We start from the raw sequence: 57,230 nt of genomic DNA, 5'->3' as shown, positions 1-57,230 counted from the left end.
GCGTCCACCCCGTACCCGACGAAGTCGAACCAGCGGCCGGAGAAGTTCGCCGGGGAGCCGTGGGTGAGGTGCCCGCCCGCGGTCAGCCCCATCGCGAGGACGGTGTCCCCCGGCCGCAGCAGCGCCGCGTAGGCGGCGAGCACCGCCGCCGACCCGGAGTGCGGCTGGACGTTGGCGTGTTCGGCGCCGAACAGCGCCCGGGCCCGCTCCGCGGCGGTCCGCTCGGCGAGGTCGGCGTACTCGCACCCGCCGTGGTGCCGGGCTCCCGGGTACCCCTCGGCGTACTTGTTGGCGAGGGCGGACCCGAGCGCGGTGAGCACGGCCCGCGAGGTGAAGTTCTCCGCGGCGATCAGCTGCAGGGTGGTGTTCTGGCGGTGGGCCTCCCCCGAGAGGATGTCGGCCATCTGGGGGTCCTGCCGGCGCAGCACGTCCGCCGTGGGCTGACTGATGACGCTCATGGCGCGCTCCCGAGCAGTGGGGGTACCGGGTACGCCCACTGTAGTTCCGCACCCCCGCTCCCGCCGCCGGGAAGCCGTGCGCCGTCGGCGCCATGTGCGCCGCGGCGGTCAGCGGTTGGCGGTGACGCCCGTCAGGGCCGTGACGACCGGGTCCAGGGCCTGGTGGATCTCGTCGCCGATCGAACGGAAGAAGGTGATCGGCGCACCGTACGGGTCGTAGACCTCGTCGGCGTCCGGGGACGGTGCCAGCAGCCAGCCGCGGAGGGCGGCAGCCGCCCGTACGAGCGCGCGGGCGCGCGCGGCCATGCCGTCGTCCAGTGGCGGGAGCGTCGCCGGGTCTATCGCCCGGACGAGCCGGGTGAACTCCTTCAGGGTGAAGGTGCGCAGGCCCGCCGAGTGACCCATCGAGATCACCTGCGCCCGGTGGTCGCGGGTCGCCGTCAGGACCAGGTCGGCGCGGATGACGTGCTCGTCGAGGAGCTCGCGCCCGGTGAATCCGGTCGTGTCCGCCCCGAAGTCGGCCAGTACGGCCGCGGCGTTCGCCTCCATCGGCGCACCCTCGTGGCCCCAGGTACCGGCGCTCTCCACGATCAGGCCGCCGGTGGAGGCCCCGCCCAGGCGGTGGGTCAGGGCATGCCGGGTGAGCCGCTCGGTGATCGGCGAGCGGCAGACGTTGCCGGTGCTGACGTGGAGTATGCGGAAGGTGTCGCCCGATTCACTCGCTATGCCACGCCCCTCAGGGCTCACGGGGCCACCTCGAGGTCGGGTACGACCTCCCGCAGCTGGTCGGCGGTCAGTGCCCCTGCGCGCAGCAGGACGGGAACCTTCCCGGTGACGTCGACGATCGAGGAGGGCTGGATGCCCGGGGTCGGGCCGCCGTCCAGGTAGACCGAGACGGAGTCGCCGAGCATCTCGCGGGCGGCGTCGCAGTCCTCCGGCGCCGGGTGCCCGGTCAGGTTCGCCGAGGACACGGCCATCGGGCCGACCTCGGTCAGCAGCTCGATCGCCACCGGGTGCAGCGGCATGCGGACGGCGACCGTGCCGCCGGTCTCGCCCAGGTCCCAGGCGAGCGAGGGCTGGTGCCTGGCGACCAGGGTCAGCGCACCCGGCCAGAACGCGTCGACGAGCTCCCAGGCCTGCTCGGAGAAGTCGGTGACCAGCCCGTGCAGGGTGTTCGGCGAGCCGATCAGGACGGGGGTGGGCATGTTCCGGCCGCGGCCCTTGGCCGCGAGCAGGTCGCCGACCGCCTCCGCGTTGAAGGCGTCCGCGCCGATGCCGTACAGGGTGTCCGTCGGCAGGACCACGAGCTCACCGCGCCGCACGGCGGATGCCGCTTCACGCAGACCGGTCTTGCGGTCCGTCGCGTCGTTGCAGTCGTATCGCCGGGCCATCAGCGGGACTCCTCGTGCGTGGGGGAAAGATCTGGCAGGGGGTGGCCGGCGCGGGTCACGGCAGCGCCTTGCGGGCCGTGGCGAAGCGCGGGCGGTTGTTGAGGTCAGGGTGGTCGGCCGCGTCGGCCCAGCCCCGTTCCTCGGCGAAGATCCACGGCACCTGGCCGCCCTGGGTGTCCGCGTGCTCGACGACGACGAGTCCGCCGGGCCGCAGCAGCCGGTGCGCGGTGCGTTCGATGCCGCGGATGGTGTCCAGACCGTCCTCGCCGGAGAACAGCGCCATCTGCGGGTCGTGGTCCCGGGCTTCCGGGGCGACGTACTCCCACTCGGTCAGCGGGATGTACGGCGGGTTGGAGATGACCAGGTCCACCTGGCCGTCCAGCTCGGGCAGCGCGCTCAGCGCGTCCCCCTGGTGGACGGTGACCCGGGACCCCTCGGCGTTCTTCCGGGTGTAGACGAGCGCGTCCTCGGACAGCTCGACGGCGTGCACCCGGGAGCGCGGCACCTCCTGGGCCATGGCCAGGGCGATCGCACCGGACCCGGTGCACAGGTCCACGATCAGCGGCTCGACCACGTCCATGGCCCGGACGGCCTGTATGGCCCAGTCGACGACGGACTCGGTCTCCGGGCGCGGTACGAACACGCCCGGTCCGACCTGGAGCTCCAGGTAGCGGAAGAAGGCCCGCCCGGTGATGTGCTGGAGCGGCTCGCGCGCCTCGCGGCGGGCGACCGCCTCCCAGTAGCGGGCGTCGAAGTCGCTGTCCTTGACGTGGTGCAGTTCCCCCCGCTTGACGCCGTGCACCCACGCGGCGAGCTCCTCCGCGTCGAAACGCGGAGAGGGCACACCGGCGGCGGCCAGCCGCTGGGTGGCCTGGGCCACCTCGGCAAGCAGCAAGTTCATCTGCGCTGGTCCTCCGGCTGCTGTCATGGGGGTCCCCCCTGCTCGAGCGAAGCCGGGAGCTTGGGGGAAGGGGCGGTACGCGGGACCCTACGCGGTCCGCGGGGGCTGGAGCGGTTACTGCGCGGCCGCGAGCTTGGCGGCGGAGTCCGCGTCGACGCAGGCCTGGATGACCGAGTCGAGGTCGCCGTCGAGCACCTGGTCGAGGTTGTACGCCTTGAAGCCGACCCGGTGGTCCGAGATCCGGTTCTCCGGGAAGTTGTACGTGCGGATCTTCTCGGAGCGGTCCACGGTGCGCACCTGGCTGCGGCGGGCGTCCGCGGCCTCCTGCTCGGCGGCCTCCTGGGCGGCTGCCAGCAGGCGGGAGCGCAGGATGCGCATGGCCTGCTCCTTGTTCTGGAGCTGGCTCTTCTCGTTCTGGCAGGAGGCGACCACACCGGTGGGGAGGTGCGTGATGCGCACGGCCGAGTCGGTGGTGTTGACGGACTGGCCGCCGGGGCCGGACGAACGGTAGACGTCGATCCGCAGGTCGTTCGGGTTGATCTCGACCTCGACCTCCTCGGCCTCCGGGGTGACGAGCACGCCGGCGGCGGAGGTGTGGATGCGGCCCTGGGACTCGGTGGCCGGCACGCGCTGCACGCGGTGCACGCCGCCCTCGTACTTCAGGCGGGCCCAGACGCCCTGGCCGGGCTCGGTCGCGCCGTTGCCGCCCTTGGTCTTCACGGCGACCTGGACGTCCTTGTAGCCGCCGAGCTCGGACTCGGTGGAGTCGATGATCTCGGTCTTCCAGCCCACCCGCTCGGCGTAGCGCAGGTACATGCGCAGCAGGTCGCCGGCGAACAGGGCGGACTCGTCGCCGCCCGCGCCCGCCTTGATCTCCAGCAGCACGTCCTTGTCGTCGCTGGGGTCGCGCGGCACCAGGAGCAGCCGGAGCTTCTCGGTGAGCTCCTCGCGGTGCGCGCTCAGCTCCTTCACCTCGGCGGCGAAGTCGGGGTCGTCGGCGGCCAGCTCCTTGGCCGTCTCGATGTCCTCGGCCGACTGCTTCCAGGCCCGGAAGGTGGCGATGATCGGGGTCAGCTCCGCGTAGCGCTTGTTGAGCTTGCGCGCGTTGGCCTGATCGGAGTGGACCGACGGGTCGGCGAGCTTCTTCTCGAGGTCGGCGTGCTCGCCGACCAGGTCCTCGACGGCCTCGAACATCTTCGGGCTCCTGGTGAAAGATTGCGAAAGGGCTGGGCAGCCGGATGGGCCGCCGGCTGCGACGGGACGACAAAGGCGCCGGTCCGACCACCCCCGCGTGGACAGGGAGCGGCCGGAGACCGGCGCCGGCGTCTCGCTACTTCTTGGCGGCCGCAGCCTTGCCGAAGCGGGCCTCGAAGCGGGCCACACGGCCACCGGTGTCGAGGATCTTCTGCTTGCCCGTGTAGAACGGGTGGCACTCGGAGCAGACCTCGGCACGGATGGTGCCCTCGGTCAGGGTGCTACGGGTGGTGAACGACGCACCGCAGGTGCAGCTGACCTGGGTCTCGACGTACTCGGGGTGGATCTCGCGCTTCAAGGTGTCTCCTAGTTTCGGGAGGGCTCCGGGTCGCACGTCGCGGAATTGCTCCATGCGTGAACCGGGGCCGACGTACCAGTCTGCCAGGACCGGCCCGCCTGTCAAAATTCCGGGACGCACCCCTCAACGGGTACCCGCGCGCCGTTATTCCGGCCCCTTCCCACGGGCCCCGCCCCGTCGCTCCCCGGCCGGTCCTACCGGATCACGGATCCGGCGGTGCCCTTGTCCCCTGCGGACTTCTCGGTGGCCTCGGCCGGGATCGGCCGGTCGGCCCGCAGGGCCTCCCAGACCAGCGCGGACTCCTTCTGCAGCGGGACCACACGGTTGGGGTCGCGGGTGTCCCCGGCGACCGGCAGGGTGATCATCTGCATGTCCTGGGAGTCGATGCCGCTCAGCCCGGACGCGAAGCCCATCAGCGACTTCACGTCGCCCAGCTTCGAGTCGGTGGTGACCGCCTTGGTGGCGGTGTCGGCCAGGTCCAGCAGCCGCTTGGGGTTGTCGAACAGCCCGATGCCCTTGACCTGCTTGAGCAGCGCCTTGATGAAGGCCTGCTGGAGCTGTATGCGCCCCAGGTCGCTGCCGTCGCCGACGCTCTTGCGGGTGCGGACCAGTCCGAGGGCCTGCTCGCCGTTCAGCCGGTGCGTCCCGGCCGGCAGGTCGAGGTGGCTGGCGCCGTCCTTGATGGGCTTGACGGTGGTGACCTCCACCCCGCCGAGCTTGTCGATGATCTCCTTGAAGCCGGTGAAGTCCACCTCGATGTAGTGGTCCATCCGGATCCCTGACATCTGCTCGACCGTCTTGACCGCGCAGGGCGCCCCGCCGACGGTGAACGACTCGTTGAACATCCGCCGCGGGCCGCCGGCGTCGGTCTTCCCCGACGGGGTCTTGCAGGAGGGCCGGGTCACCAGGGTGTCCCGCGGTATCGATACGACGCTCGCCTTCTCGTGGCCCTCGTACACGTGGACGATCATGGCGGTGTCGGAGCGGGCGGAGCTGGGGGCACCTCCCGGGCCGCCAGGCCCAGGGGGACCGTCGTCTCCGCCGTACTCGGCGTTCGCGCCGCCGCGCGAGTCGGAACCGAGGACCAGGATGTCCAGGGAGCCGTTGTCCACGTCGGCCGGGCGGTCCTTGCCCAGGGCCGCGTCGAGGTCCACGCTCTTCAGGTTGCCGTTGAACTTCACGTAGAAGTAGCCGAGGCCGGCGCCGCCGAGGACCACGACGCCCGCCGCGGTCCACGCGGCGACGGCGACCGCCCTGCGTCGTTTCTGCGGCTTCCGGCGCCGCCCCCCGGCCCGGTGGTCCGGGCCCGTCCTGTCCTCGCTCATGCGCTCCCTCAGCCCCTGCCCGGCCCTTACCGGCCCCGTCCGTCGTCCCACCCTTGTCCCGTATGTCCGCTGACACAGACGGGTGAATCGGGGCGGGGGTTCCAAGGGGCTCCGGAGTGACCCGCGGAAACGCACCGCGCCCACCGTGCGGGGCACGGTGGGCGCGGTGGGCTCGGCGCCGGGGCGGACGCCCCGTTACCGCGGTCCTGCCGGGGGCTGATCAGCCGAAGAGGTTGAACTGCGCCCAGGCGGTACCGAAGGCCTTGCGTGTGGCGAAGGTCGCACCGGTGCTGCTGCCGGTTCCCGGGAACAGCCACAGGGCGTCGCCCTCACGGGCCAGCAGGTCGGCCTTGCCGTCGTTGTTCACGTCGCCGACGGTGGCGAACGCGGTGTACGAGCTGCCGAGGGTGGCCACCTTCACGCGCGGCGCGAAGGTGTTCAGGCCGAGGGTGCCGGTGCCCTTGTACAGGTAGACCTCACCGGCGGGGGTACGGGCCAGCAGGTCCGTCTTGCCGTCGCCGGTCAGGTCGCCGTGGCCGAGGACCTGGCTGTAGATCTGCCAGCCCGGTCCGCCGTCGACCTCGGCGTAGAAGCCGCCCTTGCCGTTGCCCGGGTGGATCCGCAGCCGGCCGGCCGAGTCCACCGAGATCAGGTCCTGCACGTCGTTGCCGTTGACGTCGCCGGGCGCCAGGAAGGTGCGCCGGGTCTGCCAGCCGGCGGCCAGCTTGGTGTTCTGCCAGGTGCCGTTCGACTGGAACGTCCGGTACAGGTCGCCGGCGGCGGTGCGCCGGATGATGTCCTGCGAGCCGTCCAGGTCGAGGTCGGCCTGCACGAGCAGGTTGTCGGACTTGTAGTCACCCGGGACCGAGGCCTGCCAGGACAGGCTGGTGCCCTTGGAGTGGAACGGGAACAGCTTGCCGTCGGAGGCCCGGCGGGCCAGCATGTCGGCCTGGCCGTCCTTGTTCCAGTCGGTGTCGTAGGCGCGGGCCCGGATCGGCCCGGCGTACGAGGTGACCTTCGCGTAGACCCCGTAGGCGCCCTTGTAGACGCAGTCCTCGACGCCCCAGGAGACCACGCCGATCAGCCGGCCGTTGCGGACCAGCGGACCGCCGGAGTCTCCGTTGCAGGCGGTGGTGGTGCCGGCGTCCGACCCGGAGGCCGGGGTGCCCGCGCACACCATGTGGCCGCGGATCAGGTAGTCGCCCCAGAAGCCCGCGCAGGTGTCGTCGGAGACGAGCGGCAGGGATGCCTTCTTGAGGGTCGGCGACACGGCCTGGCTGCCGGAGGTGTAGCGGCCCCAGCCGTAGACCTCGGCGGTGTTCCCCACCGCGTAGTTGCCGGTGTCGGTGCTGCGCGCGACCGGCAGCGCCGGAACGTTGACGGGCTTGGCGAGGGTCAGAACCGCCACGTCGTTGTCCGTCGTGCCGGCGTTGTACGAGGGGTGCTTCCACTGGCGGCGGACGGTCACCGGGGTGCCGCCCTGCCAGTTGGTCACGCCGCCCGAGTCGACCGTGGGCAGCTTGGTGGCGCCCACGACCACCACGCTGTCGAGCGTCCAGTTGAGACCGTCGACGCAGTGCGAGGCGGTGAGGATCTTCGTGGGGGCGACGACCGTGCCCCCGCAGAAGAACGCCTCGTCGTCGGCCTTGTCAGGGGTGTTGCGGTCGTCGTAGTAGTGCAGCTGCGCCATCCAGGGCGCGTTGGAGATGGTCTCCGTGTTGCCGCCGATGATGTACGGGGACGACTTCGGGGGCTCCGGCGCGGACTTCTGCGGCGGAACCGGCTTGCTGACGTCCCTCGACTGCTGATCGGTCGTCATCGACCGGGCGACGCGCTTTCCGAGCTCCTTGGTGGTGGGCTCGGGCGTCGTGGAGGCGGCCTGCGCTCCGGTGGCCGTCAGCCCTGTACCGAACAGGGCGAGCACGGACACGGCAACAGGGACCGCCAGGCGCGAAGTGCGTATGTGCACGCGCGACATCCTTCTTCCGTTGGCGGAGCAGTTGATGGGTCCGGTGATCCTATGGCAACGCCGCCCCCACCCTGACGGGTGGGGGCGGCGTCGGTGCTCTGCCGGTCCGGCCTGTCCGGCCGGTCCTCGATCAGTCGTTGTTGACGGCCGAAGGGGTCGTCTTGGCGATCTGCATCAGGAACTCGGCGTTCGACTTCGTCTGCTTCATCTTGTCGAGCAGCAGCTCGATCGCCTGCTGCGAGTCGAGCGCGTGCAGCACCCGGCGCAGCTTCCAGACGATGGCGAGCTCCTCGCTGTTGAGGAGGATCTCCTCCTTGCGGGTGCCCGACGGGTCGACGTCGACGGCCGGGAAGATGCGCTTGTCGGCGAGCTTCCGGTCGAGCTTGAGCTCCATGTTGCCGGTGCCCTTGAACTCCTCGAAGATCACCTCGTCCATGCGCGAGCCGGTCTCGACCAGCGCGGTGGCCAGGATGGTCAGCGAGCCGCCGTCCTCGATGTTCCGCGCGGCACCGAAGAAGCGCTTCGGCGGGTACAGCGCGGTCGAGTCGACACCACCGGACAGGATGCGGCCGGAGGCGGGGGCCGCGAGGTTGTACGCGCGGCCCAGACGGGTGATGGAGTCCAGCAGGACGACCACGTCGTGACCCAGCTCGACGAGGCGCTTGGCACGCTCGATGGCCAGCTCGGCGACGGTGGTGTGGTCCTCGGCCGGGCGGTCGAAGGTCGAGGAGATGACCTCGCCCTTGACCGACCGCTGCATGTCGGTGACCTCCTCCGGACGCTCGTCGACCAGGACGACCATCAGGTGGCACTCGGGGTTGTTGGTGGTGATCGCGTTGGCGATCGCCTGCATGATCATGGTCTTGCCGGTCTTCGGCGGGGCCACGATCAGGCCTCGCTGGCCCTTTCCGATCGGCGACACGAGGTCGATGATGCGGGTGGTCAGCACGCCCGGGTCGGTCTCCAGGCGGAGCCGGTCCTGCGGGTACAGCGGGGTGAGCTTGTTGAACTCGGGGCGGCCGCGGCCGGACTCCGGCGCCATGCCGTTGACCGAGTCGAGGCGCACCAGCGCGTTGAACTTCTCGCGGCGCTCGCCTTCCTTCGGCTGGCGCACGGCACCGGTGACGTGGTCACCCTTGCGCAGGCCGCTCTTGCGGACCTGGGCGAGGGAGACGTAGACGTCGTTCGGGCCGGGCAGGTAGCCGGAGGTCCGGATGAACGCGTAGTTGTCGAGGATGTCGAGGATGCCCGCGACGGGGATCAGCACGTCGTCGTCGGCGACGGTGGGCTCGCCGGCACCGAACTCGTCGCGGCCACGGCGGCCACGGCGGTCGCGGTAGCGGCCGCGACGGCCACGGCGGCCGCCGTCCTCGTCGAAGTCGTCCTGCGGACCGTTGTCCCGCGGCGGCTGGGCCTGACCCTGGCCGCGGCCGCCCTGCTGCTGCCGGTCCTGACGGTCCTGGCGCTCCTGGCGGTCCTGGCGCTCCTGACGGCCCTGGCGGTCGCCGCCCTGGGCCTGGCCGGCCTGGGGCTGCTCCTCGCCCTTCGCGCCGCGGTCACGGCGGTCGCGCTGGCGGTCGCGGCGGTCACGGCGGCCGCGGCCCTCGCCCTCGGCGGAGACGGCGGTGGCGGCCTCGGCCTTGGCGTCCGCCTTGGCCTCGGGCTGCGCGGCGGCGGGCGCCTCGGTCTTGGGCTCGGCGGCCGGGGCCACCACGGTGGCAGCGGCCGGGGCGGCGGTCTCGGGGGCACCGGCGGGCGCGGTGGCCCGGCGGCGGCGGCGCTCGCCGGCCGGCTGGTCGGCGGTGGCAGCGGCCGGCTGGCCCGGGATGTCGATCTGCTGCTGGGCGGCGGGCGCCTCGGCGGCGGCCTCGCCCGTGCGGGCCTTGCTGGTGGCACGGCGCTTCGGCTTGGCCTCGGCGGTACCGGCGGAGTCCGCGGCCTTGGCGGGGGTACCGCCGCCGGCCTGCGCCTCCTTGATGACCTCGATCAGCTGGCTCTTGCGCATCCGCGCGGTGCCCCTGATCCCGAGGCCGGAAGCGACCTGCTGCAGCTCGGCCAGGACCATGCCCTCGAGGCCGGTGCCGGAGCGGCGCCGCCGCGAGGCAGGGGCAGTGGCGGCGGCGGTGCCCGCAGCGGGAGCACTGGTGTCGACAGTGGTGTCGGCAGCGCCCATCAGATCGGTGGTGTCGCTCACGAAGGGTCCTTCCCTGGAGCGGACGTCGGCCTGTCTGGCTCGGCGACCGGTTGTGCTGTCCGACCACGGGTCGTGATCTTGCTGATCGTGGCCCGAAGTCGAGGCGGTGGTCCGCCGGACATCGATACGGCGGAGAGATACGTGCATGGGTTCCGGCGAGAAGCCCCCCAGCTGGAAGCGTGGGAATGTGTCACGCCGATTCCGGAGCGTGCTCGAAACTGCCTGGCAGGAATCAAAGCAGTTGGGGAGGCTCCCGGAAGAAGGGTGGTCCCTGATGGGGACACTGAGCACCGAGCCCTGGCGGCTTCGGATGCGCACTTGAGAGTAACACTACCGGATCCAACAGACATTCCCCCTCTCGCTCACCGGCAATCGCGCCTCATCGCCCGGGTGTGCGGGCGGCCTGCCCGGCCGCCCGCCCCGGCGGGCTGTTACTGCCCGCCCTGGGTACCCAGGGGAAGGACGCTCGCGCCCGCGGCGTCGAGGGCGAGCCGGTTGGCCGCCCATCCCTCGCCCGCGAGCTGCGCGACCTTGTCGGCCGCGCCGTTGTCGACCAGCGCGAGGACCGTGGGGCCCGCGCCGGAGATGACCGCGGGCACACCGTCCGCCCGCAGCCGGTTCACCAGTGCGACGCTCTCGGGCATCGCAGGAGACCGGTAGTCCTGGTGCAGCCGGTCCTCGGTCGCGGGCAGCAGCAGCTCGGGACGCCTGGTCAGGGCTTCGACGAGCAGGGCTGCACGGCCCGCGTTGACGGCCGCGTCCACGTGCGGCACGGTGCGCGGCAGCAGGCCGCGCGCGGTCTCCGTCAGGACCGGCTTCGACGGCACGAAGACCACCGGAACGATGGAATCGGCGGGGTCCATCCTGATGGCCTTGGCGCTGCCGCCGTCCATCCAGGCCAGGGTGAAGCCGCCGAGCAGACAGGCGGCGACGTTGTCGGGGTGACCCTCGATCTCGGTGGCGAGCTCCAGCAGGGCCGCGTCGTCGAGCCGGGCCTCGCCGCCTATGGTCACCGCGCGGGCGGCGACGATGCCGGCGCAGATGGCCGCGGAGGAGGACCCCAGGCCGCGGCCGTGCGGGATGCGGTTGGCGCAGCGCACCTCCAGGCCGCGCGGCTGCCCGCCGAGCAGGTCGAAGGCGGTGCGCATGGAACGCACGAGGAGGTGGCTCTCGTCGCGGGGCAGCGTCTCGGCGCCCTCGCCCGCGATGTCGATGTCGAGGCCGGAGTCGGCCACCCGCACGACCACGTCGTCGTAGAGCCCCAGGGCCAGGCCGAGGGCGTCGAACCCGGGGCCGAGGTTGGCACTGCTGGCGGGGACGCGCACCCGTACGGCGGCGGCGCGGAACGCTGGACCGGCCATCGCTCGATGAACTCCTTGTGACTGTGGTGACTGCGCGAGACCCGAGCACGGGATCTGCCCGGGATCCGCTGGGGATCTTCCGCTGTGAATGTACTGGAGAACGTACGACACCCGGAGGCCCCTGAAACTCCCGAGGGGCAACGCCTTGTCACGTGACGGGGCACGTGCACGGTGGCGGATGTAAGTACAGCGTATCGAAGGAAGGTTCTGTCGCGACATAGGGCGCACAGGAGGCGCACGATGCGTGTCGCGCACACAGGCCCGGATTCTGCGGCTTTCACCCCGCATTGCCGGGTTTTCTTGCCTCGTTCCGCCGGGCTCCGGAGTGCTCCGGAACCCGGCGTACGGCGGCGGGCGCGATCAGGTCGGACCGGTTCTGCCCGCCTCGGCCCGCCTCAGGCCGCTTCGGGCCGTTCCGAGGCGGATCCGAGGCGGATCCAAAGGGGATCCGATGCGGTCAGACCAGGCCGAGGCGTACGGCGGCGGCCTCGGCGTCCACCGGAACGGTGACCGGCTGCGGAGCGCCGGCGATCGCCCAGTCGGGGTCCTTCAGGCCGTTGCCGGTGACGGTGCACACGATCGTCTGCCCCGGGTCGACCAGACCCTGCTCGGCGGCCTTGAGCAGACCGGCGACCGAAGCAGCCGAGGCGGGCTCCACGAAGACGCCCTCCTGGGAGGCCAACAGCCGGTAGGCGGCCAGGATCTGGCGGTCCGTCACCTCGTCGATGAAGCCGCCCGACTCGTCCCGGGCCTGGAGCGCGTAGTCCCAGGAGGCCGGGTTGCCGATCCGGATCGCGGTGGCGATGGTGTGCGGCTCCTTGACCGGCTCGCCGCGCACGATCGGCGCGGAACCCGAGGCCTGGAAACCCCACACGCGGGGGGTACGGGAGGCCAGGCCGTCGGCCTTGTACTCCTTGAACCCCTTCCAGTACGCGGTGATGTTGCCCGCGTTGCCCACCGGCAGCACGTGGACGTCGGGGGCGTCGCCGAGCGCGTCCACGATCTCGAACGCGGCCGTCTTCTGGCCCTCGATGCGCACCGGGTTGACCGAATTGACCAGCGCCACCGGGTAGTTGTCGGACAGCTGGCGGGCGAGCGTGAGGCAGTCGTCGAAATTGCCGTCCACCTGCAGGATCTTGGCGCCGTGGACCAGGGCCTGGCCCATCTTGCCGAGCGCGATCTTGCCCTGCGGAACCAGCACCGCGGAGACCATCCCGGCGCGCACCGCGTACGCGGCCGCGGAGGCGGAGGTGTTGCCGGTGGAGGCGCAGATGACGGCCTTGGCGCCGTCCTCCTTGGCCTTGGTGATGGCCATGGTCATGCCGCGGTCCTTGAAGGAGCCGGTCGGGTTGGCACCCTCGACCTTCAGGTGGACCTGGCAGCCCGTGCGCTCCGACAGCACCTGCGCGGGAACGAGCGGAGTACCACCCTCGCGGAGCGTCACCACCGGGGTCGTGTCCGTGACCGGCAGACGGTCCCGGTACTCCTCGATGATGCCCCGCCACTGGTGGGTGTGCTTGGTGCTCATGGGTCCTTTACTCCCCTTCAACGCGCATGATGCTGGCGACACCGCGGACGGTGTCGAGCTTCCGCAGCGCCTCGACGGTCCCGGAAAGGGCGGCGTCGGGCGCCCGGTGGGTGACGACGACGAGGGAGGCCTCACCGTCCTTGCCCTGCTGCCGGACGGTGTCGATGGACACGCCGTGCTCGGCGAAGACCGTCGCGACCTGGGCGAGCACGCCCGGCTTGTCGGCCACATCGAGGCTGATGTGGTACCGCGTCACGACCTCTCCCATCGGGCTGACCGGCAGCTGGGTGTACGCCGACTCGCCCGGCCCCGTTGCCTCGGCGAGCTTGTTCCGGCAGACGGCGACCAGGTCGCCGAGGACCGCGGAGGCGGTCGGCGAGCCGCCCGCGCCCGGGCCGTAGAACATGAGCCGCCCGGCGGCCTCCGCCTCGACGAAGACGGCGTTGTACGCCTCGCGCACGGACGCCAGCGGGTGGCTGAGCGGGATCATCGCGGGGTGGACTCGAGCCGTGACGGATTCGCCGTCGGCGGCCCGCTCGCAGATCGCCAGCAGCTTGATGGTGCAGCCCATCCGCTTGGCGGAGGCGAAGTCGGCGGCACTGACCTCGGTCATGCCCTCGCGGTGGACGTCGTCGAGCCGGACCCGGGTGTGGAAGGCGATGCCGGCCAGGATCGCGGCCTTCGCGGCGGCGTCGTAGCCCTCGACGTCGGCGGTCGGGTCGGCCTCCGCGTAACCGAGGGCGGTGGCCTCGTCCAGCGCCTCCTGGTAGCCGGCGCCGGTGGAGTCCATCTTGTCGAGGATGAAGTTGGTCGTGCCGTTGACGATGCCCATCACCCGGTTGATCTTGTCGCCGGCCAGCGACTCGCGCAGAGGGCGGATCAGCGGGATGGCGCCGGCCACGGCGGCCTCGTAGTAGAGGTCCAGCCCGGCCTGCTCGGCGGCGGCGTGCAGCGCGGCCCCGTCCTGGGCGAGCAGCGCCTTGTTGGCCGAGACCACGGCGATGCCGTGCTCGAAGGCGGTGGTGATCAGGCCGCGGGCCGGCTCGATGCCGCCGATGACCTCGATGGCGACGTCGATGTCGCCCCGTTTGAGCAGGGCGGTGGCATCGGTGGTGACCAGGGCCGGGTCGATGCCCTCGCGCACCCTGGAGGGACGGCGCACGGCCACGCCGGCGAGTTCGACGGGCGCGCCGATCCGGGCCGCCAGATCGTCGGCGTGCGTCGTCATGATGCGCGCCACCTCTGAGCCGACCACTCCACAGCCCAGCAGCGCCACCTTCAGCGGACGCGTACGCATCATTTGACCTACGCCTTTCGATCTTTGATCACTTCGATCGGCCCCGGTCCGCGGAATTGCGTACCGAGGTGGAACCAGTCTCACTCAATGGACAGCGGAATCCATCCTCGGTCCATTGAGTGAGACGTTATGAGACGTCCATTTTGGGGGGTCGGGGCGTCTCCCGGGAAAAACGCGTGTCATCCGAGGTCGAGACGCAGGAGATCTTCCTCCGTCTCGCGCCTGACGATCACCCGCGCCTCGCCGTTCCGGACGGCGACGACGGGCGGGCGGAGCGCGTGGTTGTAGTTGCTCGCCATCGACCGGCAGTACGCCCCGGTGGCCGGCACGGCGATCAGGTCGCCGGGCGCGATGTCGGAGGGCAGGAAGGCGTCCTTGACCACGATGTCACCGCTCTCGCAGTGCTTGCCGACGACCCGGGAGAGCATCGGCTCGCCCCCGGAGCGGCGGGAGACCAGCGCCACGCTGTACTCGGCGTCGTAGAGCGCGGTGCGGATGTTGTCCGACATGCCGCCGTCGACGCTGACGTACGTACGGAGCCCTTCGAGCGGCTTGATCGTCCCCACCTCGTACAGGGTGAACGCGGTCGGACCGACGATGGCCCGGCCCGGCTCGACGGAGATGCGGGGCACGCTCAGCCCGGCGCTCTCGCACTCGCGGGCGACGATCTCCTTGAGCGCCTTGGCGATCTCGTGGGGCTCGCGCGGGTCGTCCTCGGAGGTGTACGCGATGCCCAGGCCGCCGCCGAGGTCGATCTCGGGCAGCTCGATGCCGTGCTCGTCGCGTACGGCGGCCAGCAGGCGCACGACGCGCTTGGCGGACACCTCGAAGCCCGCCATGTCGAAGATCTGCGAGCCGATGTGCGAGTGGACGCCGATCAGCTCCAGGCTGTCGTGTCCCAGCGCCCGGCGCACGGCCTCGGCGGCCGACCCGTCGGCGACGGCGATGCCGAACTTCTGGTCCTCGTGCGCGGTGGCGATGAACTCGTGCGTGTGCGCCTCGACGCCGACGGTGACCCGGATCTGCACGCGCTGGCGGACCCCGAGGTCGGCGGCGACGTGCGCGACCCGGACGATCTCCTGGTAGCTGTCGAGGACGATCCGGCCGACGCCGGCCTCGACGGCCCGGCGGATCTCGCGGACGGACTTGTTGTTCCCGTGGAAGGCGATGCGCTCGGCGGGCATCCCGGCGGCGAGGGCGGTCGCGAGCTCCCCTTCGCTGCACACGTCGAGGTTCAGCCCCTCCTCCTTGAGCCACCGCACGATGGCCTTGGAGAGGAATGCCTTTCCGGCGTAGAACACGTCCGCGTCCTTCCCGAACGCGTGCGCCCACGCCCGGCACCGCTGCCGGAAGTCCTCCTCGTCGAGGAAATAGGCGGGCGTGCCGAATTCCTCGGCCAGCCGGGTGACTTCGATGCCGCCGACGCTGACGACGCCGTCGTCGGCGCGGGTGACGGTACGGGACCAGACCTTCTCGTCCAGCACGTTGAGATCGGCCGGCGGCGGGGAGTAGTGCCCCTCGGGCAGGTCTGCGGCGTGGCGGGGCCCGGCGGGGTGCGCTGAACGGCTCATCTCTGGTTCTCCAACAACTCTCTGGTCTCTAGATCAGCTCGGGGGCGTCGATGCCGAGCAGGGCCAGGCCGCCGGCCAGCACCGTCCCGGCGGCTTCGGCAAGGGCCAGCCGGGCGCGGTGGGCGGCCCCGGGTTTCTCGTCCCCGACGGGCAGCACCGTGTAGTGGAAGTCGAGCAGGGCGTCGGCGACCACGACGAGCTGCCGGAGGAGCCGGTCCGGCTCCCGGTGGTGGGCGGCGGCCTCGAGGGCGATGGGGTAGTCGGCGAGGGCTGCGAGGAGGGCGGGGGCGTCGACGGGGCCGACGTCGGCGGCGTACCCCAGCCGGGCGGCGTTGCGGGTCAGGGCCAGGGCGCGCGAGTGCGCGTACCGCACCCGGAACAGCTCACTGCTCTCGTCCTGCACGAGCAGCCGGTCCGTGAACACGGGGGTCTCGGCGGGCCCGACGGCGAGCATGGCCCACCGCGCGGCGTCCGCCCCGTACCGACCCTCGACGTCGCCGTCCCTCCGGGCGACGGGTGCGACGGGTGTGACGGGCACGCCGGCCCCGGGCCGCGCTCCGTCGCCGGTGACGCCCTGGCTGGCGGCGATGCCCTGACTTGCGGCGATCCGCAGGACGGCCCCGGTGACGGCACGCCGGCGGGGCTCGCGTGGCTGGTCGGCGGGCACATCGGGCCGATAGGCGTTCTCGGCGAACCCGTAGGGCAGCAGGTCGGAGGCGAGCACCCGGGCCACGAGAGCGGCACTGCCGCTCCCCTGCAACGTGAAGTTCAGGAAACCCGCGCCGGTGATCTCCACGTCCCGGATACCGGCCTCGGCGGCCAGCCGCCGCGCGAGCACCCCGGCCACGTCGGCGGGCTTGATCCCAGCCCCCTTGGCGACCCGGAAGGCGACGGCGGTGGCGTACTCCCCCACCCCACCGGGCCGGGTCCGCTCCACGACGACCCGCTCGGGGACCTCGACCGCCAGCTCCCCGTCCTCGACGGCGCAGCGCAGGGCGCGTACGACGGAACGGGAGAGATCAGCGGGGTTCACGGCACCAGCCTAGGCGAGAAGCCCCCACCGGCCGCGAAGGGTTTCGCCATGTGAAATCGAGGCAATCGGCGTGCGGAGCCCGCGGGGCTACCGGCCGAGCCGGACACCCTTCCGGTCCACGAGCCGCCGTACGACCCGCACCAGCTCCGCCGGCTCGAAGGGCTTGGCGAGGAAGGCGTCCACCCCGGCCTCCACCCCGACCTCCACCTCGTGCTGCGTGCAGGCGCTCACGATGGCGACGGGCAGGTCCCGCGTCCGCGGATCGGCCCGCAACCGCGCGGCGGTACCGAACCCGTCCAGCCGGGGCATGACCACATCAAGCGTCACCACGTCCGGACGCACCTCGTGCACCACGTCCAGACACTCGGCACCATCGGCCGCGGTCACGACCTCGAAGCCCTCCAGCTCGAGATTGACCTTGATCAGCTGCCGGATGACCTTGTTGTCGTCGACAACAAGAACCCGACCCGAGGCTCCTGGCACAACTCGAGAGTAGGTCGCCGCCCGCCCCCGCGTCCGGGTTTTGCCCACTTCCACCCCGTCCGAGCGACCCGGCCCCCTCTCCTGCCGGAAACCCGTTCCGGATCACCCCGCCGGAGCTGGTAGTGTTCTTCCCGTCGCCGCAAGCAAGCGAACGACACGCCCCCGTAGCTCAGGGGATAGAGCAACGGCCTCCGGAGCCGTGTGCGCAGGTTCGAATCCTGCCGGGGGCACTTCGCAGGAAGTGCCCAAAGACCCCGCCATCAGCGCCAAAGCTGAGGACGGGGTCTTTGCGTATGTAGACGCCATCTTGTCGATCAAAGGGATTTGGACGTGGACGTGATGGAGCGCCCCGAGTTACTGCCCGCCTGCGACGTGCCAGCCCGGCTCAGAGAGCCCGACGACCGGGTAAGAGAGTGGCTGGTGCACTTCGGGGATGAAGCCCGGGGCGACAGTCGACGGATCGGTGGCGTCCGTGCTTGTGCCCTCCGAGGAGGGCCGGCGCTCGCCGCCGCGGCATTCATGATCGGCACTCCCGGCCTCTGGGCCGAAGGCATCCGGCGAATCGCGCGGATCGCAGGCGTCCACGTGGACCGTCCTCCCTACACCGCTTCGGAATCCCTCGTCGGAATCTGTTATGTGGCAGGCACCAAGGGACTGCCATCCGGACTGCGCCATCGGGCAGCCGACGCACTCGTGACCCAAGCTCAAGAAGCCGGCTACGCCGAAGCACGCCATCTGCTGCCCAGGAACGGCTGGGATTGGCTGGCGGATGCGGTGCGTTCAGGCTGGGCCCTGTGGACAGCCACCCGTTTCTCGGAGGACGAGACCGCCCCGGTCGCTACCCGCATGCGCGTCGGACTGGCCCTCGCCGAACACGACTGGCCAGGAAGCTTCGTCCCCGAGGCACTCGGAGTTCTGGTGGCACATCCGCGTGCCCGGAGCACGGACCGCCTCTCTCTCGCTCTTGCCGTCTCCCTGCGGGCACCCTCGGAGGCGCAGGACCTGTTGTGCCGACTCGCGTCCGACCCGCTGGTCCAGCCAGGGCACCGCATGCAGGCACTCGGCCGACTGGATGAGGTGAATCCGGCCAGGGCCCAGGAGATGCGTGCACTGCAGACCCGTCTTCCCTCAGCCCGCGCGGCCCGTGACGACCATCGAGAGGCAACCGAACGGGCAGAGCGTGAAGCGGCTGCCCGACGGGAGCTGGAGGCGCCCGGCGCTGTGCTTGAGCGGCTGGACTCCGAGATCGAGCTGATCCTGGCTGATCTACGGGAACGCGGCTCCGCCGAGTGGCTCGCCGATGGTCTCGACGACCATCTCGCGGAATCGGACTGGCACGGTGTTGAAGAGGACGTCGCTGTGATGTGCGGCGTCGCCCGGGATGGTGGCGTTGAGTCCGCTATCCGTGCCCTCGACCTGCTCACGCGGATCCGACACGGTGACGGAACGCTTCTCCCCGAGGATTCACCCGGTCCCGGGGCACCGAACGGCGACGATTTCCCCAGGCTGACCCAACAGGATCTCGATGACTCGGCTCGCCGGCAGGCCGAGCGGTCCTGGGTGGTGTGGAAAGGCCTCGTCGAGCAGTACGGCTGGGACGAGGACCGGCTGGAGGAGCTCGGCCTCCAGGTGGCGAACGTGAACCAGATCGTCCGCGAGTGGCTCTGCCAGGAGACCGCAGACCATTTGCGTCGACTCCGGGAACACCTGGTATGGGAACTCTGGCCGGATCTCGCGAGCGCAGCGGAGGAACGGGACTACGCAGCGGCCCTGGCTCATCTGGCGAGCGCGCGCCGTCTCGCGGACGAGGCCGAGCAAGCCGAAACCCTGTGGAAGGAGGCAACGGCCATGGCCTATGCCTTCGATCCTCTCACTCTCTCCTGGCCCCGTGAATTCTGGCTGGTGTTCGAGGAATGGCGCCGGAATGCGGGACCGGCCAGCTGAGTCGACCCCTAGACCAGGAACGGGCTCGGGTCTCCGGACCAGGAGACGTACAGACGGTCCCTGGCCCGGGTGCAGGCCACGAAGAGGAGGCAGCGTTCGGCGAGCAGGTCCGCCTCGTGCTGTAGGCGGTCCACCTCGGGCGGGGTGACGGCCTTGGGGAAGGGCAGGGCGGCGGCGTTCGCGCCGATCACCGCGACGCACCGGTACTCCAGCCCCTTGAAGGAGTGCATGGTTCCGACGGTGACGACACCAGGGACAGCCGGCGTGTCACCACGCAGTCGGCCGGCCGGGATACCTGCTGCCCGAAGTGCCACGGCCGCCTGGTCGCAGGTGTGGTTGAAGCGGCCGCTCACCCCGATCTCCTCAGCCGCGATCCCGCTGTCGAGCCAGTCGCGTATCCGCGCGACCAAGGACTCGAGCTCCGCTTCCGGAGAAGGCGCCGCGTGTGTCTGTGGGGCGTTGCCATGGAGTGCCGAGCGATATCCGAGCAGCGTCTCGTGGCGGGCGTCGTCCTCCAGCTCCGAGAAGGGGCGGCCCACGAGCAGGCCGGTGGACCAGCTGAGGATCTCGTGGGTGGACCGGTAGTTCTTCCGCATCTTGGTAGACCGGCCAGCGACCTTGATCCCAACGGCTTTGAGGGACACCTTGGCGTCGTAGATCCGCTGGTGCGGGTCTCCCGCGATGAACAGGTCGTCCGGGCGCCTCGGGGCAGCGGCGCGCAGAAGACGCCACTGAGCGGGGTGCAGGTCCTGGGCCTCGTCGACGACGACGTGCCGGTAGCGCGGCCCGGTCCTTTCCATCAGGTCCGCGGCTTCCGCGCAGGTGCCGAGGTAGGTCCGCCGACCGTCGGAGGCCAGCCCGGCAAGAAACTCTTCGATGGCACCCCACACCGGCGGACGGGCCGCCGCGGGCAAGGCGCTGCCTCGCCCTCTGCGTTCGGCGGCTTCGTACTCGTCGTAGGTGCGCAGGTTCTGGGCGAGGACGACGTGCTTGTACTCCTGGGCGAGGAATTGCGGGCTCCCGGTGAAGCCGGCTGCCCGTGCGGCCTGCTGCCAGCGGGCCGCCTCCTCGTCGGCGCGCAGGGGCCGACGAGATGTGGACAGCACCCGTCCGGCGAATGCGTCGACGGTCATGATGTCCACCCGGTCCCTGAGGGTCTCGTCGTCGACGAGTTCGGCGAGGCCCGCGCGCAGGGCGGCTACCAGGGCATTGGTGTAGGTGGTGAGGAGGATCCGGTCGCCGTCACGGAGGTGGCCGAGGAGGTGGCGTACGCGGTGCAGGGCGACGACCGTCTTGCCCGTGCCCGGGCCTCCGGTGACCTGGGCCGGGCCGGAGTAGGAGGGCCGGTAGGCCACCTTGTGCTGGGAGGGGTGCAGGAAGACCCGCCAGGCGGCAAAGGGCTTGTCGAGGATCTCGCGGAGTTCGTCCGATCCGGTGACCAGGGCGATGCGGGTACGAGTGTGCCGGATGGCGGTTTCGTAGTCGGCGGGGTTCACGGGCTCCGTGCTGTCGGCGGCGGCCAGGCTGACGGCGACGACCTCGCGCCATACGTCCTCCACGGTGAATCCGGCAGCGAGGTATTCCAGTACCTCCCGCTGGTCCTGGGGGAAGAACGGCGCGAATGCCTCCAGCTGGTCCGGGCTGGTCAGGACCCGGGCCTGGCGCAGGGTCGTGCCGTCGATGCCGAGGGCCGCGAGGTCTCCGTCCGAGAACTTGGCGAATAGCCGTTGCTCAGGGGCGGGCGCGGTCCGCTCGTATGCGGGCGTGAGCTCCTCCAGTACCGCGATGTCACGGATCTCGACGGCGCGGGTGACCGTGTTGATGCTCGCCTTCTGCTTGACGGCCCATGCATTGGCCTCGTCGTGCGGCAGCACCCGCAGCAGGACGTACGTGTCCCCGCTGTCGGGTGCCAGCACTACCCCTCGGGTGCCGCGGTCGATCCGGATCGTCCGGATGTGCGGATCGCGGGCGTTCTTGAGCGACTCCAGCTTCAGGCCGGGGTCCTTGAACAGCTGGTCCAGGGTGAGCCGTTCGAACTTCTCCCAGGCATCGAAAACCCCCTTGCGGACCGTGCCCTGGAGTTTGGGGAGCTGGGAACAGAAGGCGATGTCGAAGGCGAGGCGGGGCATGGGTGGATCTCCTCATCACGTGCGGCGGGGCGCCGGCAGCCCTGCCGGCGCCCCCGGCTGTCGTCAGTCGCCTTCGCCACTCGGCAGGGGTTCTTCGAGACCGCTGAGGACTCTCCGGGCCAGGTCGGCAAGAGTCTCGCCGGTGGAGGTGAGCCATCGAGCGGTGCCCTGGTTCGCCACGGGTCGCTGCTCCCATTCGGCGAGCTCCCACATATGGGTGATCAGTCCGGACGGCGAGTACTGCTTGCCGTCGGCCGCCCACAGCACTGGCCGGGACCGGTGCTTGACCCAGGTGGCGCGGGAGCGCCGCTCATCCTCGGCCAGCCAGCCCGCAAGGGCCTCCGCCTCCATGGGGTAGGCGGTGGTCAGGGTGAGGGGGTCACCTTCTTCAAGCACATCCTGGTCGATGAGAACGTGTACGGCGTTCCGGAGGCGAGGCTTGCGCTGTGCGGGAATGCGGCGGTACTTCTCCCACTCCGCCGGGTCCTGTGCCGCTGTGCCGCCGTCGATTACCTGGTCGGCGATCTCACGGCTGCGAACGACATCCGCGCACACTGCCCGGATCGGTGACCGGTCACCATAGAGTCCGTCAATTGTCGCAGCGAGCCTGGGGAGCAGTTCCTGTATCAGGTCAGGAACCCGCGCCACGGCAGCAGCGGACCATTCGAGCTTGGGGTCCGGCTCGTCGATCGCCTCGGTGTCCAGGCTCCGGAACACGAGGTGTGCGAGCAGATAGGGGCCATGTTCGACGAGCGCGGCGCCACGGCCTTCGTAGCGCGAGCGCAGGGTGTGAAGCTCTCGACGGACGGCGCGCAGGATCTGCACCCCGTTCCACAGGAGGTACACCCCAGGCTGCGGCCGGAAGAGCACGTCATAAATGCCCTGGCTGCCGCGCTCCCACAGCACATCCAGGGTGGTGGCCATTCGGGCGGCATACTGGCTGTCGGGATGGGCGCAGGCGAGGGCGCACGCAGCCTCGACAACCGAACACCCCGTATCCTCGGGCGGGTCCAGTTCACCCCGGCGGACGCTGTAGTCGAGCCCGAGTTCCGCCCGCATTTCTTCCAGGATGGCGGCCTGTACGGGGTCGAGCGCGATGAAGTCGCGTGGCTCCACGCGGTTCTGCCTGTTGGTCGCCTGCGTGGTCCGCTTGGCGAAATTGGCCGACTTGCCTGTGACGATGATGCGCACGGGCACCTGCGCGGAGGCCGCGCCTTCATCGGCGGCGACGGCATCGGCCACGGATCTGACGGTCTGAGCACCGTTCACGACGCTGGCGTTGTGCAGTTTCAGCGTGAGCGGGTAAGCGTGAGGCATCCGCATCGACTGATACGCCTTTTCGACCGATTCACACAACACAGTGATTCCGTTGTTGAAATAGAGGAAATGTGCGGGTTCCTCGGCCAGAGTCTCGATCAAGTCGTTGTTGATCGACGTCCGGCCCAGCGGATTGCGGATGTTGAGGTTGAAGAGGTGGGAGCCGTGCTCAGCCCACTCCGCGACGATCTCCGCCGCAACGACACCCTGATAGGACTCATAGGGAGTGCTGACCCCGAACCAGGGAAAGAGAACGGTCTCGAGCTCCACGGGCTTCGGCACCAGGTCCTTCCGCACCGAGGCCCAGACATCGGGAGCGAGGATGATCTTGTGGTCGAGAAGGTCACCGAATCGGTTGAATTCCTTCTCGCCGTTGATCAGCGCCTGCCGGAATCCCTCGATCACCTCATCCGTGCGCATGAGGACGACGACCTGGGTGACGGGCACCGGCCCTCGCGACATGACCGCCTTGGCCTGCTCGGCCAGTCGGCGGCCGCGTGGGTTGAACGGTGCAAAGTCCTCGTCGTCGATGAGCCTCAGCCCGGCGAGCAGTTCGAGAACGGCCTCCCGCTCGCTCTTGGCCTTGCCGTACTGGCTCCACTTAGCCTGGACGAGGTAGATGTGTGGGTCGGGACCGTCCACCACTGCAATCGCGTCGATGCCCTGGTCCGCAATTCCGTCTATGACGGTGTCCGCCGCTTCCTGCGGGCTGAAGCCGGTGACCATCCGAACGGCCTGGGCGGTGAGCGCCCGCGACAGCAGTCGGGGCTCCCGCTCCTGAGGCGACTTGTCTTCCAGGTCACTGACGTGCAGGAGACCCCCCTCCAAGTACACAGTCCGAAGTGCCCGCTCCACCTGACGCACCTGAAGGGCCACGGAGTCGCTGCCGTCTCCAGGCTTCTTCCCGCTCATGATCTCTCCTTCCTCAGCGGCCGGGCCCGCCCCAGCGGCACGGCCTTGAACATGACCGACGTACCGACAGGACGGCTCAGGAGGCCTGGCCGTCGAGATCCAGCCGTATCAGTGCCAGCGCCTCGGCGATTTCGGCCGTCAGCTCGTCTGCGGGGCCGTAGACGACGTTCAGGTCGGCGTGGAGGGGTTCCAGGAGGACCAGGGCGTCGGGGGCGCGGCCCTGGGCGAGCAGCAGCATGCCGATGTCCCGGCGCAGTTCGATGGCTTCCTCGCTGACGTCGCTGTCCACAGCCCGGACGACGGCCAGGACCGATTCGAGTGCGGTGAGGGCTTCCGTGACCTGGCCGAGTTCGGCGCGGCAGCGGGCGGCCTGGGCGCGGCACGCGCGGGCCTGCTCGCTGGTGGGGCCGTTGATGCGGCCGTACGCATCGGCGAGCACGGCGAACTCGGGCAGGGCGGCCCGGTAGTCACCACCGAGCAGCCGGAACGCGGCCCGCTGGGTGCGCAGTTCCAGCACCTGTCGGCTCTCGGAACCGAGCGCACGGGCCGCGGGTTCGATGACCTCGCTCAGCACTTCGGCTGCCTGCGCGAACCGCTCCTCCTCGATGAGGGCGTCGGCGTGCGCGTACGCCTCCTTGATCTCGGCCCGGAGTTCGGCGGGGACGGGCAGGGGCACGGCGCCCGGGGCGGCTTCTCCTGAGGGCGCGCCCCCTCCGCCTCCCGCGGCCTGGGGGCGGGCGCGCGGCGCGTACGGGTTGCGGAACAGCCCGGTCGGGTCCGGGGCCCCTGCTGGCCCGGCCTCGTCGGGTGAGGCTGCCTGGCCGGCTGCGGGCAGGAAGGGCCGCAGCCGCTCGTACACCTCCTGGATGTCTGCGGGTCGTGCCTCCGGGGCCTTGCGGAGCATGTGCAGGACGAGCTCTTCCAGCGCCGTCGGCACGTCGGGGCGCAGTTGCCGCAGCGGAGTGGGGGCGGCGGTGACGTGCTGGTACATGAGCGCGAGCTCGTGGTCCGAGTGGAACACGACCTGCCCGCTGAGCAGTTCGTGAAGGACGCACCCGAGCGCGTACAGGTCGGTCTGCGGGGTGATGCGGCCACCGCGGACCTGCTCGGGAGCCATGTACTGGGAGGTCCCGATGGGCGTACCGGTCGCGGTCAGCTTGGTCGCGTCGGTGCGCAGGATCGCCGCGATGCCGAAATCGAGGACCTTCACCGTCCCGTCGCGGGCTACCAGGATGTTGCTTGGCTTGAGGTCACGGTGGATGGCCGGCACCTCGTGGGCGTGCGAGAGCACGGTGGCCACCTGTGCGGCGACGGCCGCGGCCCAGCTCACGGGCAGTGGCCGGGCCGGGTTCACGTAGGCGGACAGCTGCACGCCCTCGACCAGTTCCATGACCAGGAACAAGTGCTCCTGCGCGTCGTCGAGGACCGCGTCGTACACCTGAGGGACGCCGGGGTGCTGGATCCTGGCCGTGATCCGCGCCTCGCGGCGGAACCGCTTGGCGAATTCCTCGGCCAGCTGAGGTGAGGTGACGGACTGCTGCCGGATCAGCTTCACTGCCACGGGCCGGTCCAGCACGGCGTCGTAGCCGCGCCAGACGTCTCCCATGCCGCCGTGGTTGAGCTCCTCCAGGAGTTCGTATCGCCCGGCGATCACCTGCTGCGGCACCTTGCCCCGCCCCCGTCGCGTCCGTGCGCCGGCGTACGTACACAAGTGGTGTCGGCCGGCCCGACATGTCAGGGCCAGTCTGGGGCGTGTGGCGATCTTCCGTCCATAGAGGTTGGCCAGGTTTGGCGGCTATGGCCGAGAAGCAGCCATGGTGTTGTGGTTCCGTCCGTCATGCCTGCCCGTACTCGGCCCACACGCTCTTGCCGGGCGACCCGCAGGTTCGGAGGTGCCAACCCCACCGGCTTGCGAGGGCCGCCACGAGGAGCAGACCGCGGCCGTCGGTGCGGTCCGGGCCGGGGTGGAGGGTGGCCGGCTCGGGGTGCCGCTCGCCCCGGGTGTCGGTGACCTCGATGCGTACGGTCGCGTCGGGGGCGGTGGTGAGACGTACGTGGAAGTCCCTGCCGGGCACGCGGCCGTGGCGGACGGCGTTCGCCGTGAGCTCGGCCGCGAGCAGGGTGACGGTGTCATGCGCCTCGGTGCCGTACGGGATGCCCCAGGCATGCAGCCGCTCGCCGCAGAGTCGGCGGGCGAGGCGGGCACCTCGCGGGGTGGAGCTGAACCGCATCTCGAAGTGGTGGGTGGGGTGGGGGTTCTGGGCGGGCCGGGCGGTGGCGATGGAGCTGGTGGGGTTGCTCGTCATGGCACCACGGTGGGGCGTGGTGGCGTAGCGTGACCATGGGTGACGCGCCGTCGCGTGGGGCTTGTCCGCGGGACATCGGCGCGGTGTACGTGCGCTGAAGGGTGGCGGCGATACAGGACGATGACGGGGCCGAGCGGGAGCCGGTGGGGCAGCGCCCGGAGGATGAACCGGGGCAGGGTGTGGTGATCGTCTTCGGGCGCCAGCTGAAGCTGCTGCGGACCCGAGCCGGACTGGAGCGGGCGGAGTTCGGTAAGCGGGTGGGATACGCGTCGCAGTCGGTCGCGTCGTTCGAGCAGGGGCGGCGGATCCCGCCGCCGCGGTTCATCGACCAGGCGGACGAGGTGCTGGATGCGGGTGGTGTGCTGAAGGCGCTGAAGGAGGAGGTGGCGCGGGCGCAGTATCCGGCATTCTTCCGGGACATGGCGCGACTTGAGGCCGAGGCGGTTGAGCTGTGTGCTTACGACACGCACATGGTGAAAGGACTGCTCCAGACAGAGGAGTACACCCGAGCAGTCCTCTCGATGCGGCGCCCGCTGTTGGACGAGGAGACCATCGAGCTTCGGACTGCCGCCCGCCTCGCACGGCAGGAAATCTTCAATCGCTGGCCGGCGCCGCTTCTGAGCTTCGTCATGGAGGAATCCGTACTCCGCAGGCCACTGGGTGGAACGGCCGTTCTGCGCAGCCAGCTCGAACGTCTCCTGCTCATCGGTCACAAGCGCAACGTGGAAATCCAGGTCATGCCACTCGACCGCGAGGACAACGCGGGAGTGGACGGGCCCTTCACCGTGATCACTCGCAAGGGCGGACAACAGCTGGTGTACATGGAGGTCCAGGGCCGGAGCAGCCTGCGGACGGACCGGGACGAGACCCACATGGCAGCCGCCCGCTATGGGATCATCCGAAGCCAGGCTCTCACCCCACGAGAGACCCTGGAATTCATCGAGAAGTTGCTGGGAGAGCTATGAACACCGCACAGACTGCGCCCGCAGCATCGGAACTCGTCTGGCGGAAGAGCACCTACAGCGGCGCTGAGGGCGGCGACTGTGTGGAAGTGGCCACCAGCTGCAGCATTGTGCACATCCGGGACTCCAAGCAGCTCGGTGGGCCTGTACTGACCATGGACCCCACCGCTTGGGCCGGGCTCGTGGCGCTGGCATCCGAGCCTCAGGCGTAGCAGGGCACGGTGCGGGTCGCGTACAGCATGCCGATGTACGCGACCCGCACGGAGGTGCTACGCGGCGTCGTCCACGCCTTCCTCGCGGCGGATCATCCGCCACGCGGCGCGGCGGGCGCTGCGGTCGAGGCTGGACTTGAAGTTCCGGTCGGCGCCGAAGTACTGGCGGCCGAGGCCGGCCACGGTGTGGACGTGTTTGGCCATCTGGCGCTCGAACTCCTTGTCGAACACCTTGCCGAAGTTGTCCTCGTCGTTGACGACGGCGGCGGCTCGTACCTTGACGTCGGCCATGGTCGCTTCGAACGGCCGGACCACGTCCTGATCGGTCCACTCGGTGCCGAACTTGGCGTTGAACTTCTCGATCAGTTCGGACAGGAGCGACTTCTCGGCCTCCTTGGCTCCGCCCGCGCCGTCACCGAGCCCAGGCATCGTCGCCGGCCCATCGGGGTTGAGGGAAACGTCGTGCTCGCCGGTCTTCTGTACGCGCAGGTGGCTGAGGTCCACTTCACCGATGTCTACGCCTCCGTCGGTACGGCCACGGAGCCGGGTGAGGAGGAAGCGGCCGTAGAGGTTGAGGCGCTCCAGGTCGGGGTCGTGGTAGGGGACGATCTGGGAGAGGAAGCCGTACTTGCGTACGTAGTCGTGGAGGTCGGCCCGGAAGTCCTCGGCCGTCTGGACCTGCTCCTCGTCCTCGTCGTTGTCCCGGAGGGCCTCGTAGCGGGCGACGGCCGGGGTGAGGAGGCGGTACAGCTCCGCGTGCTGCCTCTCCCACTTGGCCGGGGAGCCGCCGGCCTTCTCCTTCGCCGCGAAGTAGGCGGTGGCGAACTGATCCATCTCGTCTTCGGAGATGATCGGCGCCGACATGACCCGGCTCTGGGCGGTGTACAGCAGGTTGGGGTCCGAGGGGAGGGTGTTCGCCTCCTCGAAGTAGGGGCGGAACGCCTCCTTGATGTCCTCGGCCTCGTTGGTGAAGTCCAGGACGGCCAGGTCGGCCTGGGTCTTGCGTTCGGTGGTGCGGTTGAGCCGGGAGAGGGTCTGGACCGCGGAGATGCCGGTCAGCTTCTTGTTGACGTACATGGTCGTGAGGAGCGGCTGGTCGAAGCCGGTCTGGTACTTCTCGGCGACGACCAGGATCCGGTACTCCGGCTGACCCTTGCCGCCTGCCTGGACCGCCTTGTCGTCGGAGCGCGTGTAACCGAACGCCTTGGGAAGTGCGGTCTCCGCCAGGCCGCCGTTCTCCTTCGGCTCGGTGGTCTCGTCGCCGTCGATGGTGAGGGAGCCGGAGAAGGCAACCAGGACCCCCAGGTCCGGGTACTTGGTGTGGTAGTCGCGGTCCTCGATGTAGCTCTTGATGGCACGGGCCATCTGCACGGCGGAATGCCGGGAAGCGGTCACGACCATCGACTTGGCGCGCCCGCCGAGCCGGCCGCGGGTGTGGGTGACGAAGTGCTCGACGATCACCTGGGCGTGCTGGGAGACCGTCGAGTCGTGGGTGAGCACGTACCGCGCGAGGAGGGAGTTCGCCTTGGCGGGGTCGACCTCCATTTCGTCGTGGTTCTGGTTCACCAGCTTCCAGTACGTGTTGTACGTGACGTAGTTCCGGAGCGGGTCGAGGATGAAGCCTTCCTCGATGGCCTGGCGCATGGAGTACGTGTGGAAGGGGCGGTAGGTGGGCTCGCCGTTGGCCTGGTCCCGGGTGCCGAAGAGTTCGAGGGTCTTGCCCTTCGGGGTGGCGGTGAAGGCGAAGTAGGAGAGGTTGGCGGCCTTGGAGCGCTCCTCGGCCTTCTTCTTGAGCTGCTCGGTGACGGTGAGCGTGGTCGCGCCGGCGTCCTCGGAGTCGGAGTCCAGACCGAGGTCCCGGAGCGCGGCGCGCACGGAGGTGGCCGCCTCGCCGGACTGGGAGGAGTGGGCCTCGTCGACGACGATCGCGAAGGTGGTGCCCTTGATCTCGGTGGGGTTGCGCTGGAGGTAGTCCAGGAGCGCGGGGAACGAGTGCAGGGTGACCGTGACGATCTTGCCGGTGTCGCGGGAGAGCGCACGCGCGAGCTGCTCGCTCTTGGCGCCGCTCTTCTCGTCGATCTTGACGACCAGTCCGTCGGTCTGGGAGAAGCTGCCGACCGTTTCGCGGAGCTGGGCGTCCAGGTTGCGGCGGTCCGTGATGACGATGACCTTGTCGAAGACGGGTGCGCCGGGCCTGATCAGACCGGCGGTGAGCGCCTCCTGGTCGAGGACACGCGGGTCGTTGTCGGCATGCAGGTCGGAGAGGCGGTGGGCGAGCCAGCCGATGGTGTTGGACTTTCCCGACCCGGCCGAGGCCATGATCAGGTAGTCCTGTCCGGCGCCGTGGGTGGCGGCGTGGGCAGTGAGCTTCTTGACGACGTCCCACTGGTGGTAGCGGGGGAAGATCGTGGTGCGGGTGGTGCCGCCGCCGGGGGTCTTGGACTTCTGCTGGTGGACGAACCGCTGAAGGAGGTCCAGCCAGTTGTCGCGCTCCCAGACCTGCTCCCAGAGGTAGGAGGTGGCGTACTGGCCGAAGGCGGTGGGTGCGGGGTTGCCTGCGCCGCCGGGGCGGCCGGGGCCCTCGGAGCCGGTGTTGAAGGGGAGGAAGCGGGTGTTCTTGCCCTTGAGAGCGGTCGCGACGAAGACCAGGTCGGGGTCGACGGCGAAGTTAGCGATGACCCGGCGGGTGAAGATCGGCTCGGTGGGGTCGCGGTCGGTGCGGTACTGCTCCTTGGCGTGCTCTACGCCCTGGCCGGTGAGCGGGTTCTTGAGCTCGGCGGTGGCGACGGGGATGCCGTTGAGGAACAGGGTCAGGTCGAGGCGGTTGTTCCAGTCGAGCTGCTTCGTGGCGTAGGGGAGCTCGCGGACGACGGTGAGGCGGTTGGCGCGGTAGCCGTCGAGGACGGAGTCGTCGGCGACCAGGTTCGGCTTGAAGTAGGCGACACGGAGCCGTACGCCCCGGTCTTTTACGCCGTTGCGGAGGACGTGGAGCAGACCGTCGTTGGCGATGGCCTGGTCCAGGCGCCGGGCGAAGCCTCGCTGGGCCTCGCTGGCGTCACCGTAGACGGTGCGGAGCTCGTGCCACTCCTCGGCCTGCGTGTTGCCAATGAACTCGAAGAGTTCCTGGGTGTCCAGGCCGAGGTCGGGCTGATAGCCGGCGGGGCTTGCCTCACGCCAGCCGCGCTCGGTGAGCGCAGTGACTATGGCGGAGCCGAAGGCGGACTCGTGGTGGACGGGGCTCATGGGGTGATTCCCTCCGTTACGTTGCGTCCGCTGGCGGTGGAGACGTCGAACTGTCCGGTTACAGCGGCAGTGATGAGCGCCTGGCGACGCTCGGCAAGAAGAGCCATCTGCGCAGACAGCTTGGAGTCAAGGGTGCGATTCGAACTCTCTTGTTCTTCGAGCTCATTCACCAGCTCATACTGCTGAGCCAATTCCGGCACCGGCACCATAAAATCGACCACATGTGATACGTTTACCTGCTCCTGGGCGGCACCATATCGAACGGAGTCCACGTACACACCCCCGAGCGAGCTATTGAAATAGGCCTCCAAATATTTCGGGGTCAGCCGATCTCCCTTTTTCACAACGATAAGGGACGCACAGTTTGCTCCCTCCAGATGCTCAGGAATTACAACTGCCCGACCCGGATAACCGGCCCGAATGACCACCACGTCACCGGCTTCCAGTCGCGAGCGCCAGAGCTTTACACTGTCAATCTCAGACATGAACCGGACATCCGTAAGATCCAGCCCCGAGTCCGTAACATTCGACCCTCTCAGGAAGGGGACCCCCTCATCCTTGAAGTACGAGGATGGATCCACTACCACACCAACACCGATTCTTGGTACAAGTCTCTTCAAGGGAAGCACTTCCCAAGAGGCAGGAAGATCCCCCAGCATCGGGTGGATCATGCGCGGGCCAGGCACACGCATGCCCCGCAAGGTGTAGGACCGCTGAACTTCGCGGCGCTCATGTAGTACGACGCGCAGGCGGTTCGCAACAGCAGTGATGTCGTCAATGCGAGCAGTCTCGACCTCGAGGAAGTCGGCAATACGGCGCTGCTCCTCCAAGGGAGGAAGGGGAATCCGAATTGACTCAAGATCTGGCATGTAGATGGTCAGGTGCGTAGACCCATAGGCCAGTTTGCGCCACTCCTGCCACATGGCCCTCATTACCAGTAGCAAGTACCGGGAATCAAGTTCGGGCCCAGAGAGCCAGGTAACGAATGCCTGCGTGGTGGCCATCGGTCGACCAATACGCACGCTATATCCAATGGAGGCTGTTCTGGAAAGCATCACCGTGTTTGCCGGGTGCAGCACTGCGGCACTATTTTCCATGCCAAGCTGACTGATGTGCTGTTCGGTCTGCATGAGCGGTTCAAGCGTGGCATCTCGCCGAGACACGTCGGGCGTGGTTACCCACGGGATAGAGCAGTTCTCCCAGTACTCCTTCTTCCCTCGATCAGGGGTGTGTCCAGTGCCCATCTTCGCGACGAGGCTAAGCGGAACCACCTTCCAATGAGCGGGCAGGGCTGGCGCCCAACCAAGTGATGTGCTCTGCATCTGCATCACTCCGTCACCGCGCCCAGCAGCGACTGAATCTCCGCCTCCAGAGCCTTCAGTTCCGCGTCGATCTCCACCAATGGCCTCGGCGGCTCATACACGTAGAAGTGCCGCGTGAACGGGATCTCGTAGCCGATCTTCGTCTTCGTGTGGTCGATCCACGCGTCCGGGACGTGCGGGTGGACCTCGCGCTTCAAGAACTTCTCGACGTCCTCGCCCAGCGGCACGTTCTCGTAGTCCCGCAGCTCCGTGTCCGGCTCCGGCTCGCCCTTGACCTTCTGCACCTCGCCCTCGGAGTCGCGGAGGCCGATCGTGTCGCGGAACGCCTTCGCGAAGGGGGCTCCCGTCGGCCAGATGAGGCCGGCGCCGACCACCCCGTCCTTCAGGGCGAGCTGCGCCTCGGACTTGGTCGCCCAGGTTGTTCCCATCAGCGGCTTGAGGGCATCCGCAAACAGGGTGAGCTCCTTCGCGAGGAGGCTCTTGAACTGGTCTTCTTCCTCATCGGTCAGCTTCCGGCGCGCCTTGACCTTGGCGGCCAGCTCCGGAACACCGGGCAGGCAACGTTCCTCGGCCCACTTCTGGAGCGGCTTCGAGGCCGTCAGGGCGGTCAGCGTCTCCTCCGTGAGCTCGAAGCGGAGCTTCAGTGGGCGTTCGACCGTGATGCGCTGGTAGCCGAAGGCGGCGTTGTCGAAGACCTTGACCTTGGCGTGGCCGGGGTGGGCAGGGTCGGCCGCGGCCTGGACCGCCTCCGCGTACAGCTCGGTTACGACCTTGATGTGGTCCTTGCCCAGCTCCTTGCGCTTGTCACCGAGCGACTTGCGCATCTTCTGCCACTGGTCACGCGCGTCCAGCAGGACGACCTTGCCCTTGTGGTCGGGGGCCTTCTTGTTGGTCAGGATCCAGAAGTACGTCGAGATGCCCGTGTTGTAGAACAGCTGGTCCGGGAGGGCGACGATGCCCTCCAGCCAGTCGTTCTCCAGGATCCAGCGGCGGATCTCCGACTCGCCGGAGCCGGCCGCGCCGGTGAAGAGCGGGGAGCCGTTGAAGACGATGGCGATGCGGGACCCGCCGCCGCCCTTCGCGTCCACCGGCTTCATCATCGAGATCATGTGCTGGAGGAAGAGCAGCGAGCCGTCGTTGATGCGCGGCAGGCCCGCGGCGAAGCGGCCGGCCTCGCCCAGGTTCTTGTGCTCGTACTCGACCTCGTCCTTGACCTTCTTCCATTCCACGCCGAACGGCGGGTTGGCGAGCAGGAAGTCGAACTTCTCACGGCGGTGGGCGGGGTCGCTGAAGGAGTTGCCGAAGGCGATGTGCTCGGGGTCCTGGCCCTTGATCATCAGGTCGGACCGGCAGATGGCCCAGGACTCGGGGTTGAGCTCCTGGCCGTAGACCTCGACCGTGGCATCGGGATTGTGATCCCGGATGAAGTCCTCCGCGGCCGACAGCATGCCACCGGTACCGCAGGCCGGGTCCATGATCGTGCGGACCGCGCCCGGCACCGTGAGGGCGTCGCCGTCCGGCGCGATCAGGAGGTTGACCATCAGCTTGATGACCTCGCGGGGAGTGAAGTGCTCGCCCGCCGTCTCGTTCGACTGCTCCGCGAAGCGGCGGATCAGCTCCTCGAAGATGTAGCCCATGTTGTGGTTGGGCACGTTCTCCGGGTGCAGGTCGAGATCGGTGAACTTGCCGATGACCTGGTAGAGCAGGTCGGCGCCGTCCAGCCGCTTGATCTGCTGGGCGAACTCGTACTTCTCGAGGACCTCGCGGGCGTTCTCCGAGAAGGCCGAGACGTAGATCTGGAGGTTCGTCGCCGCGCTCTTGGGGTCGTTGGCGATCTTCCGGAGGGTCAGGTCGCTCGTGTTGTAGAAGGAGTGGCCCGATGCCTCGCGCAGCCAGTAGTCCGGGTCGATGTCCTCCTGACCCTTGTACTCGGCCACCGTCTCCGCGACCTTCTCCCGGGTCGGCTCCAGGACGCACTCCAGCCGGCGCAGCACCGTGAACGGCAGGATGACCTTGCCGTAGTCGTGCTGCCTGTAGTCGCCGCGCAGGAGGTCGGCGACGGACCAGGCATGGTTCGCCAGTTCCGTGTGCTTGCTGCTGTTCAAGGGTTCCCCGGTTTCCTTCCAGGTGAAGCTGTTCGAGGGTGTGGTGTGAAGTAAGTGGGGGGGCGGTGATCAGGCGTCGGCCGGCGGTGGCAGGAGAGCCCCCACCGTAAGGCCGTTGGACATCGCCCCGGCGACCTCTTCGAGGATCTGTGCCGTGCGGGCCGCGCTCCTGCGGAGCACGTGGACCTGTCTGAACGCCTTTCCGTAGCGGCGCTGTTCGTCCAGCGGCAGGAGCGGGACGCGCAGACGACCGGGATTGACGTGGACGATCGTCGTGCCGGTGGAAGCCGCGGCGATGTTGTCCGCCGCGCCCAGGAAGCCGGCCAGGAACCATGGGTCCAGACGGTTCGGGTCCGGGCGGAGCAGGTGGAGGTGGGGGCCCAGGATGGAGCCGGCGTCCGACTCCTCCGCCACACGCGCCATCGTGCGACCGATGGAGCCTGCGTGGACGTCGCCGCGGACGACGACGTCCCCCGCGGCGACCGTCACGGCCTGGGCCGGGTCGGTGCGCAGCCGGTCCACCGTCCCGGAGGCGGAGGTTCCGGCGGCAACGTCGCCACTGGTCAGGACTCGTGGGGGCGCGTCACCCGGAAGACGGCCGTCCGGCGCGGATGCCGTGTCCCGGGCAGGGGCAGGGACCGCACCCCGGAACAGGGTGAGGGCGCCGCCTCGCGTGAGGTCCGACACCGTGGCGGTACGCCAGGTGTCGGCGGCACCGGCCGGGGATTCCGCCGGCCGCCAGTCATCCCGGCCCACTGCCGCGGAGAGGGCAGTCAGCTGCTTGGACAGTGCTGCCCGGAGCTCCGACACCTGCCGGGCCAACTCCATGGGCGGCACATCCGCCGCCGACACACGGACGTGCCGTGCCGGGGTCAGGTCGACCAGGTCATCCAGCAGGTCGACGACCGGTACGGCCCGCGCGATCCCCTGCACGTCCGTGAAATCGTTCGGCGCCGCCTCGTAGGCCTGCCATGGAACGAGCACCCTGGCCGTCAGTTCGGCCCAGTCGACCGGCTCTTGTCTGGTCCGGCTGCCGCCCCGGGTACCGCGCGGCTCCGCCTGGTCTCCCTCACCGTTGACGAAGAGGACGGAGGTGTGTTCGGCGCCGCCGGGCTCCGGGCGCTGGAGGACCCACACGTGCAGGCCGATGTGGAGGGGGTGGGCCGCGCCCACCGGCAGGGAAACGACGGCACGCAAAGCCCCACTGCGCGCCAGTTCGGCGCGGATGCGCCGGCCGGACACGCGGAAGGCCACGGCCGGAGGCATCACCATGACCGCGTGGCCGCCGGGGCGGAGGTGGGCCAGGGCGTGCTGGACCCAGGCGAGCTCCGATTCGAACCGCGTGGGCACTCCGTACGCCCAGCGCGGGTCGTAGGCGAGCTCCTCGTGTCCCCAGTCACGATCGCCGAACGGGGGGTTGGTCAGGACCGCGTCCGCGGTCAGATCGGGAAAGGCGTCGGTGCGGAGGCTGTCGCCTGGCTGGATCGACACCTTGGAGTCGGTGGACACACCCTCGTCCGCACCAGTCAGCAGGAGGCGCACGGCAGTGCGCTGTGCCTGCACCGCAAGGATGTCCTGGCCGTACAGCTCCCGCACTCCCCGGCGGGCCGCCGCGACGAGGAAGCCGCCACTGCCACAGGCGGGGTCGAAGACGCTGGCCGCGTCGTCCGGCAACAGGCCGGCCATGAGTGAGGCCAGGCCCTCGGGGGTCTGGTAGGTGCCGCCTGCTGTGCCCTCCTCCAGTTCACGTTCGGCCAGTACGTCGAGGGCTGCCGGGGGGCCGGCCGCGCGGACGCAGGCCAGGAGGGCTCGGATCGCCGCCGCGTCCTGGGGTCCGTACGCCACGGGGCCCGCCGTCGGGACGGCGGAGGGCAGACGGTCGGCGGCCTGGTGGGCGCGTACGACCAGCTCCTCGTCGGGCGCGGCTCCGAGCTGGTCCAGTTCGGCGGGGGTCCGCTGTGAGGCGGCGAGCACGAGGGGCACCAGACGCGCCGCGATCCCCGAACCGGGTCCCGTCAGGCGCAAGGCAGTACGGAGCTCCTCGTCGGGCGCCGCGTTCGAGGAGTGCCCGCGGCCACGCAGCCAGTCCTGTACGGCATGGAGGTCGTACAGCGGGCTGGATTCGGTACCGCCCGCCGGGCTGGGGAAGTCCTCGTGCCGCCGGCGCCAGTTACTGACCGTCGCCCGAGTGACCCCGGCGATACGGGAGATCTCCGCGGCGGTCACCTGCGCCGAGGGGGCAGAGGGGCCAGCTGGGGGTGGGGTCATCACAAGGTCCCTGAACGTTTCGGCTACCAACAGCTAACACTCTACAACGACCGTCAAACACGTCAAGTCGATTGACAGCGCTTTCATTGAGTGGCCACGTTGCTCACGCTTGCCACTGGAAGCGGCGTGTGTCGCCAGTCGAGTCGAACCCGAATCGAGGAATCCCCTTGCGCCTGTCCCTCCCGACCACCGTCGTCGAAGGCACCCAGGTCACCGTGATGCCGTTCCGTGAGGACGCGGTGGTCGGAACCATCTCCCTCCCCGCCCTGCTCCAGATCGTTCCCTCGCCCCGCCGCGAGGAGGACCAGAAGTCCCTCAAGGCCGCGTCCGGCAAGATGCGCCAGCACGCGGAGATCCGTGCCCAGGTCCAGCGCACCCTGAAGGCGACGGCGAAGGGAAAGAACGCCGGATCGTACGCGGACTACATCGCGGCCGGGCTCAGTGGAGCACTCGGCGACGCCTGGTCCACCCCTCCGATCACGTTCTGGCACGCCGACCGGCTCGCGGCCATCAGCGAGGAGCTGATTCCGGGCAGCGGCCTGCGCAACATCACCATCGCGCCCGGGGCCACCGTCGTCGCCGTCGACGGCGAGACCCAGCTGACGGCCTGGCACGATCTGTACAACGACCCCGAGAGCTTCGGGCTCGGCTACCCGCAGCTGGCGGCCGTGCGCATCCCCTTCGAGATGTACGTCGGGCTCGCGGCCTCCGACGCTCGGCAGATCTTCCACGACCGCAATGTCCTCGGCGTCGACGTGTCCAAGAACCTCTCCATGTCCATGGACCAGCGCGACCTCGCCACCCGGCTCACCCACCGCCTCACCGAGACCGTCAAGGTCGAGATCAACGGACGGAGCGAACCGTTCAGCAAGCTGGTGGACGCCAGCAAGCGCCAGGTCGGCAAGACGGCGACCGAGGTCGTGACTCTCTCCGCGCTCCGGGCGCTCGTGGTCGCCGCCCTCTACGGTCGCTCCGGCCTGAGCCGCTCCTCGGAGACGGTCCAGGAGGAGGACCTGCCCGCCGGTACCGACGCCGAACTCGTCGAGCGGGTGCTGACGCCGATGCTGAGTGGGCTGATCAGCGACCATCTGCGTCACTTCACGGAGCGCAGCGCCATCACCGCCCCCGCCGTGATCGCGGGCATCGGCGTGGCCGCGCACCACACCACGCCCTGGGCCGACCCTGCGCACGCCATGAGCGCGGACGACCTGCACCGCCTGCTCGCCGGAATCCGGTGGGAGCGCGAACCCGTCTACTGGGACGGGGTGGCCGCCAAGACCGGCACCACCGGACGCCTCAACTTCAGCGGCGGGGTCAAGGACTCCGGCGGCCGTGTGGCCGACGCGATCCTGTACCCGGCCACCGAGTCCGGCCGCAAGATCCGCGGGCTGTAGTTGCGGCTCCTCCTCCTGGGCCTCATCGGGGCGACTTCGCGGTCGTCCCGCCGTGCAGCAGGGCTGCGTCGGGGCCTCCCGTCAGGACGGTGGCCTTTCGATGGGTGCGTCGCTGCCGGCCCAGATGTAGACGCGCGTGGTGCCGGGCTGGAGCTCGTGCGTGTGGAGCTGCGCGCACAGCCGGAGTGCGCCGCTTTCGGGGGTTTTCGCCTCGCGAGGACAGACACTGGTGCTGAGCATGCCCTGGACGAGGGTTTCCGGCTCGGGGAGGCCGAGGTGGGTGAAGCCGTCGCTGCGGGTGAAGCCCTGCTTCTCCGGCTTCGGGTTGGGCAGCATCCGGGTACCCTCACGCCGGAGCGGCCGCACGAAGCGGTCCGCCTCCGCGGTCGTCACCGTGAAGGCGAGCAGCGCAGCGTCGTACTGCTCGTTGGAGTGCAGCCCGGCCCGCCGGTCGGTGGCCGTCTCCGGCACCCGCAGCCCCAGCACGCCCGCCGTCCACTCGGGCGTGGCGTTCTCCTGCCAGCAGCACGCCCCTCGCTCGGCCCCAGCCGGCTGCCGCACCTCGTACATGACCCAAACGACCGCCCCGAGGACGCCGAGGACGCACAGGCCCGAGAAGACCCAGGCGCCGATGGCGAGGCGCCGCTGCCAGGGCTTCCCCTTCCCGGCACCCGCCGGAGCCGCAAGACCGTTCATCGGTCGATGTCCCCTCCGCCGTCCCGGGCATGACGGCCCGGGTCACTGCGCTCGCCGGCACGTCCGGGCTCGTCGGGAGCGGGCACTGCCGCTCCGCTGCCCACCCCGTAGTGCTTGACCGGGCCGCTTCCCGCCATGTTGAACTCCTGGGCCAGACCGACCCTGTGCTGCTGGGCCGGCTCGCCGTCGGGGATCTCGAACTTCCCGATGGTCACGCCCTTGCCCTGGTCCCAGTTGTACCGGTCCCAGACGTTGACCTGGTAGTCGAGGCCGACCACCGGCTTGCCGTCCGCGCCCGGCACGACGGTCACCACCCCCGTCACGTTCGACTGGACGCCGCCGACCGCGTAGTACCAGTTGGGGTCTGCGTCATTGAAGTAATAGCCCTCACCGGGTGTCTCGACCGGCATCACGACGGGCCGACCACCGTTCTTCTCGTACTCCGCCAGCGCCTGCTCACGCCACGTGTCCGCGTTCCCGAGGAGGTGGAACTTCTCCGTGTAGGTCCGGAAGCCCTGGTTGTCCGTGAGCATCTTGTCGACCGGTAGCTCCATCGGGGTACCGGTGTTGTCCAGGTAGTGCTTCATGTGCCGTGAGGCGTCGTTCAGATCACCGCCGTCGGCGCCGATGACGAGCAGGTTCATCTTCATCCTGGTGCCCCAGTCGCCCCAGCCCGGGTCCTCCGCTCCGTGCTTGCCGGAGCCCCTGTCGGCCGCCACCTGCTTGACCGACGGGTTGAAGAGTCCGGCGGCGAGCAGGTCGTTCCGGTGGGCGGTCCACAGCTGCGCGCGGGCGTCAGGACTGAGCGACTGCCACAGCCTTCGCAGCTCGGCCTGCTCGGCGGGCTTGGCGTCCCCGTGCCACCACCGCCGTCGTACACCAGCAGCCCCGGATCCGGCTCTGGGTCGTGGTTCGGGTCACCCTTCCCTGCCTCGTCGGCCAGGTTCTTCGCCTGCTTCTGGATCCGCGTCAGCTCCTCATGGGCGTCGGCAAGGACCGCGTGGATGCTCTTGGCCTCACGTTGGAGGTCGTCCACCTCCGACCTGCGAGTCCCAGGTGGAGAGCGTCACCGACAGCTCCGATCCCATGGCCAGGTTCCGGGCGGAGCACTCGGCCGCGGCCCGTGCCGTCGCACCGGTGCCGGCGATGTCCGTCTTCCCGCGCAGCTGACCGTGGACGAGGAACGCCTCGTGTCCGACGGCACCCAGGTCGTCCTGCGTGACGACCAGGTCGTCCGACGAGCCGCCAGGGGAGGCAGCAGCGCTCTGCTTGGCCGCCGCCCATTCCTCTTCGAACGCCACCGGGTCCCCTCCCTTGGTGTACGACTTGGCGGATTCACCCTAACAACGCCTTTGGGAACGAGTGTTCAGCCCCGCAGGCCCAGCTCGGCGACGACGTTCTTGCCGACGGGCGTCCGGTTCCGCATGTCCCAGCGGATCGCCAGGGCCTGCACGAGCTCTCCCAAGAGCGGAGCTGGTGGACGGCCAGGTGCCGGGCAAGGCGGGCGCCGCGGAGCGGAATCCCCGCCGCCTGCTCTGAGCGCGGCCGATGGGCGTCCCTCACGACCAGACGAGACGAAACGTCTTGCATCGGTGTCGCCACTTCCTTAGACTCCCCCCCAAGACGAGACGATACGTATCGTCGCTCTTTTCTTGGAGGGTTGCCTTTGCGTGCTTCAGTCGCCGGTAGTCAGGTCGTGATGGCCGATGTCAGCAAGCGGTACGGGACTCGGGTCGTGCTGGATCGGGTCAGTTGTTCTGTGCGGCTCGGGGAGCGGGTCGGGGTCGTCGGGGACAACGGGTCCGGGAAGTCCACGCTGTTGAGGTTGCTGGCGGGGCGGGAGCGGGCCGATGGAGGGGAGGTGTCGGTGCGGGCGCCCGGTGGGGTGGGGTATCTCGCGCAGACGTTGGACCTGCCGCGCGGTGCGCGGGTCGGGGATGCGGTGGATCTTGCACTGGCCGGGGTGCGGGAGCTGGAGCGGCGGATCCGGGCCGCCGAGGAGCGGCTGCATCTGGCCGGGCCGGAGGAGGTCGAGGCGTACGAGCGGCTGGTCCTCGAGTACGAGGTCCGGGGCGGGCGGGACGCCGACCGGCGGGTGGACGCCGTCCTGCGGCGGCTCGGGGAGCGGGAGGCGCTGGAGCGGGGGCGCGTGCTCGGGACGCTGTCCGGTGGGCAGCGGTCGCGGCTGGCGCTCGCCGCGGTGCTCGCGGCCGAGCCGGAGCTGTTGCTGCTCGACGAGCCCACCAATGATCTGGACGACGAGGCAGTGGGGTGGCTGGAGGAGCGGCTTGTCGGCCATCGCGGCACCGTCGTCGCCGTCACCCATGACCGCATGTTCCTCGACCGGGTGACCACCGCCATCCTGGAGGTGGACCACGAGCGGCGCACCGTGCAGCGGCACGGGAACGGCTATGCGGGGCATCTGGCCGCGCGTGCCGCCGCCCGGGCACGGTGGGAGCGGGAGTACGAGGAGTGGGGCGAGGAGGTCCGGCGCGTCCGGAGGCTCGCCGACAGCAATGCCGGGCGGCTGGCGGAGATCCCGCGGAAGGCACCTGCCGCGTTCAGCGGTGCGGGGGCCTTCCGGGCCCGGTCCCGGGCGCACGGGGCGATGAGCAGGATCCGTAACGCGAAGGAGCGGCTGGAGAGGCTGACCGGGAACCCGGTGCCGGTGCCGCCGCAGCCGCTGCGGTTCAGCGGGCGGTTCGGGGCGGTGGGCGACAGCTCCGCGGGAGGGGTGGCGGTCGGGGAGCTGACCGTTCCGGGGCGGCTCGCGCCGGTCTCGTTCCGGCTGGCGGCGGGTGAGCGGATGCTGGTCACCGGGCCCAACGGGGCTGGGAAGTCGACCCTGTTGCAGGTGCTCGCGGGCCTGGTGCCGGCCGGGGGCGGGAGCGTGCGGGCTCCCGGACGCGTCGGCCTGCTGCGGCAGGACGACCCCTGGGCGGGTGAAAGCCGTTCCGTGCTCGGGATGTTCGGTGAGGAGTGCGGTGAAACGCTGGTCGGATTCGGGCTGTCGATACGCGCCGATCTGGCCAGGCCGCTCCGGGAACTGTCCGCCGGTCAGCGCCGCAAGGTGGAACTCGGGCGGCTGGTTGCCGGCGGTCCGTACGACCTGCTGCTGCTGGACGAGCCCACCAATCACCTGGCGCCGGGGGTGGTGGAGGACCTGGAGGCGGCTCTCGCCCCGTACACCGGCACGCTGATCGTCGTGAGTCACGATCGGAGGCTCCGGTCCCGGTTCGCGGGGCGGCGGCTGGAGTTGACCGGCGGCAGTGGGGTGGGTCCGGCCACGGACCGCGTTACGGCCGTGGCGTGCTGACCCGGGCGCCGGAGCGGCCGTGCCGCATCCGTGCGTCGGGTCCGCCGCGTTGCGCGCTCTTCAGAGCCCTGCGGAAAGCAGCGTCAGGCGCAGGAGTGCGAGCAGGGCCAGGGCTGCCGGGAGCGCGTACCACCAGGCGCGGAGCCACTCGGCCTTGACGAACACCCATGAGAGAAGCGCCGTCACCGCCGCGCCCGCCAGGGCGGTGCCGGACGCGAAGCCGGAGTTGGTGACGGCCTGACTGTCCCAGGGGCCGTCCGGCTCGACGAGGTAGGCGATCAGGATGACGTAGCCCGTGAGCAAGTGGGCGAGCGCGAGGAGCACTGCGCAGACGGCCGTGCCGAACCTGCCGGCCCTTCCGGTCACCTCAACGCCTCCTTCGTCCGGTCCGGTCCCGTCCGGTCCGGTCCTGCCCGGTCGGGTCCTGCCCGGTCGGGTCCTGCCCGGTCCGCGATCGAGGCTCCGACCCTACGCGCGGACGTCCCGCACGGGTGGGTCAGGTCCGGTGGTTCACACGAGGAACGGGAGGGCGTTACGGGGCTTTTCAACGCTTGTTTCGGGGGGAAGTGGGGTGCCTAGGATTTTGGGGAAGGCTGCTTGATGCCGTTGACCTGGCATTTTGTGGCACGGGTGGTTCGGACGAGGAGGTACCGGGGCATGCGGGAGCTGGTGGAGACGGCGCGGCAGTGGATTTCCGAGGGGCGGGCGGCGTTTTTGGCGCGGCCCGTGACCGAACAGGGGTTCGGTCCGCGGGATCCGGCCGGGGCGCTGCTCATCGACGCGCGGGGGGAGTGCGCGGGATCCCTGTACCGGGGCGTGTTCGACGCCGAGCTGGCCACCGAGGCCGCCGCGATGCCGGCCGGGGCCACCGCGCGGGTGTGCGAGGTGTCCGTGCGCCGGGAGGAGGCGGACGAGGCCGGGCTGACCTGCGGCGGCGGTGCGGAGATCCTGCTGCAGCCGCTGGCCGGCGTACCGGCCGAGTGGTGGGAGCTGCTCGGGGAGGGCGCCGGGGTGGCGCTGGTGACCCGGCTGAACGAGGCCGCGGACCAGGCCGAGAGCGTGATCGTACGGGCAGTGGACGCGCCCGCGACCGATGCCGGGCGGCGCGCGGCCGAGCTGCTGGCCACCCGGCGGGCGGGCCGGGACGCGATCTACGGGGAGTCCGGGCTGCTGCTGGTCGAGGCGTTCCCCTCGGCCCCGCACGTGGTGATCTGCGGCGGCGGCGAGCTCGCCAAGCTCATCGCGCGGCAGGCCGGCCTGCTGGAGTGGGAGGCCGTGGAGGTCGCCGACGCCGCCGAGGGCGAGAAGGCGCTGGCCGCGCACCGGGACGCGGCGTGCCTGGTGGTGCTGACCCACGACCCCGGGTTCGACGTGCCGGTGCTGCGGTTCGCGCTCGCGGAGGGGATCCCGTACGTGGGTGCCCTCGGCTCGCGGAAGACCCAGGCCCGGCGGACCGAGGCGCTGCTCGCAGCCGGGGTGAACGAGGCCGGCCTGGCCCGGATCCACGGGCCGATCGGGCTGGACCTGGGTGCCCGGACGCCCGCGGAGACGGCGATGACCATCTGTGCGGAGATCCTGGGCGTACTGGGCGGGCGTGAGGGCAGCGCCATGCGGGACACGAAGGGCCCGATCTACGGCTGATCCGGGGGGCGGCCGGCGTGGGGCGGATCGGCGTACGCGCACACCCCGGCGGCACACCCCCGGCGGCAGACCCTCGCCGGCAGACCCCCGGCGGCATGCCGCCGGGGGACCCGCCGCACTGGCCGGGCGGAGGCGTCAGGTGTCGCCCAGCGCCTTCTTCAGTTCCGACTTGTTCATGTCCGAGCGGCCGTGGATGTCGCGCCGCTGCGCCTCGGCATAGAGCTGGTCGTACGTCGGGCCCTGGGCACCCTTGTGGGAGTGCAGGCCGCCGCGACGGGAGGACGACATGTCCTCCAGGGACTGCTTGCTCGCCGTCTTCGACTCTCCGGCACGGGCGCGTTCCTTGTTCACGGTGCGGGCGGCGATCTCCTTCGCCCGTTCCGTGGACTCGCCACGCTCCAGGGCGCTCTGCTTGATGTGTTCGTACTGGCGTTCCCGCTTGGGGGAGGATCCGCGGGGCATGGTGCGATCCCGCCTTCCGATTGGGTGCACGTCCATGGCGCACCTACCCCGGACGGGCGGGGGAATTCGAACCCTTTTTGTACGCATGAGCCGGTTTCCTGCGGGTACACGGGGGCCATGGACAGCACTACAGGCAACGCCGCGTGGTTCCTGGTCGTCGGCATCGCCGTGGCCGGGTTCCTGATGCTCATGTTCTGGCTGGGCAGGCGTGTCCGGGACCGTGAGCCCGAGCCGCCGACTGCTGAGAGCCAGCCGCACCTGCCCGAGGGCGGGGCGGTCTACGAGGTCCGCGAGGAACGGGACCAGGTCGAGATCCCCACCGGCGGCCTCCGGCCGCACGAAATGCAGGGATACGGAAACTTCGGATCCACCACATCGGCGCACCCGGACGAAGCCCGCAAGCAGCGGGAGCCCGAGTACACCGGTCTGCACCGCCGCTGGCCGGAGCACAAGCCGCGGGGCGGGGGCGGCGGGACCGTGAAGCCGGCGTAGGGCCGGCGCAGTGCAGGCCTCCTGCCCGCGCACAAACCCGTAGGCCCCACAGACCACATCGACCGACCGACCGATCCCGGAGGACCTGCGTGCGGCACACCGCACGCAGGTCCTCGCGCGCGCCCGCACCGCAGCCGCTCTCACAGCTCCTCCCGCAGCCGCAGTACCTCCGGCGGCGGGTGCCGTTTTCCCGTGGCCCGGACCTCCGCCGCCAGCGGCGGGTCCAGGACCCGGAAGGGCACCTCCCCCAGCCCGATGGCGGTGACCGTGCCGCCGGGCCGCGCCACCTCCGTCCGCTCCCCCAGCGCCGCCGCCACCTCCGCCCGCACCGCGGGCGACAGCGGGCTCGACACCATCGGCGCCTCGTCGTCCCCGCCCGGCAGTACGAGGACCAGCGCGGCCGGGCGCCGTGCGCTCCCGGTGTAGCCGACCACCGCCGCGTCCCTGGTGTCGGTGTGCCGGAGCTTCCGCCAGGCGCGCCTGCCCGCCGGGTAGGGCTGGTCCAGGCGTTTGATGACCAGCCCCTCGATGCCGCTGGCGGGCAGGGTCTCGTACCAGGTGGCCGCCAGTTCCGGGTCCGTGGTCATCGGTACCGGCTGGAGCGGCGGCCCCAGCGGCAGCAGCAGGTCCACCAGCAGCGCGCGCCGGCGCTCGTAGGGGCGGGCCCGTACGTCCAGCCCGGCGAGGGTGAGCACGTCGAAGGCCGCGTACGAGGCCGGCAGGCTCTGCGCGAGGAGCGCGGCCCGCGCCGGGGTGGCGGCGGCCCTGCGCTGCACCAGCGCGAAGTCCGTCCGGCCGGCGTGCCAGACCACGACCTCTCCGTCGAGCACGGTGTCGGGCGGCAACTGCCGCGCCGCGCCCGCCAGGTCGGGGAACGCGCTGGTGACGATCCGTCCGGACCGGGCCTGCAGCACCACGTCCGCGCCGGTCCGGGAGATGACCATCCGGTGGCCGTCGAACTTGGGCTCGTACGCGAGCCCGGGCCCCAGCGGCAGGGTCCGTACGGTGGCGGCCAGCGCGACCCGGATCACCGCGGGTCACCGCCCCGGCGCGGGGGGAGCGGGCAGCGGGCGGGCCCGGACCGGGTCGACGAGCGCGCCGTACAGGTCGCCGTGGCGGGCCAGCCGCGGCGGGATGTCGTCGGCGAGGAAGACGAGGTCGCCGGGCTGCCGGCAGCCCGCCACCTCCTCCCAGGAGACCGGCGCCGAGACGGCCGGCAGGGTTCGGGCGCGGAGGGTGTAGGGGGCGGCGGTGGTCTTGGCAGCGGCGTTCTGGCTGTGGTCCACGAAGACCTTGCCAGGGCGGAGGGCCTTGGCCATGCGGTGGACGACCAGGTGCGGCAGCTCGCCCTCCGCTTCCTGCGCGAGGCGCTTCGCGTACGCGGAGACCACCGCGGACGGGGTCGGCTCCAGCGGTGCGGCCAGGTGCAGCCCCTTCGACCCGGAGGTCTTCACGCATACGGTCAGGCCGTCCGCGCGCAGCCGGTCGCGCAGCCAGAGGGCCGCGGCGCAGCACTCCACCACGGTCGCGGGTGCGCCGGGGTCGAGGTCGAGGACCAGGCGGTCGGCGACGGCCGGGCTGTCCACGGGCCACTGGTGGACGTGGAATTCCACCACCAGGTTCGCCGCCCACACCAGGGTGGGCAGGTCGGCGATCACCACCTGCTCTGCCCGCTCGTCCTCGGAACGCGGCACCGTGGTGGTCTTCACCCACGCGGGCGTACCGGGCGGCGGGTTCTTGGTGAAGAACAACTGGCCGTCCGGCCCGTCGGGATAGCGCAGGAAGGACACCGCCCGGTCGTGGACGTGGGCGAGCAGGGGGTCCGCGACCGTGGCGTAGTAGTGGAGCACCTCGCCCTTGGTGTAGCCGGTCTCCGGATAGATGACCTTGTCGAGATTGCTGAGCGCGAGGCGACGCCCCTCCACTGATGTGATCGGCGTCATACGATGAGATTGCCATGAAAGAGGAGGAACCGTGCGATCCATCTGGAACGGTGCGATCTCCTTCGGCCTGGTCAGCATCCCGATCAAGCTGGTGAACGCCACCGAGAACCACTCCATCTCGTTCCGCCAGATCCACCTCGCGGACGGCGGCCGGATCCGCTACCGCAAGGTGTGCGAGCTCGATGGCGAGGAGATCGAGACGGCGGAGATCGGCAAGGGTTACGAGGAGGCCGACGGCGCGATCATTCCGGTGACGGACGAGGACCTGGCGCAGCTGCCGCTGCCGACCGCGAAGACGATCGAGATCGTCTCCTTCGTACCGGCCACGGAGATCGATCCCCTCCAGATGGACGCGGCGTACTACCTGGCGGCGAACGGCGTGGCCGCCGCCAAGCCGTACACCCTCCTGCGCGAGGCCCTGAAGCGGAGCGAACGCGTGGCCATCGCGAAGTTCGCGCTGCGCGGGCGGGAGCGGCTCGGCATGCTGCGTGTCATCGACGACGTCATCGCCATGCACGGCCTCCTCTGGCCGGACGAGATCCGCGCCCCGGAGGGCGTGGCACCGGACACGAAGGTGACCGTACGCGATGCCGAACTCGACCTGGCGGATGCCCTGATGGCCACACTGGGCGAGGTCGAGGTCGAGTCGCTGCACGACGAGTACCGCGAGGCGGTGGAGGCGATGCTCGCGGCGAAGGCGGGCGAGGCGATCGAACGCGAGCTGCCGGCGGAGGGCGCGGAGGCCGCGCCCGGCCAGGTGATCGACCTGATGGCCGCGCTGGAGAAGAGCGTACGGGCGGCGAGGGCGTCGCGCGGCGAGGACGCCGAGGCGGAGGGCACGGAGGGCGCGGCGGGCGCCGCTCGGTCGGCGGAGGTCACCCCGCTGACGCGGAAGCGATCCCGCGCGGGGGGTGCGGAGTCGGGTGCAAGTGGGCGTTCGGGTGCCGGAGGGTCCGGCGCTTCTGCCCGCAAGCGGGCTCCGGCTGCGCCGAAGGCCGTGGGCGGGAAGAAATCGACGTCCACAGCGAAGTCAACGACGTCGACCTCGTCATCGTCATCGGCGTCGTCCGCGAAAGCTGCAGGGGCAGCGGGGGCAGCAAGGACGAAGAAGTCGACGAGCAAGACGAGTACGGCGAAGTCGACCAAGACGACCAAGACGACCAAGACTGCGGCAACGGCCAAGAAGGCAACACCGCGAAAGCGGACATCGGCCTGAAGGCTGGGCTGCGGGGAGGCCGCGCCGGGCACGGAGCGGAATGGATGATCCCCACCGGCGTCCACCCAGCCGTGATCCCACGTGCCCGAGCTGCGCCCGTTCGGGCGCTCCCAGACGCCGTCCGGGCGGAGCCCTGGCGCACCCCGCCCCCGCCCGCGCATACCGGTCTCCCCCGGGCGGGGTGGAGCCTCGTCAGCCGACCGTGTCGTCTTCCTGTACCGGCCGGCGGCCTCGGCCCGGCACCCGTGACCCGTGACACCGCACCACCCGTACTACCCGCACCACCCGCGCCGCCGCCTACACCCCCTCCCAAGTGCGCCTGTCCCTGGCCGCCGCGTACACGGCTTCGATGTCGGCCGGTTTCAGGACTCCGCCCTGCCTCGACAGCGCGGCGGTCGTGGTGCCTTCGCGTAGGACGCGGACGTCTCGGAGGGTGGGGGCCACGTCCACGCGGGAAGCGTCCACCACCGCCACGGCCGGGGTGACGGCCACCGTCAGCGCGTGGCAGGCCCGTTCGGCCGCGCGGCGGGTCCAGCGCGGGTCCGGGCGGGGCTCCGCCCGCCCTACTGTGACCAGCAGATCGCCCACGTGAGTGCGCTGGCGCCGCCCCGGGACCGTACGGACGCACCAGACGCCCGCCGGCCCGATCAGCAGGTGGTCGATGCGGCCGGCTCCCGGTAGCGGCACCGCGTGGAGCACCCGCCAGCCCACGCCCTCCAGTTCGTCGAGCTCCGCCCCCATCCGCTGCTGTGCGAGGAGGTCCTGGCGCAGCCGGTGCCGGGCCCGGGTGCCGGTCGCGCCGGCAGCGCCGTATTCGAGTTCGCCCAGGAGCGCCTCGCCCGCCCGGTTGGGGGCCAGGTCGTCGTCCGGGTGCAGGGCCAGGCGTACGAGGTCGGCCCTGGACGGCACCGGTGGCGGGCCGACGGCGACGCTGCCGGTCAGGTAGGGGCGCAGGGCCGCCAGTACTTCATCGGTCTGGTCTTCCGAGAGCACGCAGACCCGGCTCGCCTCGCGGTCGTACCAGGCCACGCTGCGCCCGTCGGGTGTGTTGACGTAGAGCCGTCCGCGCGCGTGCTGACCGCCCGGCAGGACCCTCAGCCCCCTGCCCCGTCCCAACGGAGCCGCTGCTTTTGCCTTCGCCATCGGCGTCACCCCCGCCGTCCATGGGAGCAGGCCGGACCGCGCTCGGCAATCCCCCCGACGGCCTCCGGAAAGCCGCCCAACGGGCATGGCCCTAACCGAAACTGACTGACCGGCTTCCTTCGGATCATCGGGTCAGCGGGGATCGGAGAGGCCTCGGTAGGCGCGTGGGGCGCGCGATGGGCGTGCGGGACGGCTGCTCGCTTCGGCCTTTCGGGGGCTGGGCCGTGTCCACCGGGCCGCTTCGGGGCTGGTCCGGGATCCTGGCGGCCATGATCACTACACGCATGACGTCGGCGCGCATCGGCCGCGCGGCCCTGGCCGGCGTTGCCGCTCTGGCCGTCTTCACCGCTCTGCCCGCCGGCAGCGCGTACGCCGCCAACGGCACCTTCTTCTACCACTCCTCCCAGTCCGGTGACCTGGAGATCGACGACCCGGACAACGGGGAGTGCTATCTCCTGCTCCAAGGCGCGACCAGTGTCGGGAACAGCACCGACGCCGTCGCCAGGGTGTACTACGACCAAGGCTGCGAAGAGCTTGCGGACACCCTCGTCCCGGGGGATGGACGCACGTTCGCCGATCCCCTGGTCCACAGCGTGATGTTCGGCTGAGGGCCGGAAGGGGGGCGGCGGGGCCGGCCTCGGCCGGCAGGTGCGGACACGGCGGCGCCCCCGTGCTTGTGTAACGGCTTCGTCGGGACAGTGCCGAACGGTTGTTACACAACCACGGCGGAGCTGCAACGACCTCCCTCTAGGTTTTTCGGCGGGGCCCAGGCCCGGCCTGCCACCCGGTGCACGGGTTGCGGGTCGGGCCGTCGTTCTTCCCGGCCCGTACCGTCTCCCGTCCGCCCGAAGGAAGCATCGTGAGCACCGTCCGCCGCACCCTCGTCCGCGCCGCCGCCGTCGCCGCATGCGCCGGGAGTGTTCTGGCGCTGCCGGTCGCCGCCGCGCTTGCCGACACCACGCCCGCCGCCGCGGCCGCCGCGGCCCCGCGGACGTTCGTGAAGAGCCTCGCCCTCGCCGACGGCGTGTCCACGGCCCGTGTCTACCGGGTCGGGGAGGTCGGGTACGAGGCCGACATCGTCACCGGTGACGGTGCCAAGGTCTCGTACGTCGCCAGCCGGGGCGGCGTCGTCGGATACGGCGGTACGGAGTCACTGAAGGTGTCCCTTCAGCCCGACGGCCGTCTGTCGTCCCGGGTGTCCGGCCCGGACGACGGCACCCCCTCCGGGCGGGTCGCGGGCCGGAAGACGGCCACCCGGACTGGTGCGGGGCGCGTCGATCCCGCCTTCGACCGCACCGGGACGGCGGCGGGGGCGGCCGTGGGGACGGCCGCCGCCGGCCCGGCCGAGGCGCTGCGGCTGAACACCCTGGCGGACGGTCCGGGTGAGGGTGTGCTGCTGGTCACGGCGGGCGGCGGCATGGCCGCCGTCGGTGCGGCCGGGCTGGGCTTCGCGATGCTGCGGCGCGGCCGGACCGACGGCTGAGCCGGAACCCGGGGAGCAAAGGGTGCCTATCGGCACATAAGGTGGGACGGATACGACGTCCCTGTGAGCGGGACGGGAGCGCCTACGAGGAGGACGGGAGGACGGAGGGTCCGTGAAGCCTCCCCGTGAGAGCCGTGCGCCCCGCGTGCGGGGACCCGTCGCCGCTCTCCGGCTGCCGCCGGCCCGGCTGTTCCGCAGATGCCTCTCCCGTCCCCGGCCCCGCACCCGGACCCTCCTCCTCGCCGTCGGCCTCCCCCTGCTCCTCCTGACCGGTTGCGGCACCGACACCGGCGGGCTGGCCGGGGCCGGGGCGACGGCCACCGCGAGCGGGCCGGTCCACTTGTGGCCCCACCGCCAGGGGGCGACCGTCCTTCCCCCGGCTCCGGGCGGGGAACCGCCGCAGTACGTGCGCGGCCTGCCGCCCGTGGTCGACCAGAACGTGCACGGCGTGGACCCCGTGGCGCTGGTCCAGGCCGAGCTCAAGGCCCACGGGGACCAGGTCGTCGGCCCGGACGGGATGCCCGCCGGGACCGCGGACGCGATCCGCTCCTGCGAGCCGGGGCAGGCGGGCGACGGCAGGGACGCGGGCCGTGATTCCCCCCGGTGCCCCGTCCTCAAGCCGTACTACCGGGACCTCACCGGGAACGGCAAGGACGAGCTGATCATGGGGATCGAGTTCCCCGGCCCGGAGCACGAGCTGGCCGTACGGGTCTACACCGCCGACCCCGACGGGCGGCTCAACCGGATCATGGCCACCACCCAGCCGGCCGTCAGCGTGGAGCTGGCGGGGCCGGCTGTCATCGTCCGCGCGCCGAGCGGCAATCCCGGCTACGAGCTCGCCACCGCGTGGTCGTACGACGTGAACCAGCGGGCGATGCTGCCGACGCGGGAGCAGATCACCCGGGTGACGCCTGCTCCTACGCCTACGCCCACGCCTCCTGCGCCCACGCCCACGCCTGCGTCGGCTCCGCGGACCACCCCCGCCGCCCGCGCGTCATGAAGCCGCGGCTGCCGGCCTGGACCGCCACGCTGACCTTCAAGGCGGCGTGCTTCATCGTGCTCATGTGCTGCGCGCTCGCTGCCGTACTCGGCGCTCTCGTTCACGTGGAGGTCACCCGGCAGACCGTCGAGACCGCCCGCGAGAAGGCTCTCGGCCGGCTCGCCGAGGCGTCCCGGCTGTACGAGGCGGGCGAGGCCCTGCCGCCCGATTCGGCCGTCGACCCGCCGGGGCTGCCGCCCTCCCTGCGCGCGCTCGCGCTGACGGGGCAGCGCGGCACGATGGTCGGTGATCACGGCGACCACGGCGATCACCCGGCGATGTGGGCGGCGGCTCCGGCCGACGGAAAGGCCCTGGCCACGGCCGTCGACTACACCCAGAGCGCGGGCACGATCCGGGGCCTCGACAACGCGATCATCGGCTCGTCCGTCCTGGCGATCGGCGGGACCCTGCTCATCGGGGCGTTCGCGGTCACCCGGGTGACCCGGCGGCTCCACCAGACGGCCACCGTCGCCCGCCGGATCACCCAGGGCGACCTGGACGCCCGCGTCGGGGACCCCCGTACGAAGGGCCCGGCGGGGCGGCAGGACGAGGTCGCGACGGTCGCCGGGGCGCTGGACACCATGGCCGCGACCCTGCAGACGAAGCTGTTGCGGGAGCAGCGGTTCACCGCGGACGTGGCGCACGAGCTGCGCACCCCGCTGACCGGCCTCCAGGCCGCCTCCGAACTGCTGCCGGAGGGGCGGCCCACGCAGATGGTGCAGGAGCGGGTACGGACCATGCGGCAGCTGACCGAGGACCTGCTGGAGATCTCGCGGCTGGACGCGGGCAGCGAGCGGGTGGAGGCGGAGCTGCAGCGGCTGGGACGGCTGGCGGAACGGGTGGTGCGGGCCTCCGGGACGGCGACGGAGGTCGTGGTCGTGCGGGACGTGTACGTCGAGACGGACCGGCGGCGGCTGGAACGGGTGCTGGGCAATCTGGTGGCGAACGCGCACAAGCACGGGCAGGGGCCGGTGGTGCTGACCGTGGACGTGTCGGGGGACGGACAACCGGTGGTGACGGTACGGGACCACGGGGAGGGGTATCCGGAGTACCTGGTGGCGGAGGGGCCACAGAGGTTCCGTACGGAGCCGAGGGCCGGCGGGGCCGGCGGAAAGGGGGCGGGTACTGGGCTGGGGCTGACGATCGCGGTGGGACAGGCGGTGGTGTTGGGGGCACGGCTGCGGTTCCGCAACGCGGAGGGAGGCGGGGCGGTGGCGGAGCTGACCCTGCCCGTGCCCGCGGAGCCGGCCGGAGCCGGAGCCGACCCGGGGCCCGGTGCCGCACCTGGGCCCGGTACCGGCCCCGAGCCACCCGGCACCGGCCCCGGTCCCGGCCCCGGGCCCGGTTGAACAGCCGACGCGGGCGCCGCCGCGCCCGGCCCGCGGCTAGGGGGTGTCTTGCCGATCAGGCCGGATCAGCTCGCGGCGTCTGGCGCCGTGCATCGCAAGGCGGAGGAGGGAGTCGATGCGGAGCATCGGCGACTGAGGACAACGCGGCGAGGCGCGGTGCCAGACGCCGCGAGCCCGGCGTGATCGGCGAGACACCCCCTAGGCCTTGTCCGGTTTGGTCCAGGGCCAGCGGGGCTTCGGTTTGACGCCCGTCGGGTCGTATTCGTACTTCCAGCCCTGTTGGAGGTGCAGGCGCTTCGAGTAGCCGGCCGGGACCCGCTTGTAGAGCAGGACGGTCGGGGGGCCGCCTGCCGGGTCCGGCACCGGGATCTCGTACCACTTCGGCGGGTGGCCGGTGGGGCCGAGGAGGATCGGCAGGACCCGGCCGTCCATCGGGCCGCCCTCGAAGCGGGTGGGTTCGCTTTTCACCCCACCAGTCTCACAGCCCTCCGCCTCACCGGAGCACGGCCCGCGGCATGGCCGCCACGCCGCTCGTGGCCGCACGCCATGGCGGCCACGCCGCACGGCATGGTGGCCGAGCGACATCGCGGCTCGTCGCCGGCGCGTCACCGCGGCCCGGCACCGCCCGGCGGGCGGTCGCGCGACCGCTCTGCCGCCCTGCGCCCTACCGCCTGCCCCGCCCTTCACAGCAAGTGCGCCGCCTCCGCGAGCACCGGGATCACTCGTCTGGCCAGGACGCCCGCCGGGCCGTCCGGGGATTCCAGGGCCAGGGCCGCCCTGGCGGCCGCCGCCGTCTGCGGGTCCGTCGCGGCCGTCGCCGTGAGGAGGGCGATGAACTGGTCGACCAGCCAGTCGCGGAGCTCTTCCACGCCCGGCTGCTTGCCCTCGTCGATCCAGATCAGCGAGGCCGCCTCGACCGCCGTGATCCACGTGCGGACCATCATCCGGAGCCGTGGGCCGGGGTCGGGCACGGCCATGTGCACGAGGATCTGCCGGGCCGCGGCGCGCCGGATCCCGTCCACCGTGGCGGTGGTCCGGGAGGTCTCCACCACGCTGCCGCCCTTCAGCAATGCGCTGAAGCCGGTGTCGTGCTCGTCGACGAAGGCCAGGTAGCGGTCGAGGGCCCGGGACAGCCGCCGGGTCAGCGGGCCGGCCTGCGGTTCGGCGAAGCAGAGGTCCAGTTCCTCCGCCGCCGAGCGGAGGGCGGCCTCGTACAGCTGTTGCTTGCCACCGGGGAAGTAGCGGTAGACCAGTGGCCGGGAGACGCCCGCCGCCTCCGCCACGTCGTCCAGCGAGACGTCCTCCGGGGCGTGCTGCGCGAAGAGGGAGAGGGCCGTGGCGAGCAGCTGCCGCCGGCGCTCCTCGACGCTGAGCCGGCGGTACGCGCGCGGGGCCGTCGGGGCGGCGGACCGACCCGGAGCCGCCTTGGCCGCCTGCGCCGGAACCGGGGCCGCGGGGGCGGCCTTGGAGGTGGGCGTCATGCCCGCAGCGTAACGCCCCCGGGCCGGACGGGCGGGCCGGAAGCAAGGCTTCCCGCCTCATCCTTTCGCCTTCCCGGCGGCGCGTCCCTCGGCCGGACGCCAGTTCACGCCCCGGCCCGGACGCCGGCCCGGACGCCGGCTCGCCCCCGGACCGGGCCTCCGGGCGCCGTTGAGTGCGGGTCAGGCCAGCAGGCCCGAGCTCTTCCACAGCCTGCGGCCGACTCCGCGCAGGACGCCGATGTCGTCCAGGAAGTCGGTGAGGCGCTTCGCGCCGGACTGCATCACCTCGCGCCGGTGGCCGCTCGCCCTGACCTGGGCGACGGCCTCCCGCCGGTCCAGGCCGACGTTGTCGTACACCGCCGGGTTGACGAAGGCGATGGAGAAGACCCGGGCGGCCTCGCCGCAGCTGATCCGGGTGAGTTCCTGCTCCCAGCGCGGCGCGGTGACCATCTGGCGGCGCAGTTCCTCGCGCGCGTACCGGACGTGCCTGGCCTCTTCTATGACGTGGATCCGGGTGACCCCGCGGACCAGGGGCTGGACGCGCTCGTCCGGGAAGGTCAGGCGCTGCATCCAGTCGAGGATCTCCTCGCCGAGCAGGGTGCAGGCGAAGGAGCCGGGGGTGGTGGAGACCGTCTTCAGGATCCGGGCCAGGTTGTGGTTGAGCCGGGAGACCGGATAGGCGGGCGCCCCGCCCTTGTGGATCATGCGGGCGAACATCATCGAGTGGCGGCACTCGTCGGCGATCTCGGTGAGCGCGTACCGGACGTGATTGCTGGTCAGGGACTTGTCGTAGATGTGCCGGACCAGCAGCTGCATGAGGATGATCTCGAACCAGATGCCGAGGGAGGCGAGGGCGGCGGCCTCGTGGCGGGCGAGGTCCATGCGCTGCTCCTCGGACATCCGCTTCCACAGCGGGGTGTCGTAGAGCGAGACCAGCTCCGGTGGCCAGAACCACTTGCCGTCGACGGGCGGGGCGTCCCAGTCGAGTTCCCGGTCGGGGTCGAAGGAGTGCTTGGCCGAGGATTCGAGCAGCCGCTCGGCGACCTGTTCACGGTCCTTGAGCACGCCGAGCGCGTCCCTCAGGAGGGTGATGTCGGCCAGGCCGTGTTCTCCGGCCGTCCTGTGCGCGGTGGTCATGGGTCGGACCCCTCGGGTGTGGGAGTGGGTTACCGGCGAAGGCGCTGGAAGGCGTTACCGGCGGCACTGTCAACGTCACCAGTTATGAGACTCCCTGTCAGCAAGACCGTCAATCCCTCGTGCACGACTTGTTGACCCCGCGTCTACCAACGTGCTGCACTGCACTCACGAGCAACCGCTCGCGTATGCACGCACACCGCCAACTGTCCCGTTCCGCACGGCTCGTGGAGACGAGCCGCGGAGGCGAGGAGGGCCGCCAGTGTCGACGCACGAGCTCTACACCACGAACCCGGGCGAGGGCGTCTGGCCGGTCCCGGCCTCCGGCGCCGCCCGCTTCAACTGGGAGTACGACGGGGGACGCGAGCGCCTCCTGGCCCTGTACCAGAAGGGCAAGGACAAGCAGTGGGACGGGACCAGGCGGATCGACTGGGACCTGGAGGTCGACCCGTACGACCCGCTCGGCACTCCGGACGAGGCCATGAGCCTGTACGGAACGCGGCACTGGGCGAAGATGACCGACAAGGACAAGGGAGACCTGCGCCGGCACTACACGGCCTGGCAGTTCAGCCAGTTCCTGCACGGTGAACAGGGCGCGATGGTGTGTGCCGCGCGGATCGTGGAGTCCGTACCGGACCTGGACGCGAAGTTCTACTCGGCCACCCAGACCATGGACGAGGCCCGGCACGCCGAGATCTACGGCCGGTTCCTGCACGAGAAGATCGGCATGCTCTACCCGATCAACGACAGCCTCCAGGGGCTGCTCGGCGACACCCTGCGCGACTCCCGCTGGGACATGCCCTACCTGGGCATGCAGGTGCTGATCGAGGGTCTGGCACTGGCCGCGTTCGGGATGATCCGCGATACGACGACCAAGCCGCTGCCCAAGCAGATCCTGGCGTACGTGATGCAGGACGAGGCCCGGCACGTGGCCTTCGGGCGGATGGCGCTGCGCGACTACTACAAGGAGCTGTCGGACGCGGAGCTGCGCGAGCGCGAGGAGTTCGTGATCGAGGGCTGCTACCTGATGCGGGACCGGCTGCGCGGGGTGGAGGTCCTGGAGAACTTCGGCGTTCCGCGGCGGGAGGCCGAGGAGCTCACCGAACGCTCGGAGTTCCTGCACCTGTTCCGCAGGCTGCTCTTCAGCCGCATCGTGCCGTGCGTGAAGGACATCGGCCTGTGGGGCGAGCGGCTGCAGCGGGCCTACGTGGACATGGGCGTCTTCGACATGGGCGACTCCAACCTCGACCTGCTGATGCGCCAGGACGAGGAACTGGCCGAAGCCCTCGACCGGGAACGCTTCGCGGCCGAGGAACGCGCCCGGGTGGCCGAGGTCGACGCGGCCATCGAGGAGGGCGGGGAAGGGTAGCCGGCCGCGGGTCCGGTGCGTCCGAGGTCCGGCGGCTCCGAAGGTCCGGCGTATCCGAGGTCCGGCGCCTCCGACGGGCCGGCGCCCGGCCGTGTTCGCGCGGGTGGAGGAGCCGGTCCCGGTGCGACGCCCCCGGCCCCCGCACGGGCGGCGGGCCTGCGCGATTCACCTGTCCCGTCGGACGCCCGGCGAGGCCCGCGGGGCCGGCCGGCGGTCGTACGGCAGGGCCGCCTCCATCACCGCGCGGGCGATCGGGGCCGCCGCGCTGTTGCCGCTGATGTCGCGGCGGTCGGCCGCCGCGTCCTCCACGACCACCGCCACCGCGACCTCCGGTACCGCCGAACGGTCCCCCTTCGCCCAGGCGATGAACCACGCGTACGGCCTGCCCGCGTTGCCGACGCCGTGCTGCGCCGTGCCCGTCTTGCCGCCCACCACCGCGCCCGGGATCGCCGCGTTGCGGCCGGTGCCGTCCTCCACCACCCCGACCATGAGTTCCTGCAGCCGCAGCGCGGTCGCCGGGCTCATCGCCCGTCCCAGGCTCCGCGGGACGGTCCGCCGGACCTGGTCGCCGTCGGCCTGGGTGGCGGCCTCCACCAGATAGGGGCTCCTGAGCTCCCCGCCGTTGGCCACGGCCGCCGCCACCATCGCCATCTGCAGCGGTGTCGCCCTGGTGTTGAACTGCCCGATGGCGGACAGCGCCAGCTGGTCCTGGCTCATGTCGGTGTCGAAGTCCGACCGGGAGACCCAGGACGGGACCCGCAGCCCCGTGTCGTTGAAGCCGAAGCGCCGCGCCGCCTCCACCATCCCGCGCAGTCCGACCCGTACCCCGATCTTCGCCATGACCGTGTTGCAGGACCAGCGCACCGCCTCGGCCATGGAGGCGTCCGCACACCCCTTCGAGGCGTTCGGCAGCAGGGTGTGCGTGCCGGGCAGCGGGTAGGGGTCCGGGGTGTCGGTCGGCGCGTCCACGTCCGTGACCACGCCCGCGTCCAGCGCGGCCGCCGCCGTCACGATCTTGAAGGTGGAGCCCGGCGGGTACGTCTCCCGCAGGGCGCGGTTGAGCATCGGCCGGGTCGGGTCCCCGTTGAGCCGCGCCCACGCCTCCTTGACCCGCGGGCCGGTGCCCGAGAGCACGCCCGGGTCGTACGAGGGGCTGCTCACCAGGGCCAGGATGCGCCCGGTGGCGGGTTCCAGGGCCACGACGGCGCCCCGCTTGCCCGCCAGGCCGGCGTACGCGGCCTGCTGCATCCGGGCCCTGACGGTGGTGACGGCCCGGCCGCCGTCCGGGC

48 protein-coding genes and 1 tRNA gene (2 of these 49 running past the window's edge) are annotated in these 57,230 nt (G+C 70.7%); 14 read left to right on the top strand and 35 right to left on the bottom strand.

Annotation, left to right across the window (positions count from 1 at the left end; all coding sequences use genetic code 11):
- The 15 genes from glyA to ACGFQ9_RS19970 all read right to left on the bottom strand — a co-directional run.
- Window positions 1-458 carry the 5' end (the start) of a serine hydroxymethyltransferase gene (glyA, locus tag ACGFQ9_RS20040; protein ID WP_393575257.1) on the bottom strand. The gene continues 778 nt to the left of window position 1, outside the view, so 458 of the gene's 1,236 nt are visible here — the first part of the coding sequence; the start codon lies at window positions 456-458; its stop codon lies beyond the left edge, outside the window.
- A 108-nt stretch (window positions 459-566) separates the two neighbouring features.
- Window positions 567-1,205, bottom strand: coding sequence for a protein-tyrosine-phosphatase (locus ACGFQ9_RS20035; RefSeq protein WP_393575255.1), 639 nt, complete (start codon window positions 1,203-1,205; stop codon window positions 567-569).
- A complete protein-coding gene (locus ACGFQ9_RS20030) occupies window positions 1,202-1,849 on the bottom strand; it encodes an L-threonylcarbamoyladenylate synthase (RefSeq protein ID WP_393575253.1) in 648 nt (215 codons plus the stop codon). Before ACGFQ9_RS20030 ends, ACGFQ9_RS20035 begins: the two co-directional genes overlap by 4 nt.
- A 55-nt stretch (window positions 1,850-1,904) precedes the next feature.
- On the bottom strand, window positions 1,905-2,750 hold the full coding sequence (gene prmC, locus ACGFQ9_RS20025) for a peptide chain release factor N(5)-glutamine methyltransferase (protein WP_393575252.1): 846 nt from the start codon (window positions 2,748-2,750) through the stop codon (window positions 1,905-1,907).
- A 114-nt stretch (window positions 2,751-2,864) separates the two neighbouring features.
- The gene (prfA, locus tag ACGFQ9_RS20020; protein WP_393575250.1) at window positions 2,865-3,944 is read right to left on the bottom strand and encodes a peptide chain release factor 1; all 1,080 of its coding nucleotides are present in this window, start codon (window positions 3,942-3,944) and stop codon (window positions 2,865-2,867) included.
- A gap of 136 nt (window positions 3,945-4,080) precedes the next feature.
- Entirely contained in the window at window positions 4,081-4,302 is a 222-nt protein-coding gene (gene rpmE / locus ACGFQ9_RS20015) for a 50S ribosomal protein L31 (RefSeq protein ID WP_365111216.1), read from the bottom strand.
- Between the two features lie 194 nt (window positions 4,303-4,496).
- Window positions 4,497-5,627 (bottom strand): LCP family protein, encoded by a 1,131-nt coding sequence (locus tag ACGFQ9_RS20010; protein ID WP_393575249.1) that lies wholly within the window; start codon window positions 5,625-5,627, stop codon window positions 4,497-4,499.
- A gap of 220 nt (window positions 5,628-5,847) precedes the next feature.
- Window positions 5,848-7,605 carry a trypsin-like serine protease gene (locus ACGFQ9_RS20005; RefSeq protein WP_393575247.1) on the bottom strand — a complete coding sequence of 586 codons (1,758 nt, stop codon included), beginning with the start codon at window positions 7,603-7,605 and terminating at the stop codon, window positions 5,848-5,850.
- 121 nt (window positions 7,606-7,726) lie between these two features.
- The gene (gene rho / locus ACGFQ9_RS20000; RefSeq protein ID WP_393575245.1) at window positions 7,727-9,790 is read right to left on the bottom strand and encodes a transcription termination factor Rho; all 2,064 of its coding nucleotides are present in this window, start codon (window positions 9,788-9,790) and stop codon (window positions 7,727-7,729) included.
- 431 nt (window positions 9,791-10,221) lie between these two features.
- A complete protein-coding gene (gene thrB, locus ACGFQ9_RS19995; protein WP_393575243.1) occupies window positions 10,222-11,151 on the bottom strand; it encodes a homoserine kinase in 930 nt (309 codons plus the stop codon).
- Window positions 11,152-11,608: 457 nt separating this feature from the next.
- The gene (gene thrC / locus ACGFQ9_RS19990; RefSeq protein WP_393575242.1) at window positions 11,609-12,679 is read right to left on the bottom strand and encodes a threonine synthase; all 1,071 of its coding nucleotides are present in this window, start codon (window positions 12,677-12,679) and stop codon (window positions 11,609-11,611) included.
- Between the two features lie 7 nt (window positions 12,680-12,686).
- On the bottom strand, window positions 12,687-13,976 hold the full coding sequence (locus ACGFQ9_RS19985) for a homoserine dehydrogenase (RefSeq protein ID WP_393575387.1): 1,290 nt from the start codon (window positions 13,974-13,976) through the stop codon (window positions 12,687-12,689).
- 179 nt (window positions 13,977-14,155) lie between these two features.
- A complete protein-coding gene (lysA, locus tag ACGFQ9_RS19980; RefSeq protein WP_393575240.1) occupies window positions 14,156-15,547 on the bottom strand; it encodes a diaminopimelate decarboxylase in 1,392 nt (463 codons plus the stop codon).
- A gap of 28 nt (window positions 15,548-15,575) precedes the next feature.
- Window positions 15,576-16,580, bottom strand: a complete 1,005-nt coding sequence (gene nrtL, locus ACGFQ9_RS19975; protein WP_393575239.1) for an ArgS-related anticodon-binding protein NrtL — start codon at window positions 16,578-16,580, stop codon at window positions 15,576-15,578.
- 87 nt (window positions 16,581-16,667) lie between these two features.
- Complete coding sequence (locus ACGFQ9_RS19970) at window positions 16,668-17,117, bottom strand: PleD family two-component system response regulator (RefSeq protein WP_393575237.1); 450 nt, start codon at window positions 17,115-17,117, stop codon at window positions 16,668-16,670.
- Between the two features lie 104 nt (window positions 17,118-17,221).
- Here ACGFQ9_RS19970 and ACGFQ9_RS19965 point away from each other — a divergent pair.
- Window positions 17,222-17,293, top strand: a tRNA-Arg gene (locus tag ACGFQ9_RS19965).
- 100 nt (window positions 17,294-17,393) lie between these two features.
- Window positions 17,394-19,007: a hypothetical protein gene (locus ACGFQ9_RS19960; protein ID WP_393575236.1), complete on the top strand. Its 1,614-nt coding sequence runs from the start codon at window positions 17,394-17,396 to the stop codon at window positions 19,005-19,007.
- Window positions 19,008-19,015: 8 nt separating this feature from the next.
- Here ACGFQ9_RS19960 and ACGFQ9_RS19955 read toward each other — a convergent pair whose 3' ends face one another.
- The 4 genes from ACGFQ9_RS19955 to ACGFQ9_RS19940 all read right to left on the bottom strand — a co-directional run bounded on the left by ACGFQ9_RS19955 (window position 19,016) and on the right by ACGFQ9_RS19940 (window position 25,671).
- Window positions 19,016-21,136, bottom strand: coding sequence for a UvrD-helicase domain-containing protein (locus tag ACGFQ9_RS19955; RefSeq protein ID WP_393575235.1), 2,121 nt, complete (start codon window positions 21,134-21,136; stop codon window positions 19,016-19,018).
- A gap of 63 nt (window positions 21,137-21,199) precedes the next feature.
- Window positions 21,200-23,365: an AIPR family protein gene (locus ACGFQ9_RS19950; RefSeq protein WP_393575233.1), complete on the bottom strand. Its 2,166-nt coding sequence runs from the start codon at window positions 23,363-23,365 to the stop codon at window positions 21,200-21,202.
- Between the two features lie 76 nt (window positions 23,366-23,441).
- Window positions 23,442-25,031: a protein kinase gene (locus ACGFQ9_RS19945; RefSeq protein WP_393575232.1), complete on the bottom strand. Its 1,590-nt coding sequence runs from the start codon at window positions 25,029-25,031 to the stop codon at window positions 23,442-23,444.
- 169 nt (window positions 25,032-25,200) lie between these two features.
- Window positions 25,201-25,671, bottom strand: coding sequence for an ATP-binding protein (locus tag ACGFQ9_RS19940; protein WP_393575231.1), 471 nt, complete (start codon window positions 25,669-25,671; stop codon window positions 25,201-25,203).
- A gap of 101 nt (window positions 25,672-25,772) precedes the next feature.
- Between ACGFQ9_RS19940 and ACGFQ9_RS19935 the strand changes: the two genes are divergently transcribed.
- The gene (locus ACGFQ9_RS19935; protein ID WP_393575229.1) at window positions 25,773-26,636 is read left to right on the top strand and encodes a helix-turn-helix domain-containing protein; all 864 of its coding nucleotides are present in this window, start codon (window positions 25,773-25,775) and stop codon (window positions 26,634-26,636) included.
- Window positions 26,633-26,845 (top strand): DUF397 domain-containing protein, encoded by a 213-nt coding sequence (locus tag ACGFQ9_RS19930; protein WP_393575226.1) that lies wholly within the window; start codon window positions 26,633-26,635, stop codon window positions 26,843-26,845. The genes ACGFQ9_RS19935 and ACGFQ9_RS19930 overlap by 4 nt, the downstream gene beginning before the upstream one ends.
- 57 nt (window positions 26,846-26,902) lie before the next feature.
- Here the strand turns inward: ACGFQ9_RS19930 and ACGFQ9_RS19925 are convergent, their stop codons facing one another.
- From ACGFQ9_RS19925 to ACGFQ9_RS19910, 4 genes are all read right to left on the bottom strand, one after another.
- Window positions 26,903-30,088 carry a type I restriction endonuclease subunit R gene (locus ACGFQ9_RS19925; RefSeq protein WP_393575225.1) on the bottom strand — a complete coding sequence of 1,062 codons (3,186 nt, stop codon included), beginning with the start codon at window positions 30,086-30,088 and terminating at the stop codon, window positions 26,903-26,905.
- Complete coding sequence (locus ACGFQ9_RS19920) at window positions 30,085-31,416, bottom strand: restriction endonuclease subunit S (RefSeq protein WP_393575223.1); 1,332 nt, start codon at window positions 31,414-31,416, stop codon at window positions 30,085-30,087. Before ACGFQ9_RS19920 ends, ACGFQ9_RS19925 begins: the two co-directional genes overlap by 4 nt.
- Window positions 31,416-33,515, bottom strand: coding sequence for an N-6 DNA methylase (locus ACGFQ9_RS19915; RefSeq protein WP_393575222.1), 2,100 nt, complete (start codon window positions 33,513-33,515; stop codon window positions 31,416-31,418). Before ACGFQ9_RS19915 ends, ACGFQ9_RS19920 begins: the two co-directional genes overlap by 1 nt.
- Window positions 33,516-33,584: 69 nt before the next feature.
- On the bottom strand, window positions 33,585-35,783 hold the full coding sequence (locus ACGFQ9_RS19910; RefSeq protein ID WP_393575220.1) for an N-6 DNA methylase: 2,199 nt from the start codon (window positions 35,781-35,783) through the stop codon (window positions 33,585-33,587).
- Window positions 35,784-35,950: 167 nt separating this feature from the next.
- On the opposite strand from ACGFQ9_RS19910, the gene ACGFQ9_RS19905 reads away from it, so the two are divergent.
- The gene (locus ACGFQ9_RS19905; protein ID WP_393575218.1) at window positions 35,951-37,177 is read left to right on the top strand and encodes a DNA sulfur modification protein DndB; all 1,227 of its coding nucleotides are present in this window, start codon (window positions 35,951-35,953) and stop codon (window positions 37,175-37,177) included.
- Window positions 37,178-37,258: 81 nt separating this feature from the next.
- Here the strand turns inward: ACGFQ9_RS19905 and ACGFQ9_RS19900 are convergent, their stop codons facing one another.
- From ACGFQ9_RS19900 to ACGFQ9_RS19890, 3 genes are all read right to left on the bottom strand, one after another.
- A complete protein-coding gene (locus tag ACGFQ9_RS19900) occupies window positions 37,259-37,873 on the bottom strand; it encodes a hypothetical protein (protein ID WP_393575217.1) in 615 nt (204 codons plus the stop codon).
- Window positions 37,870-38,592, bottom strand: a complete 723-nt coding sequence (locus tag ACGFQ9_RS19895; protein ID WP_393575215.1) for a hypothetical protein — start codon at window positions 38,590-38,592, stop codon at window positions 37,870-37,872. Before ACGFQ9_RS19895 ends, ACGFQ9_RS19900 begins: the two co-directional genes overlap by 4 nt.
- A 297-nt stretch (window positions 38,593-38,889) precedes the next feature.
- Complete coding sequence (locus ACGFQ9_RS19890) at window positions 38,890-39,174, bottom strand: hypothetical protein (protein ID WP_393575214.1); 285 nt, start codon at window positions 39,172-39,174, stop codon at window positions 38,890-38,892.
- A gap of 398 nt (window positions 39,175-39,572) precedes the next feature.
- Here ACGFQ9_RS19890 and ACGFQ9_RS19885 point away from each other — a divergent pair, with 398 nt between their 5' ends.
- Window positions 39,573-41,189 (top strand): ATP-binding cassette domain-containing protein, encoded by a 1,617-nt coding sequence (locus ACGFQ9_RS19885; RefSeq protein WP_393575212.1) that lies wholly within the window; start codon window positions 39,573-39,575, stop codon window positions 41,187-41,189.
- Window positions 41,190-41,249: 60 nt separating this feature from the next.
- Here ACGFQ9_RS19885 and ACGFQ9_RS19880 read toward each other — a convergent pair whose 3' ends face one another.
- On the bottom strand, window positions 41,250-41,555 hold the full coding sequence (locus ACGFQ9_RS19880) for a hypothetical protein (RefSeq protein ID WP_393575210.1): 306 nt from the start codon (window positions 41,553-41,555) through the stop codon (window positions 41,250-41,252).
- 360 nt (window positions 41,556-41,915) lie between these two features.
- On the opposite strand from ACGFQ9_RS19880, the gene ACGFQ9_RS19875 reads away from it, so the two are divergent.
- Window positions 41,916-42,830 carry an XdhC family protein gene (locus ACGFQ9_RS19875; protein ID WP_393575208.1) on the top strand — a complete coding sequence of 305 codons (915 nt, stop codon included), beginning with the start codon at window positions 41,916-41,918 and terminating at the stop codon, window positions 42,828-42,830.
- A 135-nt stretch (window positions 42,831-42,965) separates the two neighbouring features.
- Here ACGFQ9_RS19875 and ACGFQ9_RS19870 read toward each other — a convergent pair whose 3' ends face one another.
- Window positions 42,966-43,292 carry a plasmid stabilization protein gene (locus tag ACGFQ9_RS19870; RefSeq protein WP_393575206.1) on the bottom strand — a complete coding sequence of 109 codons (327 nt, stop codon included), beginning with the start codon at window positions 43,290-43,292 and terminating at the stop codon, window positions 42,966-42,968.
- A 117-nt stretch (window positions 43,293-43,409) separates the two neighbouring features.
- Here ACGFQ9_RS19870 and ACGFQ9_RS19865 point away from each other — a divergent pair, with 117 nt between their 5' ends.
- Window positions 43,410-43,784, top strand: a complete 375-nt coding sequence (locus ACGFQ9_RS19865) for a DUF6479 family protein (protein ID WP_393575204.1) — start codon at window positions 43,410-43,412, stop codon at window positions 43,782-43,784.
- A gap of 140 nt (window positions 43,785-43,924) precedes the next feature.
- Here ACGFQ9_RS19865 and ACGFQ9_RS19860 read toward each other — a convergent pair whose 3' ends face one another.
- Together ACGFQ9_RS19860 and ligD are read right to left on the bottom strand one after the other, a co-directional pair.
- A complete protein-coding gene (locus ACGFQ9_RS19860) occupies window positions 43,925-44,812 on the bottom strand; it encodes an ATP-dependent DNA ligase (RefSeq protein WP_393575386.1) in 888 nt (295 codons plus the stop codon).
- Window positions 44,813-44,821: 9 nt separating this feature from the next.
- A complete protein-coding gene (gene ligD / locus ACGFQ9_RS19855; protein WP_393575202.1) occupies window positions 44,822-45,727 on the bottom strand; it encodes a non-homologous end-joining DNA ligase in 906 nt (301 codons plus the stop codon).
- Window positions 45,728-45,758: 31 nt separating this feature from the next.
- Here ligD and ACGFQ9_RS19850 point away from each other — a divergent pair, with 31 nt between their 5' ends.
- Entirely contained in the window at window positions 45,759-46,943 is a 1,185-nt protein-coding gene (locus tag ACGFQ9_RS19850; protein ID WP_393575201.1) for a Ku protein, read from the top strand.
- A 297-nt stretch (window positions 46,944-47,240) separates the two neighbouring features.
- On the opposite strand, the gene ACGFQ9_RS19845 is transcribed toward ACGFQ9_RS19850, so the two are convergent.
- Window positions 47,241-48,086, bottom strand: coding sequence for a nuclease-related domain-containing protein (locus tag ACGFQ9_RS19845; protein WP_393575200.1), 846 nt, complete (start codon window positions 48,084-48,086; stop codon window positions 47,241-47,243).
- 269 nt (window positions 48,087-48,355) lie between these two features.
- Between ACGFQ9_RS19845 and ACGFQ9_RS19840 the strand changes: the two genes are divergently transcribed.
- The 4 genes from ACGFQ9_RS19840 to ACGFQ9_RS19825 all read left to right on the top strand — a co-directional run bounded on the left by ACGFQ9_RS19840 (window position 48,356) and on the right by ACGFQ9_RS19825 (window position 51,957).
- Window positions 48,356-48,694: a hypothetical protein gene (locus ACGFQ9_RS19840; RefSeq protein ID WP_393575198.1), complete on the top strand. Its 339-nt coding sequence runs from the start codon at window positions 48,356-48,358 to the stop codon at window positions 48,692-48,694.
- 251 nt (window positions 48,695-48,945) lie between these two features.
- Entirely contained in the window at window positions 48,946-49,569 is a 624-nt protein-coding gene (locus tag ACGFQ9_RS19835) for a hypothetical protein (RefSeq protein ID WP_393575197.1), read from the top strand.
- Window positions 49,570-49,681: 112 nt separating this feature from the next.
- Window positions 49,682-50,569, top strand: a complete 888-nt coding sequence (locus tag ACGFQ9_RS19830; protein ID WP_393575196.1) for a hypothetical protein — start codon at window positions 49,682-49,684, stop codon at window positions 50,567-50,569.
- A complete protein-coding gene (locus tag ACGFQ9_RS19825) occupies window positions 50,566-51,957 on the top strand; it encodes an ATP-binding protein (RefSeq protein WP_393575195.1) in 1,392 nt (463 codons plus the stop codon). The genes ACGFQ9_RS19830 and ACGFQ9_RS19825 overlap by 4 nt, the downstream gene beginning before the upstream one ends.
- Window positions 51,958-52,155: 198 nt before the next feature.
- Here the strand turns inward: ACGFQ9_RS19825 and ACGFQ9_RS19820 are convergent, their stop codons facing one another.
- The 3 genes from ACGFQ9_RS19820 to ACGFQ9_RS19810 form a co-directional block, all read right to left on the bottom strand.
- Window positions 52,156-52,425, bottom strand: a complete 270-nt coding sequence (locus ACGFQ9_RS19820; RefSeq protein ID WP_393575194.1) for a hypothetical protein — start codon at window positions 52,423-52,425, stop codon at window positions 52,156-52,158.
- 215 nt (window positions 52,426-52,640) lie between these two features.
- Window positions 52,641-53,438 (bottom strand): TetR/AcrR family transcriptional regulator, encoded by a 798-nt coding sequence (locus ACGFQ9_RS19815; RefSeq protein WP_393575193.1) that lies wholly within the window; start codon window positions 53,436-53,438, stop codon window positions 52,641-52,643.
- A gap of 180 nt (window positions 53,439-53,618) precedes the next feature.
- Window positions 53,619-54,575, bottom strand: a complete 957-nt coding sequence (locus tag ACGFQ9_RS19810) for a diiron oxygenase (RefSeq protein WP_393575192.1) — start codon at window positions 54,573-54,575, stop codon at window positions 53,619-53,621.
- Between the two features lie 259 nt (window positions 54,576-54,834).
- On the opposite strand from ACGFQ9_RS19810, the gene ACGFQ9_RS19805 reads away from it, so the two are divergent.
- The gene (locus ACGFQ9_RS19805; RefSeq protein WP_393575191.1) at window positions 54,835-55,941 is read left to right on the top strand and encodes a ferritin-like domain-containing protein; all 1,107 of its coding nucleotides are present in this window, start codon (window positions 54,835-54,837) and stop codon (window positions 55,939-55,941) included.
- 165 nt (window positions 55,942-56,106) lie between these two features.
- On the opposite strand, the gene ACGFQ9_RS19800 is transcribed toward ACGFQ9_RS19805, so the two are convergent.
- Window positions 56,107-57,230, bottom strand: the 3' portion of a protein-coding gene (locus tag ACGFQ9_RS19800; protein WP_393575190.1) for a penicillin-binding transpeptidase domain-containing protein. The gene runs 382 nt beyond the window's last position; 1,124 of the gene's 1,506 nt are visible here — the last part of the coding sequence; its start codon lies off the right edge, out of view; its stop codon occupies window positions 56,107-56,109.

It is taken from the genome of Streptomyces sp. NPDC048603 (genome assembly GCF_043199475.1).
In the GTDB taxonomy this organism is placed as follows: Bacteria; Actinomycetota; Actinomycetes; order Streptomycetales; family Streptomycetaceae; genus Streptomyces.
The sequence above is the reverse complement of the archived record's forward strand: the minus strand, read 5'-3'. Positions and strand labels throughout refer to the sequence as shown.

Bases quoted from the DNA above. Each gene is read 5' to 3' on its own strand.
- ACGFQ9_RS20030 (WP_393575253.1), bottom strand. From the start codon at position 1,849: ATGGCCCGGCGATACGACTGCAACGACGCGACGGACCGCAAGACCGGT.
- prmC (WP_393575252.1), bottom strand. From the start codon at position 2,750: ATGAACTTGCTGCTTGCCGAGGTGGCCCAGGCCACCCAGCGGCTGGCC.
- prfA (WP_393575250.1), bottom strand. From the start codon at position 3,944: ATGTTCGAGGCCGTCGAGGACCTGGTCGGCGAGCACGCCGACCTCGAG.
- ACGFQ9_RS20010 (WP_393575249.1), bottom strand. From the start codon at position 5,627: ATGAGCGAGGACAGGACGGGCCCGGACCACCGGGCCGGGGGGCGGCGC.
- ACGFQ9_RS20005 (WP_393575247.1), bottom strand. From the start codon at position 7,605: ATGTCGCGCGTGCACATACGCACTTCGCGCCTGGCGGTCCCTGTTGCC.
- thrB (WP_393575243.1), bottom strand. From the start codon at position 11,151: ATGGCCGGTCCAGCGTTCCGCGCCGCCGCCGTACGGGTGCGCGTCCCC.
- thrC (WP_393575242.1), bottom strand. From the start codon at position 12,679: ATGAGCACCAAGCACACCCACCAGTGGCGGGGCATCATCGAGGAGTAC.
- ACGFQ9_RS19985 (WP_393575387.1), bottom strand. From the start codon at position 13,976: ATGCGTACGCGTCCGCTGAAGGTGGCGCTGCTGGGCTGTGGAGTGGTC.
- lysA (WP_393575240.1), bottom strand. From the start codon at position 15,547: ATGAGCCGTTCAGCGCACCCCGCCGGGCCCCGCCACGCCGCAGACCTG.
- ACGFQ9_RS19955 (WP_393575235.1), bottom strand. From the start codon at position 21,136: ATGCCCCGCCTCGCCTTCGACATCGCCTTCTGTTCCCAGCTCCCCAAA.
- ACGFQ9_RS19950 (WP_393575233.1), bottom strand. From the start codon at position 23,365: ATGAGCGGGAAGAAGCCTGGAGACGGCAGCGACTCCGTGGCCCTTCAG.
- ACGFQ9_RS19940 (WP_393575231.1), bottom strand. From the start codon at position 25,671: ATGACGAGCAACCCCACCAGCTCCATCGCCACCGCCCGGCCCGCCCAG.
- ACGFQ9_RS19930 (WP_393575226.1), top strand. From the start codon at position 26,633: ATGAACACCGCACAGACTGCGCCCGCAGCATCGGAACTCGTCTGGCGG.
- ACGFQ9_RS19925 (WP_393575225.1), bottom strand. From the start codon at position 30,088: ATGAGCCCCGTCCACCACGAGTCCGCCTTCGGCTCCGCCATAGTCACT.
- ACGFQ9_RS19920 (WP_393575223.1), bottom strand. From the start codon at position 31,416: ATGCAGATGCAGAGCACATCACTTGGTTGGGCGCCAGCCCTGCCCGCT.
- ACGFQ9_RS19910 (WP_393575220.1), bottom strand. From the start codon at position 35,783: ATGACCCCACCCCCAGCTGGCCCCTCTGCCCCCTCGGCGCAGGTGACC.
- ACGFQ9_RS19900 (WP_393575217.1), bottom strand. From the start codon at position 37,873: ATGAACGGTCTTGCGGCTCCGGCGGGTGCCGGGAAGGGGAAGCCCTGG.
- ACGFQ9_RS19885 (WP_393575212.1), top strand. From the start codon at position 39,573: ATGGCCGATGTCAGCAAGCGGTACGGGACTCGGGTCGTGCTGGATCGG.
- ACGFQ9_RS19870 (WP_393575206.1), bottom strand. From the start codon at position 43,292: ATGCCCCGCGGATCCTCCCCCAAGCGGGAACGCCAGTACGAACACATC.
- ACGFQ9_RS19865 (WP_393575204.1), top strand. From the start codon at position 43,410: ATGGACAGCACTACAGGCAACGCCGCGTGGTTCCTGGTCGTCGGCATC.
- ligD (WP_393575202.1), bottom strand. From the start codon at position 45,727: ATGACGCCGATCACATCAGTGGAGGGGCGTCGCCTCGCGCTCAGCAAT.
- ACGFQ9_RS19845 (WP_393575200.1), bottom strand. From the start codon at position 48,086: ATGGCGAAGGCAAAAGCAGCGGCTCCGTTGGGACGGGGCAGGGGGCTG.
- ACGFQ9_RS19840 (WP_393575198.1), top strand. From the start codon at position 48,356: ATGATCACTACACGCATGACGTCGGCGCGCATCGGCCGCGCGGCCCTG.
- ACGFQ9_RS19825 (WP_393575195.1), top strand. From the start codon at position 50,566: ATGAAGCCGCGGCTGCCGGCCTGGACCGCCACGCTGACCTTCAAGGCG.
- ACGFQ9_RS19815 (WP_393575193.1), bottom strand. From the start codon at position 53,438: ATGACGCCCACCTCCAAGGCCGCCCCCGCGGCCCCGGTTCCGGCGCAG.
- ACGFQ9_RS19810 (WP_393575192.1), bottom strand. From the start codon at position 54,575: ATGACCACCGCGCACAGGACGGCCGGAGAACACGGCCTGGCCGACATC.